Below are 45,864 nucleotides of genomic sequence, written 5' to 3'. Positions count from 1 at the left end.
ACTGCCTGTGTGGTTGCGAAACTCGTTTTTTGGGCAGAGGCAATATCTTTAATTGCAGGAGCAAGTGAAGCTAGAGGATTCATATTGAGCTTTACAAGGCTATTGTAGCGTTTAATAAGACGCAGATCTAAGCCAGAGATGTTAAATTGAAGAGCATGCTCCTCAATTTAACGCAAAACATGAGAATTGTGTAGATACCTATGCCCTAAGGGAGAATGAGATATACACTTATGGGGCAGGGTTAGGCTGTTGGCGATGAATATCCTCAATACCTTGTAAAACCTCAGCGGATAAATCAATTTCAAACGCCTGGATATTTTCTTTGAGCTGATCCAGATTGGTTGCACCAATAATGGTACTGGTCACAAAGAACTGCTGTTTGATAAATGCCAAGGACAATTGTGTCAGGGTTAAACCATGTCGTTCAGCAAGTTGAGCATATTGTTCGGTTGCCCATTCGCTCTCTGGATTGCTATAGCGGCTAAAACGAGAAAAGAGTGTGACGCGTGCGTTTGCAGGACGTGCACCATGACGGAATTTACCCGTCAAATAACCGAAAGCTAAAGGTGAATAGGCAAGCAGTCCCACATTTTCATAATGGGCAATTTCTGACATGCCAATTTCATAGGTACGGTTTAACAGGTTATATGGATTTTGCACACTGACAAATTTTTCCAAGCCTAATTTTTCAGCCAAATGCAAAAACTTTAAGGTTCCCCAAGGGGTTTCATTAGACAGGCCAATATAGCGAATACGGCCTTTTTTAATTTCATCACTTAAAGCGCTTAAGGTTTCTTCTAAAGCAGTGATTTCTGTGTCTTGATGGGCTTCAGTGTTGCCATAACCGAGCTTGCCAAAGAAATTGGTTGGACGTTGTGGCCAATGCAGTTGATATAGGTCGATATAATCGCTTTGCAAGCGTTTTAAGGAACCATCTATGGCCGAGCTAATCTCGGATGCGGTAAATCGGGTTTGTCCATCACGGATGTGGCTGCCGCCTTGTGAGGGACCTGCTATTTTTGAAGCAATAAAAAGCTGATCTCGTTTGCCACGCTCTGCGATCCAATTACCCAAGATGGTTTCGGTTGCCCCTTGAGTTTCAGGTTTTGGTGGCACAGGATACATTTCAGCTGTGTCCCAAAAAAACAGACCTTGATCTAAAGCATATTCAAGTTGTTGAAAAGCCTCTGCCTGAGTATTTTGCTCACCAAAGGTCATGGTGCCTAAACAAATTTCAGGAACCAAAATTCCGGTATTGGCTAAAGGTTTGAGTTGCATAGTGCTTGATCCTTGAATTTTTATCATGAAATTTTAAATGACTTAAGGCTACCTGATTTTTTGATCAGAGTTAAAGCATGAATAGTTTTAAAGTTGTCATAAAATTTACAAAAGGATGTGAATAAAAAATGATGCATAAAAAAAGCAAACCCTAGGATTTGCTTTTTTTTATGCGCACTAAAGAATAAAAACTTATTCTTCGTCTGCAAGCTCATCTACAGCTACATTTGCATCTTCAGTTGACACATCAAAAATAAGAATGGCTTTACCATCCGTTTCGATCATGCCTTGTTCTTCAAGCGTTTTTAAAACGCGACCCACCATTTCACGAGAACAACCGACGATACGGCCAATTTCTTGACGCGTAATACGGATTTGTCGGCCATTTGGTAAAATCATTGCTTCTGGTTGAGAAGAAAGGTCGATTAAGCAACGCGCAATACGACCAGAGACATCAATAAATGCCAGGTCAGTCACTTTACGTGTTGTATTTTTTAAGCGACGAACAAGTTGAGCAAATACAGCATAGCTAAGATCTGGATACTGCTTACTTAACTCGTGGAAGTTATCATAGGTAATTTCAGCAATTTCACAGACGTCACGTGTACGGACTTCCGCAGTACGTTGTGGATTTGCTTCAAAGAGACCCATTTCCCCAAAAAAGTCTCCTGCATTCAAATACGCAACCACAATTTCACGTTCATCATCTTCACGTAAAATAATGGATACTGAACCTTTTAAAATTAAATAAAGTGATTTTGATTCAGTGCCTGCGTCGATAATTGCAGTACGTTTTGGATAGCGATTAATATATGCACGTTTTAATAATGCTTTGACTGACTCTGGTAATTGACCAGGAGAAAGTGCGTCGGTACTAAGTTGTGAAAAGCTTGCAGTCATGCTAACGGTTCCGAATATGGATAAGTAATAGATCGCACAGACCTAAAATGAACTTGTCACATAGAAGAGATGAAATTCCTTATCAACTCAATTTATGTTAGTGTACAGGTACTTCGTAAATTTATAGCTTTTTTCAGGTAGTTGCAATGCAAACAAGCGTACATTGGCTAGAGAATGTTGCTTTTGAAGCAAAATCAGAAAGTGGTCATCACATTGTCATGGATGGTGCTGAGGCATATGGTGGTGAAAACCGTGGCCCACGTCCCATGGAGCTGATATTAATGGGACTTGGTGGGTGTGCTTCCTTTGATATTGTGACTATTTTAAAGAAATCACGCCAAGATGTGACAGGGGTAACATGTCAGTTAAAGGCGGATCGTGCTGATACAATTCCTGCGGTGTTTACCAAAATTCATTTACACTTTGTCGTGACCGGTAAAGCTGTGAAAGAAAAACAGGTGGCTAAAGCAGTTGAACTTTCTGCTGAAAAATACTGTTCAGCAAGCAAAATGTTATCTGATGGTGGTGTTGAAATTACCCACGATTTTGAAATTATTGAAGCTGCGTAATAAAAAAAATTAATGGCAATTCCAGGTGAATTGCCATTTTTTATAAACAATAAAACTTAAAATTATTCTATAAAATATAGTCAGTGCAATCCTAATGCACAATTTTAAAAACTGATTTCATTATTTCACTTCTTATTTGATCAAAATTAAATCTCTAATCTTTTACTGAATCAAAGTTTGAATCAATCAAATTAAATTCGTATATAAACTAAAAGCAAATATATGGTTTTAAAATTTCACAGCTACATAGGCTGAGTAGTCCATTATTTAACCAAACATCGTGATGAAATATATTTTGAATAGAATTTAATACAGAAGATACTAAATTTAGCTTGAAAAAAGAGAAAGACATACCCATATTATAATTAAGCTTTATGTGTTGTTTTTGTTTCTTTAGTCTTTGAAAATTAAAATATTTTTTAAGAAATTATATTGAAAAATATCAAAGCATTCCCATCTATTACCCAAGTACAAAATTTGTTGTGAGGAAAATAAGAATGCGTTTTGAAAAATTTACAAATCGCTTGCAGCAAGCTTTATCAGATGCTCAATCTCTAGCAATGGGTAAAGACAATACCTCCATCGAAGGTATTCACATTTTATCGGTGCTCTTGCAGGAGCCCGCCAATATCAGCTTGTTACAACAAGCCGGGGCAAATCTACGAGATCTTCAGACTAAGCTACAACAAGCATTGAATGATGCAGCGACTATTGCCAATCCCACTGGAGATATCAATCTCAATCCTGAAGCGGTACGTGCTTTAAATTTGGCAGACAGCTATGCACAAAAAGCCGGGGATGAATTCTTATCGACTGATTGGGTATTGCTCGCTTTAGCTGAAACCGGTGCAACCAAAACTTTACTGAATAATGTAGGCGTGACATCTGCAGGCTTACGCAAAGCAATTGAAAATATTCGAGGTGGTGAAAAAGTCATGAGTAATACCCACGAAGATCAACGTGATTCGCTCAATAAATACACCATTGATTTAACTGAACGTGCCATGTCAGGTAAATTGGATCCCGTGATTGGGCGAGATGAAGAAATTCGTCGTACCATTCAGGTTCTGTCACGTCGTACCAAAAATAATCCGGTACTGATTGGTGAGCCAGGTGTTGGTAAAACTGCAATTGTAGAAGGTTTGGCACAACGAATTGTCAATGGAGAAGTGCCAGAAGGCTTAAAAGGTAAACGCGTTTTATCTTTAGATTTGGGCTCATTACTTGCAGGTGCAAAATATCGTGGCGAGTTTGAAGAGCGATTGAAAGCCGTCCTGAAAGATCTGGCTAAATATGAAGGCGAAATCATTCTCTTTATTGACGAGTTACATACCCTGGTCGGTGCCGGTAAGGGTGAAGGTGCGATGGATGCAGGCAATATGCTGAAACCTGCATTGGCACGTGGTGAACTGCATTGCGTAGGTGCAACAACGCTAGATGAATATCGTCAATTCATTGAAAAAGATGCCGCGCTGGAACGTCGTTTCCAGAAAGTATTGGTCGATGAACCGAGTGTTGAAGATACCATTGCAATTTTACGTGGTTTGAAAGAAAAGTACGCAACCCATCATGGCGTACAGATTCTAGATTCAGCCATTATTGCGGCTGCAAAAATGTCGCATCGTTATATTACAGACCGTCAATTGCCCGATAAAGCCATTGATTTGATTGATGAAGCAGCTTCGCGAATCAAAATGGAAATTGACTCGAAACCTGAGCCACTCGACCGTTTGGATCGTCGTTTAATCCAGTTAAAAATGCAACTGGAAGCGGTGAAACAGGATGAGGATTCAGTCAGTAAAGCTGAAGTGTCACACTTGGAAAAACAAATCGAAGAAGTTCAGCGTGAATATAGTGATTTGGAAGAACAGTGGATCGCTGAGAAAAGATTGGTTGAAGGTACAAGTCAAGCACAAGTGGAATTGGATAAAGCGCGTACTGCTTTTGAAAAAGCACAACGTGAAGGGGACTTGGCAGAAGCGAGCCGTTTGCAATATGGCGTGATTCCCGAGTTGCAAAAACGTCTGGAAACAGAAGAAGTTGCTGAAGAAAGTAATGAAGAGCCAAAACTCATTCGTACCAAAGTGACTGAGAATGAAATTGCGGAAGTGGTTAGTGCTGCAACGGGTATTCCAGTGGCGAAAATGCTGCAAGGCGAACGTGAAAAACTGCTTCAAATGGAAGATTTCTTACATAATCGTGTAGTTGGACAAGATGAAGCGGTAGTTGCCGTATCCAATGCGGTACGTCGTTCACGCGCAGGCTTATCTGATCCGAATCGTCCAAGTGGTTCATTCTTGTTCCTTGGTCCAACAGGTGTAGGTAAAACCGAATTGACTAAAGCCTTGGCAAACTTCTTGTTTGACAGTGACGATGCCATGGTTCGTATCGACATGAGTGAATTCATGGAGAAACATTCGGTGAGTCGTTTGGTTGGTGCACCTCCAGGATATGTGGGTTATGAAGAAGGTGGTGTATTAACCGAAGCGGTGCGTCGTAAACCTTATAGTGTAGTGTTGTTTGATGAGGTAGAAAAAGCGCATCCAGATGTGTTTAACATCTTGCTGCAAGTTCTTGATGATGGACGTTTAACCGACTCTCAAGGGCGTGTGGTCGATTTTAAAAATACAGTCATCGTCTTAACCTCTAATCTAGGTTCGCAGGATGTACGCGAATTAGGTGACAATGCAACCGATGATGAAGTTCGTACAGTGGTAATGAGTGCTGTTTCTCAACACTTCCGTCCAGAATTCATTAACCGTATTGATGAGCTGGTGGTGTTCCATTCACTGAAAAAAGCACAAATTCGTGGCATTGCAGATATTCAGTTGAATCGCTTGCGTGCACGTTTAAGTGAAAAAGACATGCGCCTTTCTGTGGATGATAGTGCCTTTGATCAATTGATTGATGCTGGTTTTGACCCTGTGTACGGTGCGCGACCATTGAAACGTGCAATTCAACAGCAGGTTGAAAATACATTGGCTCAAAAAATCTTGAGCGGGGATTTTCTAGCCGGTGACACAATTTTGATTAAAGCTGAAAATGGTCATCTTGAGTTTGAAAAAATGAAATTAAGTTAATCACTTGCATAAACCAAAAGATAAAAAAACCCAGCCTCGGCTGGGTTTTTAATTTTTACGTTTGTCGTATTTATTGTTTAGATACGTAAAGCTAATTGCAATTTATCAATTCATAGTTCTACTATTGCATTTGAATCTACAACTTGGATGTGTAGATCATGGCTTTATAAAAAACAAAAAAAGTGCTTGCTGGATAGCAAGTGGAAGGGATAAAAACTATGTTGGAATTTAAGCTTTTACGGCAATTGAAAAAGGAGCCGTATAGTCAGTATAAACATACCGGTAATGTGACAATACAAGAAATCAAGCGTATGTATGATATTTACCAAAAATATTATGCCAATACCCGTTATGAAATTTTTGAACGTGATTTTTTAGAAAAAACCGGTGTTTTCTTTATTATCGAACCTAAAAACAAACAAATCGTCGGCTTCTCTACGGTGATGGAACGTGACTTCGTGGTCAACGGTAAAGCTCGCCATGCCTTTTTTAGTGGTGACACGATTATTGAGCAAGCTTATTGGGGAAATCGGGCTTTAACGCGTGCCATGTACCGTTATATTGTTAGCTTTAAAATGCGTTATCCACTGACGCCAATCTACTGGATATTGATTTCTAAAGGCTTTAAAACCTATTTGTTGCTGGCAAATAATTATTATAGTTATTATCCGCACTACGGTGAAAAAAATTCGCATTTACAAGATTATGTCGATTCCTATTGCCGACAATATTTTGCCGAATATTATGATAAATCCTCAGGTCTACTGAATTTCGGTGAAGATTATCAACCTTTAAAAGCAGACGTTGCACCCATTACCAAAGAATTACGCGAGAAAAACACCAAAATCGCATTCTTTGAAGAGAAAAACCCAACATGGGTGGAAGGGACAGAATTACCCTGTATCGGTGAACTGCGTTGGAGCGATTTATATCGCTTTATTAGCCGCTTCATGAGCAAAAATATAAGTGTGGGTAAAGTGGAAAGCCAAATACCACAAAAGCGTCCATTACATATTGCTTTGGATTCAGATTCTAAGGTGGCGTAACTATGGGATTGCTGCTGTCAGCTTCACATCAAATACTTGAATTCGCCTGCCGAAAAGCATTTCAGCGTTATCGGCAGCAAGCGAATGATTTAGAAACGGTACAACGTCAAAAGTTGGATCAGTTCTTAAAGCAGCATACTTCGCAAAGTCTGAGTTATGAACAGTTTGTAGAGAAATATCCACTCACCCATTATAGCCATTGGAAAGAAAAAATTGAACAGTCTCGCCAAAGTGACAAAAACTGTTTGGGGTCGGGAAAAATTGTTCGCTTTCAACCCACCAGTGGTTCAAGCGAAGCGCTGAAATTTATTCCCTATACGCAAAGTTTTTTAAATGAATTAGACGAAGCCATTGGTTTATGGCTCACTAATTTATATCGTGAATATCCACAATTAAAAAATTCAACCCATTATTGGTCGGTGTCATGGTTACCAGAAAGCCAACGTAAACTTTTAGAAAACAGTAATCTCAATGATGACAGTGCATTACTCAATGTTTCAAAACGTGTTTTAAGTAAAATTACTCAATCTGTGCCGGCTGAAATTGCTTTAGCAGCTTCAGCAGAAGATGCGATGTTTGCGACCGCCGTGTTTTTGGTTGCAGATAAAAATCTAGGCATGATTTCAGTGTGGAGTCCGACTTTTGCACTGCAATTATTGGACGTGATTGAACAGAGTCAAAATGAAATTGTGAAAGTGCTGAGAACGGGGCAGTGGAAGCGCCGCAGTCTGGATTATTTAAAAGCACCACAATCCTCAGAGCAAAGTTATAAATTACAACGCCTTGATTTAAAAGACCCAACTGCTTGGAAAAATCTTTGGTCTAAATTGACCTTAATTTCCAGTTGGGATACAGCAAGTGCTGAACGTTGGGCCAAACATTTACAAGATCGTGTAGCGAATGTTGCTTTTGAGGGGAAGGGCTTATGGGCAACAGAAGGCGTAGTCACAATTCCTTTTAATAATTGTTATCCACTTAGCTATCAGTCACATTTTTATGAATTTTTGAATGTGGAAAGTGGTCAAACCGTACCTTCATGGGGGCTTAAACAGGGTGATATTGTGAGTCCTGTTATTACTACGGGTTCTGGACTGATCAGATATGTGATTAATGATGAACTTGAAGTGACCGGTTTTTATGAGAAAGTTCCATGCTTTTTGTTTTTAGGACGAAAAATGACGGTCGATTTGGTGGGTGAAAAAATTGATCAAATGGCTGCTCAGAAAATATTAACGACATTTCAGCAAGAGGATTATGTTCCAGTTAGTTTATTGGGAATCGAGTTTTGTGAGATTAAAAAGCCTCACTATGTTTTATTAAGTGAAGGTAATTTAGCCAAGCAACCTTCAGTAGCAGAATTAGATGAATTGTTAAAAGAAAATTTTCATTATGAATTGGCACGAAATTTAGGTCAGTTAGATGAACCTGAGGTCAAACATGTAGATGATGCTTGGCATTACTATAAAACCTTAGCAATGCATAATGGAATGATCGAAGGGAATATTAAACCTGAACCTTTGAAAAAAATGAAAACAAAAATAATTTAAGTATATTTGAGTAAAACTATATGAGTTTAAACGTATTGTATGCACAAAAAGATAATGATAACCAAATTTATCGCTCGAAAAATGAACCGAATTTTTTGGTGCGCTCCGCTACAGAGGCAGATGATGAGCAACTGGTGCAATTGATTGCGGAAACCATGCCAAGCAACTGTATGACCTGGGCTTTCGAGCGTTATCCAAGTTATCTCAGTGCCAGTCATGCACAGTATAATTGTCCAGATATCAAGTTGGTTGTACCTGAGGAAAATCCGGCACAAGTGGTTGGTATGATGAATCTCGGTTGGCGCTATTGTTTTATCAATGGTCAAGCAGACTTATTGCGTTATGTTGCGGATTTGCGCATGCATCCTAAGCACCGCGGCAATAAAGTGCTGCGTCTACTGATGGACTATGTCTATGACGAAATTCCACTGAATACTATTTTTGAAAGTGTGGTTTTAGAAGATAATACCGTCGCATGTAATATTTTACACAATGAGCGTAAAGGTTTTCCCGAACCGTTTCATTATGATGATATTTGTACCTTTACGGTGTCACAAGCGCAGAAACCAGCACAATTTAAGCAATATCATTTTCAGAAAATGAATGCGAGCCATATAAATGAAGCCAATGCATTTATCTTGACGATGAAACAGTATTATAATTTTTTACCGAATTATGATTTTTCAGGTTTGGTGGAATCGAATCATCCCTTTTGGTTGGGCATGAATATCAATGATTTTTATCTCATATATGACCAAAATAATCAAATTGTCGGTCTGTATGGTTTGTGGAATCAAAAAGCTTTTAAACAAACCCGTGTTGTCGATTACTCTTTGCCCTTAAAAGTCATTAAGCCTTTTTATAATGTCTATGCTGGCATTCGAGGTGTCTTGTCATTACCGAAAAAAAATGATGCCTTTGAATATTTGATGATTCATAGTGCTTTATGCCATCCTGAGCAACAAGAGGTTTTCGCCAGTCTGATTTTCCATGCTAAGCAACAGACTAAATTGCGTCATAAACAAGCCTTTTGTATTACCTTGGCAAATAATGACCCACGTATTCATTGGATGGGCAATACCACCTCTCATGTGATTCAAGCCAAGCATTATTTCCATAGCTTTAAAGGCAATCCCTATACCAGCTTTGATCGTAATAAAATCAGTTATTTTGAAGTGGGACGTATTTAATTGGTATTCAGGATGCCCCAATCATGCAATGTGATTGGGAGTGGAGCGTTATTTGAAAAAATTATATTAATTTTCATTTTTTAACTTATACTTGTTTGTAAAATAAGCAAAAAATGAGACATGTAATATCAAAAATAATGTGGGGGTTGGGTGGTTTGGTTGTATTGGCAACGGCTGCTATAGGGGGGAAATTTGTATGCGGATAAAAGTTTAAATTCGTATTATCAGCAGAATCAAAAAACCAATTTAGTTTCAATTCAATATAAAAATTTTAATATGGGCGCAATGCAGGGTTCTGCAGACTGGGCAGCTCAATTGTCATTTGATCCATGTAAACCTAAAGATGTTTTGATGCTAACAGGCACGGATGAAATTAAACGTAGTTGGAATGGTTATCATATTGAATCGAAAATTAATTTACAGCAAGGCAATGAAGTTTTTCAAAAAATACTCAAACAGCCTTTAACTGCCCAGACCAAGATTGACTGGTTAGGTGTGGTACATTCCTCATTGACGACACCAGTTTTTGAAAAAAACGATGCGGATATACAAACCCGAATTGATTCAATGATTTTTAAAATGGATGCAAAATCCAAAGACAATCAATTAGAAATACTCAATGCAAAACTTCAAATACCAAATATGACCGTTAGCGATAAATTGGGTCATGTACAGATGCGAGAAGTAGAGTTTGAAACCACTCAAGGTTTAAATTCTAGCTTTGATGCAGGGAAAACCTGATTGAATATTGCTTCGATTAAACGTACCGATCGAAATATACAGCAATTTGGTAGTGGTGAATTTAAAGATTTTGCTTTGGTGATGAATACAGGTATTGATAAACACACGGTAAATTTTGATACTCAACTGAATATTAAAGAAGTGGTCATGCATAAAATACCGACTTTTCAAAAGTTGCAAATGAATTTCAATCTGAAAGCCCTGAATAAGCAAAAAGTACAAGCTTTCTTTAATTTATTGGAAAAAAATAGTGCAGTGTGTGTAGCTAAAGAAGAGTTACCTTAGGAATTGGCTGATCACCTTTTATCCATTGTAAATGAAGGTTTTACTTTTGAATCGCAAAATAATCAGATTAAGTTGGGTGAAGGGTATGCTAAAGCAAGCTGGAGTGGCAAGGTAATGCCCAGTCATCATCTTCATTTGCTAGCTTGGTTAAAATAGCACCCAGTTTAGTCGAGTATCAGGCGAATATTGAATATGATAAACAAATCATGAAAACTCTGATGAGTAATTACTTGCAACGAGGCAGTAAAACATTATCTGATCAAGAACTTGAACAAATGCTTAATGGTATGCAGCAAGCGATGCAAGCCAAACGAGATGGTGATGTATTAAAAATAGGTATTGAATATAAATATGGTGAAAAGAAATTTTTAAATTAAGAGCTGAGCTTAAAAAAGGCTGCTAAATGTGCAGTCTTTTTAATTGCAGAATATCGGGAAATACCGAAAGCAGATCGTTGTTGTATATAAAAATTGCTAGCGTTCATGCTGAATAATAAAAAGGAAAGTCCGTCATGAAGATGAAAAATAAAAAAAAGCTTTTATCGACCGTCTCGAAAAAAATTAGTTGCCATGAATTTGCTACTGATCATCTGTTTATGGTCTTATGCAGAAGTTCCTTTAACGGAACATGAATTGTCAGAACAATCAGGGAATTAAAAAACAGAATATAGAGGAAACGGCATTATCTGATTATCAGATGCAGAAGAAGAAAGCGGCTGAACAATGAATGTTGAATGAAAGCAAGCTGGTACTCATTCAACTATTCGCTTATTAGATTCAGTGAATCAATCAGATAATTTACGAATGAATTATTATGAAGGTATTACCATTGAGATGAAACGATAAATCGTTTCATCTCAATGTGTATTATTTCATGCAAAGCATCATTAGATTGGATGATGCTTAATTTTCCATGCTTTATGGATTTTGGTATTGCGTTTGAAATCTGGACCAATGGTTTCACTGGTAATTTCTTGCACATCAAACATGGCCTGAACTTCTTCATCCATCTCAAAACCACGATAGTTATTCGAGAAGTATAAAGTTCCTTCTGTGGTTAAACGGTTCATGGCACGTTTAAGCAATGAATTGTGGTCACGTTGTACGTCAAAAGTACCGTAGAATTTTTTCGAATTTGAGAAAGTTGGTGGATCAATGAAGATCAGGTCATATTGTTCATGACCTTCTTTTAGCCATTCAAAACAGTCACTCGAGAAGAATTGATGTTGTTCATCAGCATGATCAACCGTCAAACCATTAAGTACAAAGTTTTCTTTAGACCAATTAAGATAAGTATTCGATAAATCGACACTTGTTGTACTTGCTGCACCACCTAAAGCTGCATGTAAGCTGGCAGTAGATGTGTAGCTGTACAAGTTCAAGAAGTGCTTGCCTTTCGCTTCAGCAGCAATGCGTAAACGCATTTGACGATGATCGAGGAACAAACCAGTATCGAGATAGTCGGTTAAATTGACTAAAATTTTAGCTTTGCCTTCTTGAACGATAAAGCGTTTAGAAGCGGTACTTTGTTTTTCGTACTGAGTTTTACCTTCCTGACGGGCACGGGTTTTAATAAAGATCGCGTCACGACCTAAACCAGTCACCGCACGAATAGCCGCCAAAGCCAGGTTAAAGCGTTTTTTTGCTTTTTCAGGATCAATAGTTTTTGGCGGTGCATATTCTTGGACATGCAGACGATCACCATACAAATCCACTGCGACATTAAAGTCAGGTAAATCTGCATCGTATAAACGTAAGCAATAGATATTTTCTTTAACAGCCCATTTTTTCAAGGCTTGCATATTCTTTTGCAAACGGTTGGTAAAGTCTTCAGCACCTTCAATTGGCTCAAACTGTTGCGGTTGCCAAGTCGCTAGGAAGGGCTGGCTCACAGTTGCAGGTTTGATCGTACCGAAACGTACATAAATAGGAAGCTTACCATTCATCAAACGCAAAATTTGCGGATCATTGAATGCAAGTACATCGGCTTGTTCAACTTGTGCAGCAATCACTGCAGCGTATTGATTCGGGAAGTTCTTTTGTAAAAGCGCTGACAACCCTAAGTACAAGGCACGGTTAGAGGCTTTTTCACCTAAACGCTCACCATACGGTGGGTTGGTGACAATAAAGGAAGTTTTTCCTTCAGTGTGGAAATCAGGCCAATCTGCAAGGGTACGTTCTTCAATCTTGATTTGATCGAGTATTGATTCAAAACCGGCTGCAATAATATTTTGCTTGGTCGCTTTCACAGCTTCCCAGTCCGCATCATAAGCATAGAATTGAGGGAGTTGTTTTTCTAATCCTGCTTGATGACGTTCAGCTGCTTCAGCTTTAATCGACATCCATAAATCATGGTCATGACCATTCCAGCCATTGAAACCAAAACGACGGACTAAGCCAGGTGCACGATCGGTGAGCATCATCAGTGATTCAATGATGAATGTCCCTGAACCACACATTGGATCTAAAATAATGTCTGGATTGCGTTCAACTAATTTGGCTTTTTGCAGAATTGCGGCTGCAAGGTTTTCTTTAATTGGGGCATCGGTCATGAAATGACGATAGCCACGTTTATGTAAAGAATCACCTGATAAATCTAGGCAATAGGTATGCTGAGTTTTACCAGCAAGCACATATAAAGTAATTTCAGGTTGTTTAATGTCGATGCTTGGGCGTTTGCCTACAGCTTCCATAAAGGAATCGACCACACCATCTTTCACACGTAAGGTTGCGAATTGACTATTTACTTTAATGTCGCGTTCAACGTGTAAACGAATGGCAAATGTACTTTGTGTTGCAAAAACAAGTGACCAGTCAAAGTTCATTGCACCTTCGTACAATTCTTCAGCCACGTCACGTGCATCATGGGTGAACTCTAATTCATGGGTATGAATAGGAGTCAGTACACGAGAGGCTAAACGTGACCACATACAAATACGGTATGCATTTTCTAGCGTGCCTTGGAAAACTAAACGTCCTGGAAAGCGTTCAATATTTTGAACACCTAAACCTTCCAATTCTTCTTGGAGTAAGGTTTCAAGCCCATCTGCACAGGTGACCCAGTATGTAGAAAGACGTAGTTTCGAATTCATGCAAATTTCCAAAAGCAGCTAAGCAATCTACTATTTTAACGTATTTTAGTCCTGAAAAGTTTTTAAATTATGGCAAAGCCTGGGCTTGATGGGGAAATATCTGATTTTTATCTATTAAGCCTGCCTAACTGGTATGTATTTTGCTAACAGAATGCCTTTATTGGTTATGAGTCATGTGATTTGGACTGTAACCGCTATTTTCAATCGGTTTGATTTGATCAGGGGTATTTAATGAAAGACACAATGCAGACTGGGTTTGTGAGCAATTCTGAATCTTTTTCTATCGCAACACTGATTTATGCTCGATTAAGACGTGTAACAGGGCGAGTGATCGATGTGATGTATCTGGTGCAAAATCAGGCATATGCCAAATATGTGATTGATCTTGCTTTATCTGCGAATGATTCAGAGTTACAGCGACAAGCGGAACGTCTACGTTGCTTAATGGTGTTTGACGTTGAACCTGATCAAATTGAGATTAAGGAAGAAATAGCAGAAATATATGAAACAGAAGTAACAGAAGAAGAAATTTATAAAGCACAAGTGTCACATCACTATATTGGTGCATTACGCTAATTCTTCAGGCTCTAAATACTGCTTTGATTTAGAGCCTAATTTTAATAAATTAAAAATATATTGAACCTCATCAATAAGATGTTTGAGCAGCTCAACGGGTAAAACTAATCGCTTACTTTTAATTAATAAATTTACATGACACGTAAATAGTCACCGAATGCTGAAAACTTCAACTGCCAACAACAGGGGAATATCTGTATAATAGTTCAACTTAACTGAACGGGAATCTCTCATGCACTTGGCGGCATTGCATACTCCGAGCCAGATTCAACTCAATCAACAGGGTAATCTCAAACATTTCTTGACCATTGACGGTCTTTCTAAAGAAACCCTGACCAAAATTCTTGATACAGCCAATTCCTTTTTTAATGATCAAAATCAATTGATAACGACTCCTTTATTAGAAGGTCGTACGGTCATGAATTTGTTCTTTGAAAACTCTACCCGTACCCGTACCACTTTTGAAGCAGCAGCAAAACGTTTATCAGCCAATGTGTTGAATATCGATATTGCACGCTCAAGTACATCAAAAGGTGAAACATTACGAGATACTTTGTGGAACCTTGAAGCAATGGCAGCGGACATTTTCGTTGTTCGTCATTCATCTTCAGGTGCAGCACATTTTATTGCACAAACCGTTTGCCCGCATGTTGCGATTATTAACGCAGGCGATGGCCGTCATGCACATCCGACTCAAGCAATGCTGGATATGCTGACCATCCGCCGTGAAACTAAAAAGCCATTCGAAGCTTTAAGTGTGGCCATTATTGGTGATATTAAACATTCACGGGTGGCACGTTCAGATGTGGCGGCATTGCAAACTTTAGGCTGTAAAGACATTCGTGTGATTGCGCCGAATACCTTGCTGCCTTATGGCTTTGAAGAATATGGCGAAGATGTTCGTCTGTTCAATGACATGGAAGCCGGGATTAAAGATTGCGACGTGATTATTACTTTACGTATTCAAAATGAACGGATTGATTCTCCAGCGCTGGCTTCACAAGCTGAATTCTACAAAATGTACGGTTTGAACAAAGAGCGTTTGGCGATGGCGAAGCCTGATTGCATCGTGATGCATCCGGGTCCAATGAACCGCGGTGTGGAAATTGATTCCAGTATTGCTGATGGTCCGCAAGCGGTCATTTTGCATCAGGTGACCAATGGTATTGCTGTGCGTATGGCGGTACTGGCACTGTCTATGCAAGGTCAGTTGCAAGAAAAAGGTTTAATTGAAGCGATTGCGGGATAGGGTAAAGTCATGAGTATTGTAAAAATTGAAAATGTCCGTGTCTTAGACCCAATCAAAAAAACGGATTGCGTACAAACAGTATTTATCGAAAACGGCAAACTGGTTTCAGAAACAGATCAGGTAAGTGAAAGCATTGATGGTCAAGGTCAATGGTTAATGCCAACCATGGTCGATTTATGTGCACGTTTACGTGAACCTGGTCAGCAACAACACGGTACTTTAAAATCTGAAGGAAAGGCCGCGCGTGAAAACGGCATTTTGCATGTCTTTACTCCGCCAGACTCAAAACCGATTGTACAAGACAATGGTGCGCTGATTCATGGCTTGGTTGAAAAAGCCATGCTGGATGGCGGCATTTATCTACAAGTGATTGGTGCACAAACGCAAGGTTTGCAAGGCAAACAGCCTGCAAACATGGCAGGCTTGAAAAAAGGCGGATGTACGGCTGTTTCGAATGCCAATGCGCCGTTTGCTGATGATGATGTAGTGATTCGTACCCTTGAATATGCTGCAGGCTTAGGCATGACCGTCGTGTTCTATGCAGAAGAACATCAAATTGCCAAAGATGGCTGTGCGCATGAAGGCTTTATTGCTTCACGCCAAGGCTTGCCTATGATTCCTGCATTAGCTGAAACCGTCGCAATTGCTAAATATTTACTCATGATTGAAGCAACCAAAGTGCGTGCACATTTCGGATTGTTATCTTGCGGTGCCTCTGTTGAATTGATCAAAATTGCCAAAGACAAAGGCCTGCCTGTCACTGCTGACGTGGCGATGCATCAATTGCATTTAACCGAAAGTTTAACTGATGGTTTCAACTCTTTGGCACATGTACGCCCACCATTACGGGCTGAAAAAGATAAGCAATTATTACGTCAAGGCGTAAAAGACGGTGTGATTGATGCGATTTGTACCCATCATGAACCGCTCAGCAGTTCTGCAAAATTAGCACCATTTGCCGAAACACAACCGGGTATAACTGCTTTTGATACCTATGTTGCATTTGGTATTCAACTGATTAATGAAGGACTATTTGAGCCTTTAGAGTGGGTTGAAAAAGTGACCCTTGCACCTGCAAAAGTCGCGAATATGGTTGATCGCTGGGCTGAGGAATCGGGTTGGGCATTGGTTGATCCTAAGCTTGAATGGATGGTCTCAAAAGAGTCAATTCTTTCACAAGGTAAAAATACGCCGCTCATTAATCAAAAAGTTATAGGTAAAGTGGTTCAAACTTTTGTGGCTTAATTGATTTAATATTTTTTTATGATTTATAAAAGTCAGCTTCGGCTGGCTTTTTTATTGCTGGAAAATAATAGTATTCAAATAATACAATTAATTACACTGTATAAAAAATGAGCATATAAACTAAAAAATGCACGTAATAAAACGAGAATAAGAGGAATAATGGATGAATACTAATTTGATTGATTTACTCAAGCAGAAAGTATCTGCAATTGTCCTTGAAGGTGAAACAGAATATCTCAGCGAGAAGAGTCAGGCATTAAGCAGTTTTTTCCCTATCCTTTTGTCACTTTTTAAATCTAAGCCAGAGCTTGTTAAAAATTTACAAAGTCAATTAAATCCGAGATTGACTGATATCTTTGCCACACATCCCGATTTAAAGCAGGAGTTTTTAGAACAGGTTTCTGGAACAGTCCCGACTGGTGCAATTGAATCTACTTTAAATCGCTCAATTTCGCCTACACTTGGCTTTTTAGAAGCGGAAGCCGGTTCTTCTGAACCAAGTGCGATTGCACATCTTATTGAAAGACATTGGTCAGCAGTGTCGAGTGCGTTGCCACATTGGGCTACAGCACTTTTAAGCGCTTTGGGTGTGGGTATTGCATCCGGGCGTACTTTGCACCAAGCTCCCGAAGCTGAACCGTATAGAGCAGTTGAGGAAAAAAAGAAATCGAAATTTCTCTTGCCACTGATTGCTTTCATTGTTTTAGCTGCACTACTGGCTTTAATGTTTAAAGCCTGCTCGGATAAAAAACAAACTGAGCCAGCAAGTGGTGTGCCTGCACAGACTGCAACCAGTGAGCCAGCAAAATTGCAACTCAGTACCGGCTCAACAGGAGATTTAACAACTTGCCAGTTGTATTCTGGCAATGCGAGTTATATCGATATTCTGCAAAAAGAAATAAAACAAATTTTTAATCACAACAACGGTTGTGGTGTGGAAACGAATGCAAGCTACCATACCGAATTTATTGATCAAGATGCCATTCCAAGTGTATTGAAATTGGTGAAAGGTGTTCCAAATGCCTCATTAACCTGGATGGGTGATCAATTGTCTATTCAGACCGCTAATCCGGCTGATGCAGAGCAATTGGCAGCTAAAATTCGACCACTGGTTAAAAATATGACAGTCATGACGCAAGCAGCTATCGCTGCTTCTGCACCTGCTGATAGTACTACTGCAATAAGTGCAGGTAATACCAATGCAGAAAAAGCCTTGGCAGAAATTAATCCAGAGAATATTCGTGCATTAGATATAGCAACTGCACTGAACATGCAAATTATCAATTTTGATACCGGAAGTAGCAATATTCCTGATGCCAATAAATCGATTTTGGATCAAGCAGCTGCACTGATTAAGCGAGCATCACATGTGCAGTTAACGGTTAAGGGTCATACTGATGCTGTGGGTAATGCTGCAGCAAATAAAGCATTATCGCAAAAACGTGCGCAAGCGGTTGTAGATTACCTGGTGAAACAAGGTGTTGATCCTGCACAGTTACAAGCTGTCGGGTATGGTTCGGAACAGCCTGTTGCTGATAATGCAACCCCTGAAGGTCAGTTTAAAAATCGCCGTATTGAGTTTGAAGTGTTAAATACCGATACGGGTGTGGTTCGTGATGTGGATGAGCAAGGGATTAAAAAACAGTAAATGTATAGTTTTCATAAAAATCCCTGTATCACACAGGAATTTTTTATAAGACTTCTTTTAAATGGTCATTAAATAAAAGGACGAATTGATTCGTCCTTTTTTTATTGGCATGCTGTGGTGAATTGTAAAACGTGAAAATATTATGCGTATTAGTTTTATTGGAGCAGGACGGGTTGCCCATCATTTGGCTCATACCTTAAGCCAGCATCATTAAATCATCCAAATCTATAGCCGCAGTTTCGAGTCTGCACACACTTTAGCGGCGCAAGTGGGTGCAACTGCAACAGTGAATATCTCAGAAATAAATTCTGAAATTGATTTGGTGGTGATTGCGGTAAGTGATCAGGCGATTGCATCAGTGATTGCAGAAGTTCATCAATACTTAGCTGATGTTTTGATTGTGCATACCTCGGGCAGTACAGATATTGAGGTCTTGGCAAAAGTTCATGCACGTGCTGGTGTTTTTTATCCTTTACAAACCTTTAGTTTGGATCGGGAAATTCCTTGGTCAGATACACCGTTATTTGTAGAAGCCAAGTCTGAAGATGATCTGTTTTTATTAACAGAACTCGCCAATCAATTGAGTCGTCGAGTTTATCAATATAGCTCGGCACAGCGTTTAAGTTTACATTTAGCTGCTGTTTTTGCCTGTAATTTCAGCAATTATTGTTATGATATGGCGAAGCAGATTGTCGATGCGCAGCAGGTGGATTTTTCCCTGCTTTATCCATTAATTTTAGAAACTGCCAATAAAGTGACGCAGAATGAGCCTAAAAGGATGCAAACTGGACCGGCGATGCGGGGGGATCAAAATATCTTGAATATGCATCAGCAGATGTTAGAGGATGCTCACAGAGAAGATTTAAAAAATGTGTATAAGCTGATGAGTCAACAGATTTTGCAATCGCATGATCCTCAATAGTCACTTAAACTGAAATAAATAAAATTAGGCAATGTATTGTAAAAGGAGGTGGGTATGGCAAAGGATTTTAAGAGCCAGTATGTGGTTGATGGCTATGATGAGCATATTCAAAAATTAATTCCCGGCTATGATGTTGTACACCAGCAAATCAAAGCTTTATTGCAAACCTATGCAGATGAATATGCACATGTATTGATTGTGGGTTGTGGTACAGGTTATGAGCTGGGCTATCTATTGCGATCGTTTCCTGACTGGACGTTTACTGCAACAGAGTTGTCGGAAACCATGCTGGATAAAGCCAAACATCATATCCATTCCTTAAATGCATCGCATCGGGTGGAGTTTGTGTTGGGAGATGTAGACCAGTTAAAAACAGGTCAAACATACGATGCAGCACTTTCTATTCTGGTCACGCATTTTGTAGATTATTCAGATAAGCCAAAGTTCTTTAAAGCAATTTATTCACGTTTAAAACATCAAGGACTATTCATTACTTTTGATTTGACCCGGATCAAGTCAGAGCAGGAACTGGAAATACTGAAACATGTATGTGAGGCAAACGGCTTAACGACTTCACAATCTGCGGCAATGATTGAACGTTTAGATGATGACTTTTATCCGCTTTCGGAACAGGAAACATCTGAACAATTGAAATCAAGTGGGTTTCATTCTGTGGAGCGCTTTACCCAAATTTTATCCTATCAAGGTTATCTGGCTGTAAAAGCTTAAGTATCGAGTATAAAAAATGGCTCATATTAATGAGCCATTTTTTTGAACTTGTTTTTCAAGTTTATTTAATTTTCTTGAACAGGAAGTCGTTAATTTTATGACCTTCCTCTAAACCGCGACGTTCAAACTTGGTTTGTGGGCGCCAGTCAGGGCGAGGGTAGCTGTTGCCTTTACCTGCCATATTTTCAAGATTTGGACGGTTATCTAATACATCCAGCATCCATTCAGCATACGGTTCCCAGTCTGTAGCTGAGTGGAAAGTACCGCCCATCTCCAGTTTTTGTTCAACCAGTGGCATACGGTCATGCGATACGAAACGACGTTTGAAATGACGTTTCTTTTGCCAAGGATCAGGGAAGTAAAGCTGTACAGCATTAATGCTGTTGTCAGGCATTTCACGAAGCACTTGAATGGCATCGGCATCAAGTAAACGTAGGTTGGTTATACCCGCGATACCGGCTTCATATACACATTGCGCGATACCGGGAACATGAACTTCGATACCGACATAGTTGCGTTCAGGGTTGGCTTTTGCCATAAGCACCAGTGAACGCCCCATGCCAAAACCAATTTCAACCGTTAAAGGGCGTTCTGGATGTTCAAACTGTTGACGTAAATCACCCACCGGATATTCCAAAATTAGGTGACCATATTGTTCAAGCGCAGTACGTTGAGAGGTATTTAGCGGAGATGAACGACGCATGAAAGTGACAATTTCGCGATGTTCATTCAAGTTGTCCAGCTCGACGACTTGCGGGTCTAATTGATCGTTCGACATAACTTTGGCAAATGTAAAAAATTCGAATGCGGTATTTTAAGTCCTGAGCCTAACAAGTCAAACTTTTTCATTTTTAAGATGCGACAAAGACCGCAGAGTCATGCTGTTGTTACGTCATTATTTGCTGTAATGGAAGTTGAGACCCAAGAAATAACGGGGTTAAGTTGTGCGTATTGATTATTTTATAAAAAATATTGGCTTAGAAGATTTTAAAAGAAAATCTACATTATTTTAATGCAATGGTAAGTACGCCAAGCGCAATCAGGACAATACCCAAATATTCTTGCAGGCTGAGTCGTTCATCTAAAAAAACTACAGCAAAAAGGGTGACTAAAACTACACTGAGTTTATCAATCGGTGCCACTTTCGAGGCTTGACCGAGTTGTAATGCCCGAAAATAACACAGCCATGATGCGCCAGTTGCTAAAGCTGACAAAGTTAAAAACAACCAGGTTTTACCTGAAAGCAGTCAGGGATTCTGCCATTTGCCTAATCCCCAAACTATTAAACTTAATACAAAGACAATAATCACAGTGCGAATGAGTGTGGCTAGGTCAGAATCGACCTGTCACAAACCCACTTTGGCAAAAATGGCAGTTAAGGCCGCGAAACAGGCAGATAATATCGCCCACATAAACCAGTGATTCGTATTCATAGTACTGCCTATAATTTTTTTAGTTTTCGGCTGCCATCCTATTGAAAATTTAGGAATGATAGCCGCCATGATCTCACTGTTATTTTAATCAAAAGTTAAAGCGGATTATAGCGATCAATTAAAGTGCTACTCGCCTCATTTAATCCCATAATTTCGACTTGAATATTTTGATCTCTAAATTTCTGTACCACAGTGTTCAACATATTGACCGAAGTAATATCCCAGATATGTGCATGGGTGAGATCAATCTCAACCTTAGAGATCGTTTCTTTAAAGTCAAAAAATTGGAAAAATTTGTCTGAGCTGCTAAAGAAAATTTGTCCTGAAATCGTGTAACGACGTGTTGATTGATTGACTAATACTGAGCTGACTTTTACTTCGCTTTCAAGCTTGTTGATGATGAACAGCGCAGACAGTAGTACACCAATAAAAACCCCTAATGCAAGATTATGGGTAGCCAATACCACAATAACGACTGCGATCATCACCACATTAAATGAAGCAGGATGCTTGTGGAACTGTCTGACAGAGCCCCATTGGAAGGTGGTAAAAGACACCATAATCATAATCGCAACTAATGCTGCCATTGGGACATAAGCCAGCCAATCTTTCAGAAACACCACCAAACACAGCAGAAAGACGCCGGCAACCAGCGTGGAAAGTCGAGTACGTGCCCCAGAACTGACATTAATAATGGATTGACCAATCATGGCACAACCCGCCATACCGCCCATAAAACCGCTGACGATATTGGAATAACCCTGACCACGACATTCCTGATGACGGTCGCCTTCAGTTCCAGTAACTTCATTAATCACAGTGGTGGTCATCATGGTTTCCAGTAAACCAACGGTAGCCAGAGTGATGGAATAAGGGAAGATGATCTGCAGTGTTTCCAGATTCAGTGGAATTTCTGGAATCAGGAAAATAGGAAGTGTATCTGGAAAATGTCCCAAATCACTCACGGTACGCATGTCAGCACCCAAAAATACTGCTAAAGCACTGAGTACCACAATACAAATTAAAGGTGAGGGAATTGCTTTACCCATTTTCGGGATATGAGGAAACAGGTAAATAATCACCAGACCCATCGCCATAAATAAATAGCCTAAGCTATTCATCTTGCTAATTTCCGGCAATTGGGCAACAAAAATTAAAATCGCCAAGGCATTTAAAAAACCATAGACCACGGACTGTGAGACAAAGCGCATCAGTTTGGCGACTTTAAAATATCCCGCAATCACTTGAATGATCCCGGTCAAAATCGTTGCTGCGAGTAAATACTGCAAACCGTGATCTTTGACTAAAGTAATCATCAACAAAGCCATGGCACCTGTGGCAGCAGAAATCATGGCAGTGCGACCGCCAAAGAAAGCAATGCTGACGGCTATACAAAATGACGCATATAGACCGACTTGCGGATCGACACCGGCAATGGCTGAAAAGGCAATTGACTCGGGGATGAGGGCTAAACCCACAACCAAGCCTGCTAATACGTCAGTACGGATATTGGAAAACCATTCTTCTTTTTTAAGGCTAATCACAAGGTTAATTTTCATCAAACTTTAAAGCCGGGTATGTTAAAACAGTTTTATAGAAAAAAGCACATCAGATTGACTTGAAAAATATTGGATTTTGGACAATATTCTAAAGGTAAAGGTTTTTTACGCATTGATACTTTTTTGCAATTTACAGGTACGATCACTTGAAAGTTTGTTAGAAGAGATTTAAAACAGTTAATAGTTAAATAACAAGGATCAGATATGAAGCTCTATTACGCCCCGGGCGCGTGTTCACTAGCATCACATATTATTTTAAATGAAATTAATGTCGATTTTGATTTAGAGCGTGTAAATTTAAAAACTCATAAAACAGAAAAAGGTGCTGATTATTACACAATTAATCCAAAGGGCTATGTTCCAGCTTTAGAAATTAATCCCGGTTTGATTCTGACTGAAAATGTGGCCATTTTACCGTTTCTTGCACAACATGATCCCAAACAAGATTTAATTCCGCCATCAGGTTTAGGGCGTGCCAAAGTTCTTGAATGGCTGGGTTACTTGAACTCTGAATTACATGACGCTTATGCGGTATTTTTCGGTGCATCATTGTCGGATGAAGCGAAAGAAAAAGCTTATGCAGAAATTGACCGTTTGCTTGTCTATATTGAAAAAGCCATTGCTGAGTCTGATAACGATTATTTAGTTGATGATAATTTTGGTCCGGCAGATGCCTATTTATTTGTGTTAACCAATTGGTCGAATGGTATTGGACATGATTTAACGCCGTATAACAATATTATTGCCTTGCGCAATAAAGTGGCAGAACGTCAATCCGTACAAATCGCGATGCGTGATGAAGGTTTAATCCCTTAATTTTTTGCATTGATTTGAAAAAGCACCTGAGGGTGCTTTTTTCTTGGGTATTCAAATTGTGAAATGTTGAATGATTAGATAATTCTATTATTGATTTTTTATCAATAGTATTTTGCAAATTCATAAATTTTTGTCAATAAAATAGTTGCGTATATTGGCCACTGAAAACAAATCCTCCAAGGCGAATGAATGAGTAATATCCTGATTGTGAATGGTGCCAAGCAATTTGCACACTCGAATGGCGAGTTAAATGATACGTTGACTGAGTTGGCAAATGCTGTGCTTAGCGAACTGAGTCATCGCATTAAAATTTCTCGTGCAGATAGCGACTATGAAATTCAGCAAGAAATTCAAAAATATGTATGGGCGGATGTCATTATTTATCAAATGCCCGGCTGGTGGATGGGTGCACCGTGGACAGTAAAAAAATATATTGATGATATTTTTACACAAGGGCATGGAACTTTATATGCCAGTGATGGTCGATCACGCTTGGATGCATCGAAAAAATATGGTTTAGGTGGTCTCATTCACGATAAAAAGTATATGTTGTCGTTAACCTGGAATGCACCCATTGAAGCGTTTAATGACACCGACCAATTTTTTAATGGGGTTGGTGTTGACGGGGTATATCTGCCATTCCATAAAGCCAATCAATTTTTAGGAATGAAAAGTTTAGACACCTTCATCGTAAATGATGTGATAAAAATTCCGAATGTCGCTGAATATGAACATAAATATCGTCAACATCTGATGGATGTTTTTGCCTGATGAATAATGTGTTTAAGGAGCAAACTATGTTGGTTGTTATTGCAGATATCCAGATTCGATCAGGTGTCCAACATCGTGAAAATGTGTTAAACGCATTTAGAAAAATAACACCTGTAGTGTTGCAGGAAGATGGGTGTTACGGCTATGAGTTGCTGGTCGATTATGAATCGAATGTTGATTATCAGACTAAATCACCTGATTCAATTACCATGTTGGAACATTGGGAAAGTATTGAGCATTTGAATGCTCATTTACAAACACCCCATATGAAAGCCTATCAACAACAAGTTAAAGACGATGTGCTTGATGTCAAAATCCGGATTATGCAAAAGGGTTTAACCATTAACGATATTCTTGAAATATAAAAAAGGACTCATTTGAGTCCTTTTTTAATGACTTTAGCTTTATTTAAAGAAATAACCGGTTTCAGGTGAACTTGCATTGGCCATACGTTTACGTGGCATACGGCCCGCTAAAAACGCTTCGCGACCGGCTTCAACCGCTTTTTTCATCGCAGAAGCCATTAAGATTGGATTTTGCGCGGCAGCAATAGCGGTATTCATCAATACGCCGTCACAACCCAGTTCCATTGCAATTGCAGCATCACTCGCTGTACCCACACCGGCATCTACCAATACAGGAACTTTGGCATTTTCTTTAATAATAGAAATGGTGTGCGGATTTAAAATACCTAACCCTGAACCAATCAGGCTACCTAAAGGCATAATCGCCACACAGCCCATGCTCTCTAACTCTTGAGCCACAATCGGGTCATCCGAGGTGTAGACCATGATTTCAAAGCCATCGTCAATTAAAGTACGAGCGGCTTTCAAGGTTTCGGTGATATTCGGATAAAGGGTTTTTTCATCACCCAATACTTCCAGTTTCACTAGGTTGTGACCATCCAGAAGTTCACGTGCAAGCATACAGGTACGAATAGCACTGTTGGCATCAAAACAGCCAGCTGTATTTGGCAGAATGGTATATTTTTCAGGTGGCACAACAGAAAGCAAATTCGGCTGGTCAGGATGCTGTCCAATGTTCACACGACGAATCGCAACCGTGACAATCTCTGCACCGCTGGCTTGAATGGCTAAATCGGTTTCAGTTAAATCTTTATATTTACCTGTACCGACCAATAAGCGTGAATTAAATGTACGAGAACCAATTATAAGGGGGGTATCTTCCATGGGAGCTCCGAATTAGCCGCCACCGACGGCATGAATAATTTCGATATGATCTTCAGCGCAAATCGGAGTGTGTGCCAATCTGCTTTTGGAAATGATCATTTCATTCTGTTCTACAGCAAATCGTTTGCCTTCTAAGGCTAATTCTTGAATCAATTCTAATAAATTAGTACATGAGGTATTTTGCGATTCGCCATTTAAATAAATATGCATAGTCATTTCTCCCTGTTCCTTAATTTATTTTGCGTATTTCCATGCATTCCACGCCAGTACCAGCCAACCTGCAATCATTAAAGCTCCACCAATGGGTGTGATGGCGCCTAATACACGCGGTAAACCTAAGGCCATCACGTAGAGTGAGCCACAGAAAAAGAAAATGCCGACTTGAATCAGCATGAAACTGGCTTTAATAGGCAGTTGGGGAATAACTTTGCTTAGAATGGCGAGTGCCAAAAGTCCAAGGGCATGATAGAAAAAATAATCAGTTGCTGTATGCCACCAAGCCAATTGAGCTTCGCTTGCATGTGCTTTTAAGCCATGCGCGCCAAATGCACCCAGCATGACCGCAAATGCCAAGTTAAGGGCTGAAATTGCAATCCACATAAGCAATTATCACCTGAGGAAATTTGCGCCTAACTTAGCATATTTTATGCTTTGCACAAAAGGCTAAAAGCAACAACATCAATGTCTAAATCATAAAAAAGGGCACGCAGCCCTTTCTTTAAAAACGAATAAAATGAGTCCAATAGCTTAGTTAGAAGACATTGCGACTTTAATTTTTTCCATGGCATTTTTTTCTAACTGACGAATACGTTCCGCAGACACATTATATTCAGCTGCCAATTCATGCAGCGTTGATTTTTCATCATCTAGCCAACGGCGCTGCAAAATGTTGCGTGAACGGTCATCCAGCTGATCCATTGCACTATGCAGGGCAGAAGTACTTTGTTGCTCGTAGTCTTCTTCTTCAGCTAAACGTGCTGGATCGTAACGATTATCTTCTAAATATAAAGCCGGTGCGACATGCGTTGAACCTTCATCATCGTCATCACCCTGAGCTTCAAATGCTGCATCGTATGCGGTTAAACGGCCTTCCATTTCCAGGACTTGTTCTGGTGTTACATTTAAGTCATTGGCAATCGATTTTGCTTCTTCGAGTGTCAGCTTTTTACTCGATTTTTTTAAGCTACGTAAGTTAAAGAAGAGTTTACGTTGCGCTTTGGTGGTCGCAATTTTAACAATACGCCAGTTACGAATCACATATTCATGAATTTCAGCTTTAATCCAATGCACGGCAAAAGAGACCAAACGCACACCCATAGTCGGGTCAAAACGTTTAACCGCTTTCATTAAGCCCAGGTTGCCTTCCTGAATCAGGTCGCCCTGTGGCAAACCATAGCCGGCATAACTACGTGCAATATGGACCACAAAACGCAAATGAGACATGACCAGCATTTTTGCAGCGTCTAGGTCTTGGTCGTAATAATACCGTTCGGCTAACTCTTTTTCTTGTTCAGCCGTTAAAATAGGAATCTGATTGACAGTACTTATATAAGCACCGAGATTTACCCCTGGCGCCGATAATGACAGGGGCATCAATTGATTGCTGCTGTCACTCATGTGTTCTCCTTCAGAATGGATGACATAACCACTTAAATTTTATCTTAATCCAATATTTTCCTGAAATAAGGAATATTGGGTAGAGAAATGTAATTTTTTATGCAAATTTGAAAAGTTCTAGTTTAATTGAAAATAATTAAGATTCAATTAAGTAGTGATATTCAGTATCAGTTATTTTTGTCATATTGCATTTCAATTGATGCATTTGGCAATAGCGAGTTACATCTTGCTGACTATGCGGATCTGAAGATTTTAATAAAAATAGATGATCTGATTTATTCTTGATCGCTCGCTTAAGCATCAATAATGGCATGGGGCAAGGTTTGCCCATTGCATCTATGATAATCGCTGGATTGGCTAGATCATTCATCTCATTAAATTTCTGACAAAACGTTCTGAAATGTTAGCAAATTTGGTGCCAAAGCTAAATGAAATTATATAATCTCAACATAAAAAGTACTGATATAAAATAGATAAATAATTAGTAAAATAAAACTCAATCAAAAGGAAAATTATTCAAAAAAAACAGTATGAATTGTTATAAACCCGTGGTAAGCTCGTCGCGTATTCAAATTAATGACACTGTTAAATTTGTCTTAAAGTTGAATATTAAAATGGATGTAACCGGGATTTTGTTAATAGTAATACAGAATGATTACAAGCTTAGAAATAATAAATATTTTTAAACCTTGTTTACTCTGCTGTTTGCAACACCGGGTGGTCCTTCTATTAAATACAATGAGGATTAACTTATGACAGCTCGTGAACAAGGCGTAGTTAAATGGTTCAACGACACTAAAGGCTTCGGCTTTATTCAACGTAACGGTGGCGATGACGTATTCGTTCATTTCCGCGCTATCCAAGGTGACGGTCACCGTTCACTTCGTGACGGCCAACGTGTTGAATTCAGCGTAGTTAAAGGTCAAAAAGGCTTCCAAGCTGAAGAAGTACAACCTTTAGACTAATCGCCTGATTATTCATGAGAACGCCCCAATGTAATTTGGGGCGTTTTTGTTTATAATAGGCTACAATTTTCCTGATTATTAAGTTAGAGCGCATTTATATGTCATCTGGTTTTGAAACCTTAAATTTACATCCGAAACTTAAACAAGCTATTGATGCTTTAGGTTTCAAAGAAATGACACCGATTCAGGAAAAGGTTTTAAAATTTACTTTGGCTGGACACGATGCCATTGGTCGTGCACAGACAGGTACCGGGAAAACAGCCGCTTTCTTGGTCAGTGTGATTAATGATTTGCTCAATAATCCGATTAAAGAACAACGTTTTCGTGGTGAAGCACGTGCGTTAATTCTTGCTCCAACACGTGAGTTGGCTTTACAAATTGAAAGTGATGCTAAAGAGTTAACCAAATTTACCGATTTGCATGTGGTTACCTTGTTGGGTGGTGTTGATTTTGATAAGCAAAAAGCACAACTGGATAAACAATTTGTCGATATTATTGTGGCGACACCCGGTCGTTTAATTGATTTTGTAGAACAAAAAGAAGTGTGGCTGGATCAAATCGAATTTTTAGTGATTGATGAAGCGGACCGTATGCTGGATATGGGATTTATTCCATCGGTAAAACGAATTGTGCGTTATTCACCGCGTAAAGAACAGCGTCAAACGCTCATGTTCTCTGCAACCTTTAGCTATGATGTTTTAAATTTGGCGCAACAATGGTTGTTTGAACCCGTGACTGTTGAAATTGAGCCAGAAAAGAAAACCAATGCAGACGTTGAGCAACGTGTTTACATGGTTGCAAAAACAGATAAATATAAATTGTTGCAAGAAATTTTGCGCGATGAACCGATTGAAAAAGTCATGATTTTTGCCAATCGTCGTGATCAGGTGCGTAAACTGTATGATCATTTAAAAAGAGATGGTTATAAAGTCGTGATGTTGTCCGGTGAAATTGCACAAGACAAGCGTACCAAAATGCTCGATCAATTTAAAAATGGCCAACATAATATTATGATTGCAACCGATGTTGCCGGTCGTGGTATTCATGTGGATGGTGTTTCACATGTGATAAACTTTACTTTGCCTGAACAATCAGATGATTATGTACACCGTATCGGTCGTACCGGTCGTGCTGGTACACGGGGTGTCAGTATTAGTTTCTTGTCTGAAGATGATGCGTTCTATCTTCCAGAAATTGAAAAAGCCATTGGTCAAAAACTACCTTTAACCCGTATGGAAGGTTATTGTTAATTTTGATAGTAAATAAAATATAAAAGAAAAGCCGCTTATTTAAAGCGGCTTTTCTTTGTGTGCTCAAAACATCATATCTTATTGATGTAATGACATAAACTTATCATTTAGATATTTAGTTTGCCCGGCAAGTAAATGTTAGAACTGTTTGGTAGTCATCATCCCGAGCTAGACTGCCACTTTTTCCTGCTATAGTACCTAGAACGCTGGTTGCAGCCTGAATCATTTGTCCAGTTTTTTCATCAACAACACCTTTTAAAGCACCATTGTATTCAGTTTTTTCATCAATCACGACTGGAGTGGCCTTTTTGCCGCAGGTATTGTTGGCAGCAGTAATCGCATTATTTTTAGAAATGAGACTACTTTTACCTACACCGGTCACTTCATACTGATTATTTTGTTTTTGAATGGCTAATGATGTTGTTGGATTGGATGTACATGCAGTTAAGGCAAGAGCAACCGCAACTGTGGAAGAGAGTAGAAAAACTTTATTCATCTTTTTCCCCTGATTTGTTTTAAAAAGAATAAAAAACATTTGAGCATAACTTTTTGGATGCTTTTTGAAAGACTTGTATGAAATATGCAGTTTTATATGGTTCCTCTGTGATTGCCATCCCATATCAGGCTGGAATTGAGTGGAGGGCATTGCCTAATTGCTCTAGAGTATCGGAATAAGAATATGCTAATCTTAATGAAATATTTTAGTACACAGATATAGAAGTTAATGACTGATTCAGCGGTAGATATGGTTCATTTTAATATTCATCAACGTCAGTCGATTGGTCATTTAGTTGAGCCTGCGCCAAATGCAGAACAGTTGGAAAAAGCTTTTCAAGCTGCATTGACTGCACCTGATCATCACCGTTTAAAGCCGACTCGTTTTGTGGTGATTTCAGCGGATCAACGTGAAGCTTTTGGTGAATTGTTGTCTAAAGCTTTGGCGGATTTAGGGGAAACAGATCAGACTCAGTTAGATCGGGTTAAAAACCATCCATTTCGTGCGCCACTTTTGGTTTTGGCCTTGACTCAATTTCAGCCACATCCCAAAGTTCCTAATTTTGAACAAACCTTAAGTACCGGTGCGGCAATACAAAACTTTTTGTTGTCGCTCCAAGTGCAGGGTTTTTCAACCATGTGGCGAAGTGGTGCTGTAATTGAGTCGAAGTTATTTAAACAGGCTTTAGGTCTTGCAGAAGATGATTTAATTTCTGGAATTATTTATATTGGAACTGCAGCAAAAGCAATTCCTGCACGTGCAGAAATAAATAGCCAAAATTATGTGAGTTATTGGAATAAATAACTTTATTGAATACTGAGTCATTAAATACTGAGTTGAGATATAAAAATAATGTCAGAGTTGAATTTTTCGGATCTTGTTGAACCTGTTTCAGTTGATCAAAAAACGGCGTTACGGGTAACAGTTTTAGGTGGTGGTAGTTTCGGTACTGCGATGGCAAATACAGCAGTGCGTAATGGTTGCGATACCATGATCTGGATTCGTGATGAGGTTGCTGCAGCAGAAATTAATCAAACCCATGTCAATAAACGTTATCTACCCGATTTTACTTTAGAGTCCGGTTTGAAAGCGGTGACTGATTTAGAAACAGCTGTTTGTAATCGTGACATTATTTTAGTGGCAATCCCCAGCCATTCTTTTCGTGATGTGCTGAAACAAATTAAACCATTCATTACTTCACAGGCGGTCATTTCTTTAACCAAAGGCATTGAAGCAAAAACCTTTAGTTTTATGAGTGATATTATTCGTGAAGAATTACCTGGAGTGCCTTATGGTGTACTTTCTGGGCCGAATTTAGCCAAAGAAATTATGGCAGGACAACCCGCGGGTACGGTGATTGCAAGCCAGTCTGAACTGGTGCGTTATGCAGTACAACAGGCTTTACACAGCGCATTATTCCGTGTGTTTGCCAGTGATGATGTACATGGTGTGGAACTTGGTGGTGCATTGAAAAATATCTATGCCGTTGCAATGGGTATGGCTGCTGCCTATAAAGTGGGTGAAAATACCAAGAGTATGATTTTAACCCGTGCACTAGCCGAAATGAGTCGTTTTGCAGTGAAACTGGGTGCAAATCCGCTGACTTTCCTGGGTCTATCTGGTGTTGGTGATTTATTTGCTACCTGTAATAGCCCGCTCAGCCGTAACTATCAGGTTGGTTTTGCTTTGGGTTCTGGTAAAAGTCTGGAACAGGCAACCAAAGAATTGGGTCAAACGGCAGAAGGGATTAATACCATTATTCAGGTACGCAGCCGTTCAGCAGAATTGGATGTGTATATGCCAATTACCAGTGCTTTATATGATGTGATTTTTGAAGGCGCACCGCCTTTAAGCATTGCACTTTCACTGATGAAAAATGGGCATCGTAGTGATGTGGAATTTGTTTTGCCACACCATGAAGTGTAATTTCAAATATTTGAATAAATAAGCTCTGTCATAAAGCTGGGTTATAATTGCTGCATATTGAAAATAAGGAAATTTTATGCAACTCACTTTAGTCCGTCATGGTGAAGCCTCTCCTGCAGTCAATGGAAATGATGACAAACGTCCATTAACCAAGCGAGGGCATAAACAGGCGCAACAAACTGCAGAGTATTTAAAGGACATGATTCAACCCGATGTATTTGTGGTGAGTCCTTTATTGCGTGCACAAGAGACTTTGGCGCATCTGCAACATTATTTTAATGATGTACCTGTGCTGGTGTGTAATAAGATTAAACCTGAAGATGATGCGAAATCAGCAGTTGAATGGTTGTCGCAGTTGCCTTATGAGTCGATTGTTGTGGTGTGTCATATGAATGTAGTGGCGCATATTTCATCATTGTTGACAGCCGAGCCGTTCCATCCGTATGCTCTGGCTGAAGCGCGTATTTACGAGCAAGCAGTCATTGCTGTTGGATTATCAACACAGTTAAAAAGTTTTATTCCAAACACATAACATATTAATTAAAATGGCAGAAAAACATTAATGTTGTATTTATGGATGCCTGAAGCCAGTGGGGTTTGGCAATGGTCGACTGGAGAGAGCTGGTATCCAGCCTCTAGTCTTGAGCATTTGATTCAAGAGACGCAAGCCCATCATGGTGAAGAAGCCATCGTGTTTTTTCCGAGCCGTGATGTGCAAATGCTGCAACAGGCTTTAGCCAAATCACAATATAAAAAATTGGGTGTGGAAGGGGTTAAATATCTATTAGAAGAATTTGTGGTTTTACCCATTGATTCAATGAAGGTATTGCATCATTTTCAAAATCCAGATCAGCTGGTCATTTTGGGTGTGGCAAATAGCACAGTGGAAATGCTACAACATGCCTTGAGCTTGATTCCGGTCAAAGTCATTTCCTTATTGCCAGACTTTCTGATTTTACCCATTCCTGACGCAGGTCAAGCCATCATTGCCAATGTATCGGGGCGTTTGCTGGTCCGTGAAAATGAATTTATGGGAAATTCGGTTGATGATTTAGCCTTATTTTTAGATTATCAGCCTCAGGGTCAATCTTATAAAATTAGCAATTTTACTGCTGAACAAATGCAAAGCCTTGAAGCCATGGTCACGCATGAGCAGATAGAATTTTTTCATTACGAAGTTCCTATCTTAAAAAAAGCCAAAGCTCATCCTTTTAATATTTTGCCGAAAGCGAAAAACAGCACTGCTGTAGCAGGGTATTGGAAAGCATGTGCTGCTGTGTTGCTCGCGGCTTTAATGATTCAATTTAGCTATGATGCAACACGCTGGTATAAATATAGAAAAGTGGCAGATCAGACTGCGTTACAAGCGATTGAGCAATATAAATACTGGTTTGGGCAGAGTAGCCGTGTCACTGAGCAGAATTTAAAAAGTCAGTTTGAAAGTCATGTACGCTTGAATAAAAGTGCCAACACTCAAGCCTTGCAGTTACTCAGCCGGGTGGGGCCAGTTTTAATGCAAAATCAAATTGTGGCCAATCGTATCAACTACGATGCTTCAGTTTTAAATATGGAACTGAAAGCCAATTCTGCTACGGCATTGCAAACTTTAACCCAACAACTGAATCAGCAAGGGTTTAAAGTTGAATTAGGCAATATTCAGCCGAATGGCACCGGTGCAATTGGATTGGTGAAAATACAATAATGAAAACATCAGAAAAACTGCAAAGCTCGATTGATCAATCGATAGAAAAAATCACAGATTACTTAGATCGGTTGTCTGTGCGTGAACGCTATCTGGTGATTTTTACCACCATTTTTGTTCTGGTTGCGGCCATTGGCTCGGCACTTTGGTTCATGCATGCAGCGGCCAACAAGCAGCAAAATCGGGTCAATGATTTAAAAGACATGATGGTCTGGATGCAAAGTAATGCCGTGACCATGAAACCTGCGGATGATTTGCAGTTAAGTGCGGCAGATAAAGTGCAACGTGTTGCCCAGCAGCAAGGGTTATCGGTTGCATCACAGCAAGCAGGTGAGCAAATTCAAATTGTGGCAGCACATGAAAATTATGCCATTTTGGCAAATTTTTTAACCCAATTGGCTCAGCTGGGACTAAGTCTTGAGAAAATAGAGCTAATTTCTGAGGCGGGTCAGATTAAATTAACAGCGACAGTGCAATAATGGGTAAAAATAAAGATCTGCTAAGCATGGTGTTTTCTATGGGCTATGCCTATAATATGGCGACTTAAAAAGCAGTAGACTTTTACAGATATGTTGTATTCTCTTGCCCGCCCTTTGTTGTTTTCTTTAGCACCAGAGCGTGCACATGAGCTGACACTATCGTTATTGAAATCAGCTCATCGCATGGGCATGATGCGTCAAAGCATTGCCTCTAAACCCGTCACTTGTATGGGGATTCAATTTCCCAATCCAGTGGGTTTGGCTGCCGGCTTAGACAAAAATGGCGCTTATATTGATGCCCTGGCTGGACTGGGGTTTGGTTTTATTGAAATTGGAACCATTACACCGCGTCCACAAGCGGGCAATCCGCATCCCCGTTTATTCCGTTTACCTGAAGCCAAAGCCATTATTAACCGTATGGGTTTTAATAATGACGGGGTAGACAAACTGATTGAAAATGTCAAAGCTGCAAAATTCAAAGGCATCTTGGGAATTAATATCGGTAAAAATGCCGATACTCCGGTTGAAAATGCAGTTGATGATTATCTGATCTGTCTGGAAAAAGTCTATAACTACGCATCTTATATCACTGTTAATATTTCATCACCGAATACTAAAAATTTGCGTAGCCTGCAAAGCGGTGATGCACTGACAGAATTGCTGGAAACATTAAGAAAGCGTCAGCTTGAACTGGCTGAAGAACATCAGCATTATGTACCTTTGGTGCTTAAAGTTGCTCCAGATTTAACTCCTGAAGATATCGAATTTATTGCAAAGCAATTGATCCAGTTTAAAATTGATGGTTTGATTGTGACTAATACCACTTTGTCACGTGAAGGCGTGGAAAATCTCAAGCATGGTAATGAAGCGGGTGGCTTGTCTGGTGCGCCAGTCTTTGAAAAAAGTACCGCTTGTCTTGCAGCATTTTCAAAAGCATTGAAAGGTCAAATTCCATTGATTGGTGTCGGCGGTATTTTGTCAGGTGAGCAGGCAGTTGCAAAACAAGCTGCTGGTGCAAGCCTTGTACAAATTTATAGTGGCCTCATCTATACAGGTCCAACACTGGTTAAAGATTGTGTTGATGCGCTAAATACACCATGAATACATTGGATATCTTCATACTGATTATTTTGCTCATTGGAGGGCTAAACGGTTTGCGACAAGGATTGGTTTCAGCCTTTGCGAACTTGGTAGGATGGATTTTTGCACTCATCATCGGTGCAAAATACGCAACCATCCTGGCACCTTCGATGGTCTCACTCAGTGGAGATCCAGTAGTACAAAAAATTGCAGCTTTTGCATTTATTGTATTGGTCATGGTGGTGTTAACCTGGGTTATTACTGCATTCCTCAACAAGATATTAAAGAGTCTAAAACTTGGCCCCCTCAACAGATTGGCAGGTGGTGCTTTTGGCTCTTTAAAGGGCTTAATGATTGTACTTATTACCATGCAGGGCATTGGTCCTTGGGTGGAAAGTTCTCCGCACTGGAAACAGTCTAAATTTGTACAACTCCTGATCCCTTATGCACCATGGGCCGCCGAGCTTTCTAAAGAAGCCGCACATGGAGCGCTCAACCATATCAAGTCCGATGAAGGTGCGCCGACATCTTCCGACTCATCGTCTGATAAAACGCCGAAGCATGCAGCGCGTACAGATGAATCAACAAATAATCCTTTTTATTAATCCTAGCTTGTTTGCGAGGTTGCTATGTGTGGAGTAGTTGGTATAGCTGGTAAATCACCTGTTAACCAAATGTTGTTTGATGCATTAACGATGTTACAGCATCGTGGTCAGGATGCAGCCGGAATAGTAACTTGTCATGAAGGGCGTTTGTTCCTGCGTAAAGACAACGGTATGGTACGAGACGTCTTTCATACGCGTCACATGCGTGCACTGCTAGGTAATTACGGTATTGGTCATGTGCGTTATCCAACTGCAGGTTCTTCAAGCAGTGCGGAAGCACAGCCGTTTTATGTGAATTCGCCTTATGGTATTACCTTGGCGCACAACGGTAACTTGACCAACGCTGAAGAAATTCATGATGATTTGTTCAAAACAGATCTTCGTCATATGAATACCGATTCAGATTCTGAAGTGCTTCTAAACGTTTTTGCGCATGAAATGCAAAAAAGTGGCAAGCTGAATCCAACTGCAGAAGATGTTTTTCAGGTGGTTTCACGAGTACATGAGCGTTGTAAAGGTGCTTATGGCGTTGTGGCGATGATTACTGGGCATGGTCTGGTGGGTTTCCGTGATCCAAACGGTATTCGTCCACTGATTTATGGTTCGCGTGAAACTGAAAAAGGCATGGAATATATTATTGCTTCTGAATCAGTGGCAATTACTGCTTTAGGCTTTAAAGTGGAACGTGATATTGAACCGGGTGAAGCAATTTTCATTACTTCAGAAGGTGAAATGTTCACCAAGCAATGTGCGGAAAATCCTGAATATCGTCCTTGTATCTTTGAATATGTCTATTTTGCACGTCCAGATGCAATCATTGATGGCATTTCAGTTTATAAAGCACGTTTGAAGATGGGTGAAAAACTCGCGTATAAAATTTCGCGTGAGTGGGGTGAAGAACACGATATTGATGTGGTGATTCCAATTCCAGATACCTCGCGTACTTCAGCTTTGGAACTTGCCAATATCTTGGGCGTTAAATTCCGTGAAGGCTTTATGAAGAACCGTTATATCGGACGTACCTTCATTATGCCGGGTCAGAAACAACGTGAAAAATCAGTTCGTCAAAAATTGAACCCGGTTGAACTTGAGTTTAAGGGCAAGAATGTTTTGCTGGTTGATGACTCGATTGTTCGTGGTACGACCTGTAACGAGATTATTCAGATGGCGCGTGATGCCGGTGCGAAGAAAGTATTCTTTGCTTCAGCTGCACCGATGGTGAAATATCCAAACGTGTACGGTATTGATATGCCTGCGAAAGATGAGCTGATTGCATCGGGTCGTAGTGTTGAAGAAATTCGTGAAATTATTGGTGCCGACCGTTTGATTTTCCAGGATTTGGAAGATTTAAAAGGTGCAGTACGTACCAGTAAAGTACCTGCACTGCAAGAATTTGATTGTTCAGTTTTTGATGGTGTGTATGTAGCGGGTGGAATTGATGCGGCTTATCTGGATGAGCTTGAGCGCAAACGCAATGATTCTGCAAAAAAAGCCGTTGGTGGTTATATTGATGTGAATATTGATGCTGCATCGGTTGATCTGACTGGAGTGAAAGAGGGATAAAATTCTTCTTAATTCTATGAAAAGCGGGAATTTCCCGCTTTTTTAATTTATGATGAGTGAACAAATACAAGGTGATAAAGGATCTTCACATTGAATAGTGCGGGTTATTCTTTTATTCAAAACAAAAATATGGTTTGGTCTGCGAGTATTTGTGTGCTTGCGGTGTTGCTCACACTATTCATTTTAAATACGATTGCGGGGTTGTGGGTATTTTATCTTGATCCTACCCAGTCTGTTTTTTGGCATGCTTTGAGCCCTTATTTAATCGTGCTGTTGCTGAGTGTGATGGCGATTTCCGTCCTGTATGAATTTTATGTATTTCGTTCCGGTGGGCATTCGCTGGCAAAACAGTTGGGTGCACGTCGCTTAAGCTTAATTGAAAGTATTCCTGAAGAAAGTCTTGCACTCAAAATCACTGAACAATTGGCAGATACCTTTTTAATAGATACCCCCGCAGTCTATGTACTTCCCAATGAAGTGGGCGTAAATGCTCTCACGGCAGGTTTTTATCCGCGTGATATTGTGATTATTCTGACTTGGGGTGCATTACAAAATTTAGATGAATTGGAACTTTATGGTTTGTTAATCCATGAGTTTAATAAAATTTTATCCGGTGAAACGGCAGAAAATACCCGTCTAAAAATTCTTTATAGTAGTCTCACCACTTTTAGCCAGTGGGGCAGTAAAATTGCCAAACTGGGCTTTACCAAGCATGGTCAAGCACGTACGCATAAATTTGCCACTTCCTTTGTTGCGATGGGTGGGGTGATTTGGTTGATTGGAAGTCTGGGTGTTTTAATCACTCGATTTATTAAATATATTTCATTGGGTGGGCGGACATTTAAAAATGATCAAAAGACCAGGCGTCTGATTCAGAATGATGCCAATGTGCAAACGCTATTAAGAATTTATGTGCATCATTCCGGTTCTCAAATTCACAGTGAATATGCGGAATCCATTTCTCATATGTGCTTTGCCAATTCTTTAAGTCCACAAAACTGGATGAATATCCATCCCAGTATTGAACAGCGTATTTATGAGCTGAACCCAGGTTTGGTGCAGGATTTACAGCTCGAAAATTTAAAAAAATTACGTAATCAGCCGCTATTTAGTTTGTTCCGGTCACTGGATGAAGTGAATAGTGAAATATATTCACCGTGGAGTTCACCCCAACCGCTTCCGCTGTTACGTTTATCACCGATTAGTTTTGCAATTAATGATGCAATTAAACCTTTAAATCCAGAAATTCGAAATAATATGCGGCGCCCTGAATTAATACAGCGGGCATTACAGACGGCAACCGGTTCGCGAGAAGTAATGGTGTCGATTTTAATGATTCGACAGTATCGTGAATTTATTCCGGCAGATGCGGAAGTGAGTCGGGCAATTGTTGATTCATTACTCAATTTAGACGGTCGTGTTCATATTTCTATTTTTCGTGAAGCCTGTAAAAATATTGGGGCAATGCCTGCCACCATTGCACGGCAGTTTTTAATGAAACTGGCGCGAATTATTCAAGAAGATGGTGAAATTGGATTGCTGGATGCCTTGTTGCTTGAATATGTGAAATTTGAATTGAATCTTCTGCCATTGCATACACCGACTTCATTGGAAGAAGTTAAACCGCATATTGTGCGTCTGATAGATGCCTTGTTGCATGTGCAGCAAATCAATAGCCAGAATCAACTGGAGGTACGTGAAAAGATTCTCAAGCGTGTCCTGACTGCAAAAGAGCAGGAGATGTATACCGAAATCTCGGATGAGCCAATTGATTTGGCAGAAATCTTAAATGATATCGCAGGCTTACTATTACGTGACCGTTTAAGTATTTTAGGTATTGCCGAAGTGTGCCTGTGGAATGACCGTATTATTACCCAGGATGAACTGGATGTTCTGGAATTGCTGTATTGGCGTTTGGGTTTTGAAACGGATGAAATTATTGAACAAATGCAGAAAAAAAATCGTTTGATGATTGTATAAACAAGCTGCGATAAAATTATAGATGAGTGATGATTAAACTAATCTTTAATAAAAGATCAGCAAAAGACAAGTAATCTCGTTAGAATACCAAGCATTCAATGGGTGATGAAAAAAGATGATAGGGCATCAGCGTGACATACTGGCAACATTAGGAATTGATATCTGGGTTCCTAAGGGTGCTGCGTGTCAAAAAATGCCGTCTTCATCCATTTGGCGAGATCAAGCCGCACCCGAATATCTGAGCGAAATTGTGGTGGCGAAAGCTCAATCACCCATACCACCACAGCCAAAAACTGAACAGCTTAAAACGCTTGATCGACCAGAACAGTTGCCAACGCCAACCCTGGCTGTCAAAGAGGTTCAAGCTGAAGTTGTGCCTCAAGTTATTGAGGAACGACCTGCGCTACACATCGCAGCTTTTCAATTGCAGGCTTTTGGTTTGCCACATTGTGTCATCGTGATTGATGCTACTGAGCTGAGCGCTGAACAACAGCACCTGTGGAATAATATTCAGCAAGCCCTTCGCGCTGAATATTATGAATTGCAGTGGCCATTTCCTTTAATGAATTTCCAGGATGGTCGCGGTGCGGAAAGTTATGTACAAGGTTTTGTAGATGCCATTAGCGCGGATAAAAATATTATTTTTTTAGGGCAATTTCCTTATTTTAATCATTCAAAAAGTATGCATTTAGCTGGTCTGCAAGAGATGCTGGATCAGCCATTATTAAAAAAACGCTTATGGCAATTTATGCAAAAAACCAACCAAAACATGGATGCTACATGAAAAAGAAAGTTGTTGTTTTTAGTCAGTTAGATCAAGAGATACTGCAACGTTTACAAGCTCAATATCAGGTTGAAGTCATTAATCCAAAATTGGGTGATGTTAACCATCAGATCCGTGAACAGGTCAAAGATGCAGATGGCATGATTGGTGCAGGGCGTCTACTGAATGCGGGTAATTTGGACACGGCACAGCAACTTAAAATTATTTCCAGTGTTAGCGTGGGTTATGACAACTACGATCTTACCTATTTAAATCAGAAAAAAATCTGGTTATCTAACACGCCGCATGTGCTTACAGAAACCACAGCCGATTTAGCGTTTACCTTATTGATGAGTGCTGCGCGTAAAGTTTCTTATTTGGATCAATGGACCAAGCAAGGTCAATGGAAACGTACAGCAGCTGAAGCTCAATTTGGACACGATATTTTTGGCAAAACCTTAGGCATTGTTGGTCTGGGTAATATTGGTGCTGCTGTGGCACGTCGTGGCTTTTATGGCTTTAATATGAATATTCTTTATCATAATCGTCGTGAAAAACTGGAATTGGCACAACCTTTAAATGCAAGATATTGCGGTCTGGATGAATTATTACAACAATCAGATTTTGTTGTGGTCGCTGTTGATTTAAATACAGAATCTAAAGCGTTGATCGGTCAGCATGAGTTTGATCAGATGCAGCCACATGCGGTGTTTGTGAATATTGCTCGTGGTTCTGTGATAGATGAGCAGGCCTTAATTGAAACCTTAAAAGCAGGTAAAATTTTTGCTGCCGGGTTGGATGTCTATGCAAAAGAGCCTCTACAAGAATCAGAGCTGTTTAATTTAGACAATGTGGTAACTTTGCCACATGTCGGTTCTGCAACTGCAGAAACACGTAAAAAAATGGCTGAACTGGCGTATCGTAATTTGGTTGATGCACTGGAAGGACGAACACCACTTTCTGTGGTGAATGCTTCATTTTCTTAAAATTTGATAACACTTCATTGCAAATCCCTCCAATTTTCAATGTTATAGTCTGATAAATTGAAAAAAGCAGTTTGAGAATATAACATTGAAACGGTTTCTATTAGCTTGCAGTATTGGTTTGGTCTCAGTTATGGGGCCGGCACACAGTGCTAATATGAATTCAACACCACAGTTTAATGTTCCTGAAATCGGCAGTGGAGTCGGTTTAATTGACCAACAAAAAGAAAAAATGATTGGCGAAAAAGTATTTCGTGAAGTTCAAAAACAAATGCCTGTGCTGCAAAATCCATGGTTAGAAGATCAATTGGTCAGTGTATTTTCCCATATTTTAAGTCAAACTCAGCTTGGGCAGCCTATAGGCCTGGTCATTATCAATGACCCTCAGATTAATGCTTTTGCTGTTCCTGGTGGGCTGTTTGCCATTAACACCGGGATGGTGATTTCTGCCCGAAATATGGATGAAGTAGCGGGGGTGATGGCACATGAAGTTGCACATGTATCACAACGTCATTACAGTCGTTCACAAGAGGCCTTTAAGGGGCAGGGCTTACTGACTTTAGCAGGGCTTTTGGTGGGTGCTTTGATTGCCTCGCAAGCGGATGGTGATGTGGGTACGGCGGTGATGTTAGGTTCGCAAGCTGCATTAATGGATAAGCAGTTGAATTACAGTCGTAACCAGGAACGTGAAGCTGACCGGATTGGCATGCAATATATGTATACTGCGGGTTATAGCCCACAAAGTATGGCGGACTTTTTTGAAGTCATGGATCGATCAACCAGTAAGGTTAGTTTTTTGCCAGACTTTTGGTTGACGCATCCTTTAAGTACAGAACGGATGAGTGAAGCACGTTTACGCGCCAATCAATTCCCCCGAGTAAAACCAAGTTTGCATGATGAAGATTTTGAAATACTGAAATGGTACAGTCGGGTAATTTCTAATCAGACCACTGAACAGCAATTACAGATTTTAGCCAATCGTAAAAATTTTGCAGGGCAGTTGGCTCTATCCGCTTTTTATCTAAAACAAGGCGACTATGTTTTAGCTCAGCAAGTTTTAGATCAGGCAAAGGCACAGCAGCGCTTAAATAATTTGTTGGTTTTGATTCAAACCGATATTTATTTGGGGCAAAACAAAACTGATGAAGCATATAGGGCGATTCAGTCTGCCGCACGAATTATGCCTGAAAATCGAGCTTTGGCTTTCAAGCTGGCGGAAGTCTATATTCGCCAAAAACAACCTGCACAAGCATTAAATCTCGTTCAGCGTTTTTCCAATAAGAATCCTCGTGATATTCAGGCCTGGCGCTTGATGCAGCAAGCTGCAAATATCGATCAGCAATCCCCAGTTAGAACGGTAAATGTATTGCGTTATCGGGCAGAAGTTGAATATTGGTCTGGCTGGGAAGAAAATGCAATTAAATCATTATTACATGCCCAGCGCTTGGTCAAAAATAATGAGCTGTTGTCTGCAAAATTAAAAATGCGCATTAATGAAATGCAAAAAGAGCGTCAGCTAAGAATCTAATTGCAGATGATTATTTTGCAATGATAATAAAAAAAGGAGTTAAGCATGATAGAAGGTCAATGCTTATGTGGAATAGTCAAGTATCGTTATCATGGTGAAATTGAAAAAACCATCATATGTTACTGCAAAGACTGTCAAATGGCTCAAGGCTCAATCTTTGGCTGGAACAGTCCTTTGCAGAAATCCAAATTTGAAATTGGCAGTGGAATTAAATTTCTAAAAGAATATTTTCATAGTCCGAATAAAGCACGGGTTTTTTGTCAGGAATGCGGCAGTCCGATTTATTCATATCGGGTGGATTTGCCAGGCATTATTCGTTTACGCTTAGGGACGGTGACTTCGGGTGAATTACCGGCACCTACAGAGCAAGCTTATATTCAATACAAGCCATCTTTTCTGCATATTGATGAATAAAATCTACATCTAAAAACTTGAAGTATATGATAATCTTAGGCTGCATTTGTATTTCTAACGATGAACAATATTGATTGAATGATGAAAAAAATATTATTTTCCTGTTTTTTGATGGGGTGCGCGACATCAAATGTTGCCTTGGCTAGTGTAGAGCAATACGTGGCAGCCGTGGATAAAATTTCTAAACAGTATAAGCAGGAAACCAGAAACTTTTTTAGCGGTTTGGATGCCCAGCAAAGCAGTTTTACACCACAACAGCAAGTTCAATTCTGTGGAATCGTGGATAATTATGTGGAGCAGTTGTATCAAGCGGCAGATCGAAACAGGGATTCTTTAGACCGTCAATTTAGACAGATGACCAAGCAGGATGTGATTCATCAAGTGATGTTATCAAAAGAAATGCTGATTTTGAAAAAATATAATGTTCAGTGTGATCTGAAATAAGAAGAGCATACGCCTGAACTGTCTTTGAATAAAGGCAGTTCAACGTTAAAGAAAGAATGATCTAGAAGTGGGGTTATGCAAGTTTAGCTTTAATTTTAGCTGAAACTTGTGCAGGATCGGCGCGCCCGGCTATGAGCGGACGCAGAGAATTCATCACCTTACCCATATCTTTCATGCTAGTAGCTTCTTGAGCAGTAATAGCCTGCGCAATGATAGAATCAAGCTCGTCCTCAGTCATAGCTGCTGGTAGAAATTGAGAAATAACTTCAATTTCGGCTTGTTCCTTACTAGCTAAGTCTTGTCGATTAGCACCTTCGTAGGCTTTAATCGAATCTTTACGTTGTTTGATTTGCTTTTCAATGACCGCAAGAACTTGAACATCGTCAAGCTCTTTGCGCTCATCGATTTCGATTTGCTTAATTGCCGCCTGAAGACCACGAATTACCGTTAACTTCGACATTTCTTTTGCACGCATAGTTGCTTTCAAAACGTCCGTTATTTGGTTTTTTAAAGTAGTCATTTATCTTGTCCAGGCAGTCAATCACAAATTAATTAGTAAAGGCGAGTAGTACGTACAGATTCACGCGCCAATTTCTTTTGGTAGCGTTTAACTGCAGCAGCTTTTTTACGTTTACGTTCTTGAGTTGGTTTTTCGTAGAATTCGCGTTTACGAACGTCAGCTAAAACACCAGCTTTTTCGCATGAACGTTTGAAACGACGGATAGCTACGTCTACTGGTTCGCCTTCTTTCAATTTAACTTGTGGCATGAAGAATCCTCATAAGTTATGGATAAGATCTATGGCAGGATTGCCTTAGATCACAAGTGAAGGACAGTATTTTACTCATTTACATCTCATATCACAAGTCTATAATAGCTTTAGCAATATTTAGATACGGGTAAAAGGCAGTTTAATGATCGTTCTTGGCTTAGAAACTTCTTGTGATGAAACTGGGTTAGCACTCTATGACAGTGAAGTCGGCTTGATAGGACAGGTGTTATATAGTCAGATTAAACTGCATGCAGAATATGGTGGTGTTGTTCCGGAACTGGCTTCACGAGACCATGTCAGAAAATTAATTCCTTTAATGAATCAGTTGCTTGAACAAAGTAATATTAAAAAATCACAAATTGATGCCATTGCATATACGCGTGGTCCAGGCTTGATGGGCGCATTAATGACGGGTGCATTATTTGGTCGTACCTTGGCATTTGCACTCAATAAACCGGCCATTGGTGTGCATCATATGGAAGGTCATATGCTTGCGCCTTTATTATCTGCGACACCTCCAGAGTTTCCGTTTGTCGCTTTATTGGTCTCTGGTGGACATACCCAGCTCATGGCAGCGCATGGTATTGGTCAATATGAATTGCTGGGCGAATCGATTGATGATGCAGCGGGTGAGGCTTTTGATAAAGTCGCGAAAATGATGGGCTTGGCCTATCCGGGGGGACCGAATATTTCTAAATTGGCATTGCAAGGCAGCGCAACAGCCTTTGATTTCCCACGTCCGATGTTGCATCAAGGTTTAGACTTTTCTTTCAGTGGTTTAAAAACTGCGGTTTCAATTCAATTGAAAAAAGTTGAAGGTCAAAACCGTGAAGCAGATATTGCCGCATCCTTCCAAGAAGCCTTGGTGGATACCTTGGTGAAAAAGTCCGTTAAAGCGCTGAAACAAACTGGTTTGAAACGTTTGGTGATTGCAGGTGGGGTGAGTGCCAATAAACGTTTACGTGAACGTTTGGAAGCAGATTTAGCCAAAATTCAAGCACAAGTTTATTATGCAGAACCAGCTTTATGTACCGATAATGGCGCAATGATTGCCTTTGCAGGTTATCAACGTTTAAAAGCAGGGCAGTGTGATGGTTTGTCGGTGACGACGACTCCGCGTTGGCCGATGACGGAATTGACCAATCCTTCAGAAGTATAAGTTTTGATTATTTAAAAAGAGGCTGAAAGCCACTGCTGTCCCATAGTTTGATTTAAATAAAAAAACCTGAGTCCGAACAGTTAAAATATGAGTGCAAACAAACACTTTAACGACCAGGATTCAGGTTTTGTCACATCAGAATACCGTATTTCATCAGTTAATTAAACCAGTCTTACGACAAGATTTTGAACGGCTTGCTAAACAACATCATGTTGGGCAGAAATTCAGATCTGCTTCTCGATGGGATCAGTTTATTGCCCTGTTAATGTCCCAA

48 protein-coding genes and 1 pseudogene are annotated in these 45,864 nt (G+C 39.8%); 35 read left to right on the top strand and 14 right to left on the bottom strand.

The window, feature by feature from the left end; all coding sequences use genetic code 11:
- Window positions 1-228: 228 nt before the first annotated feature.
- Window positions 229-1,278: an NADP(H)-dependent aldo-keto reductase gene (locus E0409_RS11880; protein ID WP_131291143.1), complete on the bottom strand. Its 1,050-nt coding sequence runs from the start codon at window positions 1,276-1,278 to the stop codon at window positions 229-231.
- A gap of 192 nt (window positions 1,279-1,470) precedes the next feature.
- Complete coding sequence (gene crp / locus E0409_RS11875) at window positions 1,471-2,178, bottom strand: cAMP-activated global transcriptional regulator CRP (protein WP_131291142.1); 708 nt, start codon at window positions 2,176-2,178, stop codon at window positions 1,471-1,473.
- A gap of 146 nt (window positions 2,179-2,324) precedes the next feature.
- On the opposite strand from crp, the gene E0409_RS11870 reads away from it, so the two are divergent.
- From E0409_RS11870 to E0409_RS16505, 8 genes are all read left to right on the top strand, one after another.
- Window positions 2,325-2,747, top strand: coding sequence for an OsmC family protein (locus E0409_RS11870; RefSeq protein WP_131291140.1), 423 nt, complete (start codon window positions 2,325-2,327; stop codon window positions 2,745-2,747).
- Window positions 2,748-3,244: 497 nt separating this feature from the next.
- On the top strand, window positions 3,245-5,827 hold the full coding sequence (clpB, locus tag E0409_RS11865; RefSeq protein WP_131291138.1) for an ATP-dependent chaperone ClpB: 2,583 nt from the start codon (window positions 3,245-3,247) through the stop codon (window positions 5,825-5,827).
- A gap of 218 nt (window positions 5,828-6,045) precedes the next feature.
- Entirely contained in the window at window positions 6,046-6,873 is an 828-nt protein-coding gene (locus E0409_RS11860; protein WP_131291136.1) for a hypothetical protein, read from the top strand.
- 2 nt (window positions 6,874-6,875) lie between these two features.
- The gene (locus E0409_RS11855; RefSeq protein ID WP_131291134.1) at window positions 6,876-8,420 is read left to right on the top strand and encodes a GH3 family acyl-acid amido synthetase; all 1,545 of its coding nucleotides are present in this window, start codon (window positions 6,876-6,878) and stop codon (window positions 8,418-8,420) included.
- Window positions 8,421-8,440: 20 nt separating this feature from the next.
- A complete protein-coding gene (locus E0409_RS11850) occupies window positions 8,441-9,610 on the top strand; it encodes a GNAT family N-acetyltransferase (protein ID WP_131291132.1) in 1,170 nt (389 codons plus the stop codon).
- Between the two features lie 192 nt (window positions 9,611-9,802).
- A complete protein-coding gene (locus E0409_RS11845) occupies window positions 9,803-10,351 on the top strand; it encodes a hypothetical protein (protein ID WP_131291130.1) in 549 nt (182 codons plus the stop codon).
- The gene (locus E0409_RS11840; protein WP_131291128.1) at window positions 10,352-10,636 is read left to right on the top strand and encodes a hypothetical protein; all 285 of its coding nucleotides are present in this window, start codon (window positions 10,352-10,354) and stop codon (window positions 10,634-10,636) included.
- 206 nt (window positions 10,637-10,842) lie between these two features.
- Window positions 10,843-11,013 (top strand): hypothetical protein, encoded by a 171-nt coding sequence (locus tag E0409_RS16505; protein WP_165541332.1) that lies wholly within the window; start codon window positions 10,843-10,845, stop codon window positions 11,011-11,013.
- A gap of 509 nt (window positions 11,014-11,522) precedes the next feature.
- On the opposite strand, the gene rlmKL is transcribed toward E0409_RS16505, so the two are convergent.
- Window positions 11,523-13,727, bottom strand: a complete 2,205-nt coding sequence (rlmKL, locus tag E0409_RS11835; protein ID WP_131291126.1) for a bifunctional 23S rRNA (guanine(2069)-N(7))-methyltransferase RlmK/23S rRNA (guanine(2445)-N(2))-methyltransferase RlmL — start codon at window positions 13,725-13,727, stop codon at window positions 11,523-11,525.
- Window positions 13,728-13,958: 231 nt separating this feature from the next.
- On the opposite strand from rlmKL, the gene E0409_RS11830 reads away from it, so the two are divergent.
- From E0409_RS11830 to E0409_RS11805, 6 genes and pseudogenes are all read left to right on the top strand, one after another.
- Complete coding sequence (locus E0409_RS11830) at window positions 13,959-14,303, top strand: hypothetical protein (RefSeq protein WP_131291124.1); 345 nt, start codon at window positions 13,959-13,961, stop codon at window positions 14,301-14,303.
- Between the two features lie 232 nt (window positions 14,304-14,535).
- Entirely contained in the window at window positions 14,536-15,552 is a 1,017-nt protein-coding gene (locus E0409_RS11825; protein WP_131291122.1) for an aspartate carbamoyltransferase catalytic subunit, read from the top strand.
- 9 nt (window positions 15,553-15,561) lie between these two features.
- On the top strand, window positions 15,562-16,797 hold the full coding sequence (locus E0409_RS11820) for a dihydroorotase (RefSeq protein WP_131291120.1): 1,236 nt from the start codon (window positions 15,562-15,564) through the stop codon (window positions 16,795-16,797).
- A 163-nt stretch (window positions 16,798-16,960) separates the two neighbouring features.
- Window positions 16,961-18,445, top strand: coding sequence for an OmpA family protein (locus E0409_RS11815; protein WP_131291118.1), 1,485 nt, complete (start codon window positions 16,961-16,963; stop codon window positions 18,443-18,445).
- Window positions 18,446-18,587: 142 nt separating this feature from the next.
- Window positions 18,588-19,367, top strand: a pseudogene (locus E0409_RS11810) (Rossmann-like and DUF2520 domain-containing protein).
- A 54-nt stretch (window positions 19,368-19,421) separates the two neighbouring features.
- The gene (locus E0409_RS11805; protein ID WP_131291116.1) at window positions 19,422-20,096 is read left to right on the top strand and encodes a class I SAM-dependent methyltransferase; all 675 of its coding nucleotides are present in this window, start codon (window positions 19,422-19,424) and stop codon (window positions 20,094-20,096) included.
- A 61-nt stretch (window positions 20,097-20,157) separates the two neighbouring features.
- Here the strand turns inward: E0409_RS11805 and trmB are convergent, their stop codons facing one another.
- The 3 genes from trmB to E0409_RS11790 all read right to left on the bottom strand — a co-directional run bounded on the left by trmB (window position 20,158) and on the right by E0409_RS11790 (window position 23,073).
- Entirely contained in the window at window positions 20,158-20,874 is a 717-nt protein-coding gene (trmB, locus tag E0409_RS11800) for a tRNA (guanosine(46)-N7)-methyltransferase TrmB (RefSeq protein ID WP_131291114.1), read from the bottom strand.
- A 226-nt stretch (window positions 20,875-21,100) separates the two neighbouring features.
- Window positions 21,101-21,322 (bottom strand): EamA family transporter, encoded by a 222-nt coding sequence (locus tag E0409_RS17075; RefSeq protein WP_502699829.1) that lies wholly within the window; start codon window positions 21,320-21,322, stop codon window positions 21,101-21,103.
- Between the two features lie 302 nt (window positions 21,323-21,624).
- Window positions 21,625-23,073: a SulP family inorganic anion transporter gene (locus E0409_RS11790; RefSeq protein WP_131291151.1), complete on the bottom strand. Its 1,449-nt coding sequence runs from the start codon at window positions 23,071-23,073 to the stop codon at window positions 21,625-21,627.
- Window positions 23,074-23,292: 219 nt separating this feature from the next.
- Between E0409_RS11790 and E0409_RS11785 the strand changes: the two genes are divergently transcribed.
- From E0409_RS11785 to E0409_RS11775, 3 genes are all read left to right on the top strand, one after another.
- Complete coding sequence (locus E0409_RS11785; RefSeq protein WP_131291112.1) at window positions 23,293-23,904, top strand: glutathione binding-like protein; 612 nt, start codon at window positions 23,293-23,295, stop codon at window positions 23,902-23,904.
- A gap of 189 nt (window positions 23,905-24,093) precedes the next feature.
- Window positions 24,094-24,675 (top strand): NAD(P)H-dependent oxidoreductase, encoded by a 582-nt coding sequence (locus E0409_RS11780; protein ID WP_131291110.1) that lies wholly within the window; start codon window positions 24,094-24,096, stop codon window positions 24,673-24,675.
- Window positions 24,676-24,701: 26 nt separating this feature from the next.
- A complete protein-coding gene (locus E0409_RS11775; RefSeq protein WP_131291108.1) occupies window positions 24,702-25,040 on the top strand; it encodes a putative quinol monooxygenase in 339 nt (112 codons plus the stop codon).
- Between the two features lie 39 nt (window positions 25,041-25,079).
- Here E0409_RS11775 and E0409_RS11770 read toward each other — a convergent pair whose 3' ends face one another.
- The 5 genes from E0409_RS11770 to E0409_RS11750 all read right to left on the bottom strand — a co-directional run bounded on the left by E0409_RS11770 (window position 25,080) and on the right by E0409_RS11750 (window position 27,852).
- Window positions 25,080-25,865 carry a thiazole synthase gene (locus E0409_RS11770; protein WP_067723319.1) on the bottom strand — a complete coding sequence of 262 codons (786 nt, stop codon included), beginning with the start codon at window positions 25,863-25,865 and terminating at the stop codon, window positions 25,080-25,082.
- Between the two features lie 12 nt (window positions 25,866-25,877).
- A complete protein-coding gene (gene thiS / locus E0409_RS11765; protein WP_131291149.1) occupies window positions 25,878-26,075 on the bottom strand; it encodes a sulfur carrier protein ThiS in 198 nt (65 codons plus the stop codon).
- A 24-nt stretch (window positions 26,076-26,099) separates the two neighbouring features.
- Entirely contained in the window at window positions 26,100-26,465 is a 366-nt protein-coding gene (locus E0409_RS11760; protein ID WP_131291106.1) for a DUF423 domain-containing protein, read from the bottom strand.
- Window positions 26,466-26,612: 147 nt separating this feature from the next.
- Window positions 26,613-27,482, bottom strand: a complete 870-nt coding sequence (gene rpoH, locus E0409_RS11755) for an RNA polymerase sigma factor RpoH (RefSeq protein WP_131291104.1) — start codon at window positions 27,480-27,482, stop codon at window positions 26,613-26,615.
- A 136-nt stretch (window positions 27,483-27,618) separates the two neighbouring features.
- Window positions 27,619-27,852, bottom strand: coding sequence for a sulfurtransferase TusA family protein (locus E0409_RS11750; protein ID WP_131291101.1), 234 nt, complete (start codon window positions 27,850-27,852; stop codon window positions 27,619-27,621).
- Between the two features lie 382 nt (window positions 27,853-28,234).
- On the opposite strand from E0409_RS11750, the gene E0409_RS11745 reads away from it, so the two are divergent.
- The gene (locus E0409_RS11745) at window positions 28,235-28,447 is read left to right on the top strand and encodes a cold-shock protein (protein ID WP_004648643.1); all 213 of its coding nucleotides are present in this window, start codon (window positions 28,235-28,237) and stop codon (window positions 28,445-28,447) included.
- Window positions 28,448-28,545: 98 nt separating this feature from the next.
- Entirely contained in the window at window positions 28,546-29,697 is a 1,152-nt protein-coding gene (rhlB, locus tag E0409_RS11740; protein WP_131291099.1) for an ATP-dependent RNA helicase RhlB, read from the top strand.
- Window positions 29,698-29,812: 115 nt separating this feature from the next.
- On the opposite strand, the gene E0409_RS11735 is transcribed toward rhlB, so the two are convergent.
- Window positions 29,813-30,193, bottom strand: coding sequence for a hypothetical protein (locus E0409_RS11735; RefSeq protein WP_131291147.1), 381 nt, complete (start codon window positions 30,191-30,193; stop codon window positions 29,813-29,815).
- Window positions 30,194-30,421: 228 nt separating this feature from the next.
- Between E0409_RS11735 and E0409_RS11730 the strand changes: the two genes are divergently transcribed.
- The 14 genes from E0409_RS11730 (at window position 30,422) to E0409_RS11665 (ending at window position 43,660) form a co-directional block, all read left to right on the top strand.
- Complete coding sequence (locus tag E0409_RS11730; RefSeq protein WP_131291097.1) at window positions 30,422-30,997, top strand: nitroreductase family protein; 576 nt, start codon at window positions 30,422-30,424, stop codon at window positions 30,995-30,997.
- A 48-nt stretch (window positions 30,998-31,045) separates the two neighbouring features.
- The gene (locus tag E0409_RS11725; RefSeq protein ID WP_131291095.1) at window positions 31,046-32,119 is read left to right on the top strand and encodes an NAD(P)H-dependent glycerol-3-phosphate dehydrogenase; all 1,074 of its coding nucleotides are present in this window, start codon (window positions 31,046-31,048) and stop codon (window positions 32,117-32,119) included.
- A 76-nt stretch (window positions 32,120-32,195) separates the two neighbouring features.
- Window positions 32,196-32,651: a phosphohistidine phosphatase SixA gene (gene sixA / locus E0409_RS11720; protein WP_131291093.1), complete on the top strand. Its 456-nt coding sequence runs from the start codon at window positions 32,196-32,198 to the stop codon at window positions 32,649-32,651.
- Window positions 32,652-32,681: 30 nt separating this feature from the next.
- Window positions 32,682-33,821 carry a type II secretion system protein GspL gene (gene gspL / locus E0409_RS11715; RefSeq protein WP_131291091.1) on the top strand — a complete coding sequence of 380 codons (1,140 nt, stop codon included), beginning with the start codon at window positions 32,682-32,684 and terminating at the stop codon, window positions 33,819-33,821.
- Window positions 33,821-34,300, top strand: a complete 480-nt coding sequence (locus tag E0409_RS11710; protein ID WP_131291090.1) for a type II secretion system protein M — start codon at window positions 33,821-33,823, stop codon at window positions 34,298-34,300. The genes gspL and E0409_RS11710 overlap by 1 nt, the downstream gene beginning before the upstream one ends.
- Window positions 34,301-34,390: 90 nt before the next feature.
- Window positions 34,391-35,401, top strand: coding sequence for a quinone-dependent dihydroorotate dehydrogenase (locus E0409_RS11705; RefSeq protein WP_131291088.1), 1,011 nt, complete (start codon window positions 34,391-34,393; stop codon window positions 35,399-35,401).
- Window positions 35,398-35,985, top strand: coding sequence for a CvpA family protein (locus E0409_RS11700; protein ID WP_131291086.1), 588 nt, complete (start codon window positions 35,398-35,400; stop codon window positions 35,983-35,985). Before E0409_RS11705 ends, E0409_RS11700 begins: the two co-directional genes overlap by 4 nt.
- 24 nt (window positions 35,986-36,009) lie before the next feature.
- Window positions 36,010-37,548: an amidophosphoribosyltransferase gene (gene purF, locus E0409_RS11695; RefSeq protein ID WP_131291084.1), complete on the top strand. Its 1,539-nt coding sequence runs from the start codon at window positions 36,010-36,012 to the stop codon at window positions 37,546-37,548.
- 129 nt (window positions 37,549-37,677) lie between these two features.
- Window positions 37,678-39,528, top strand: coding sequence for a M48 family metalloprotease (locus E0409_RS11690; RefSeq protein ID WP_131291145.1), 1,851 nt, complete (start codon window positions 37,678-37,680; stop codon window positions 39,526-39,528).
- 115 nt (window positions 39,529-39,643) lie between these two features.
- Complete coding sequence (locus tag E0409_RS11685) at window positions 39,644-40,312, top strand: hypothetical protein (protein ID WP_131291082.1); 669 nt, start codon at window positions 39,644-39,646, stop codon at window positions 40,310-40,312.
- Window positions 40,309-41,277, top strand: coding sequence for a 2-hydroxyacid dehydrogenase (locus tag E0409_RS11680; protein WP_131291080.1), 969 nt, complete (start codon window positions 40,309-40,311; stop codon window positions 41,275-41,277). Before E0409_RS11685 ends, E0409_RS11680 begins: the two co-directional genes overlap by 4 nt.
- A gap of 85 nt (window positions 41,278-41,362) precedes the next feature.
- Window positions 41,363-42,802: a M48 family metalloprotease gene (locus E0409_RS11675; protein ID WP_131291078.1), complete on the top strand. Its 1,440-nt coding sequence runs from the start codon at window positions 41,363-41,365 to the stop codon at window positions 42,800-42,802.
- Between the two features lie 45 nt (window positions 42,803-42,847).
- On the top strand, window positions 42,848-43,216 hold the full coding sequence (locus tag E0409_RS11670) for a GFA family protein (protein ID WP_131291076.1): 369 nt from the start codon (window positions 42,848-42,850) through the stop codon (window positions 43,214-43,216).
- Between the two features lie 81 nt (window positions 43,217-43,297).
- Window positions 43,298-43,660 carry a hypothetical protein gene (locus tag E0409_RS11665; RefSeq protein WP_131291074.1) on the top strand — a complete coding sequence of 121 codons (363 nt, stop codon included), beginning with the start codon at window positions 43,298-43,300 and terminating at the stop codon, window positions 43,658-43,660.
- Between the two features lie 73 nt (window positions 43,661-43,733).
- On the opposite strand, the gene E0409_RS11660 is transcribed toward E0409_RS11665, so the two are convergent.
- Window positions 43,734-44,180 (bottom strand): GatB/YqeY domain-containing protein, encoded by a 447-nt coding sequence (locus E0409_RS11660; protein ID WP_131291072.1) that lies wholly within the window; start codon window positions 44,178-44,180, stop codon window positions 43,734-43,736.
- A gap of 32 nt (window positions 44,181-44,212) precedes the next feature.
- Entirely contained in the window at window positions 44,213-44,428 is a 216-nt protein-coding gene (gene rpsU / locus E0409_RS11655) for a 30S ribosomal protein S21 (protein WP_001136722.1), read from the bottom strand.
- A gap of 145 nt (window positions 44,429-44,573) precedes the next feature.
- On the opposite strand from rpsU, the gene tsaD reads away from it, so the two are divergent.
- Together tsaD and E0409_RS11645 are read left to right on the top strand one after the other, a co-directional pair.
- Entirely contained in the window at window positions 44,574-45,590 is a 1,017-nt protein-coding gene (gene tsaD, locus E0409_RS11650) for a tRNA (adenosine(37)-N6)-threonylcarbamoyltransferase complex transferase subunit TsaD (protein WP_131291070.1), read from the top strand.
- Between the two features lie 127 nt (window positions 45,591-45,717).
- Window positions 45,718-45,864: DUF4372 domain-containing protein (locus E0409_RS11645; RefSeq protein WP_131291068.1), on the top strand; the 147-nt coding region annotated here is incomplete at its 3' end.

Source organism: Acinetobacter sp. ANC 4862 (assembly GCF_004336635.1).
Classification (GTDB): Bacteria; Pseudomonadota; Gammaproteobacteria; order Pseudomonadales; family Moraxellaceae; genus Acinetobacter.
This window is presented reverse-complemented; position numbering and strand designations above follow the sequence as displayed.

Bases quoted from the DNA above. Each gene is read 5' to 3' on its own strand.
- E0409_RS11880 (WP_131291143.1), bottom strand. From the start codon at position 1,278: ATGCAACTCAAACCTTTAGCCAATACCGGAATTTTGGTTCCTGAAATT.
- E0409_RS11850 (WP_131291132.1), top strand. From the start codon at position 8,441: ATGAGTTTAAACGTATTGTATGCACAAAAAGATAATGATAACCAAATT.
- thiS (WP_131291149.1), bottom strand. From the start codon at position 26,075: ATGCATATTTATTTAAATGGCGAATCGCAAAATACCTCATGTACTAAT.
- gspL (WP_131291091.1), top strand. From the start codon at position 32,682: ATGTTGTATTTATGGATGCCTGAAGCCAGTGGGGTTTGGCAATGGTCG.
- E0409_RS11710 (WP_131291090.1), top strand. From the start codon at position 33,821: ATGAAAACATCAGAAAAACTGCAAAGCTCGATTGATCAATCGATAGAA.
- E0409_RS11750 (WP_131291101.1), bottom strand. From the start codon at position 27,852: ATGAATGATCTAGCCAATCCAGCGATTATCATAGATGCAATGGGCAAA.
- E0409_RS11700 (WP_131291086.1), top strand. From the start codon at position 35,398: ATGAATACATTGGATATCTTCATACTGATTATTTTGCTCATTGGAGGG.
- E0409_RS11680 (WP_131291080.1), top strand. From the start codon at position 40,309: ATGAAAAAGAAAGTTGTTGTTTTTAGTCAGTTAGATCAAGAGATACTG.
- E0409_RS11830 (WP_131291124.1), top strand. From the start codon at position 13,959: ATGAAAGACACAATGCAGACTGGGTTTGTGAGCAATTCTGAATCTTTT.
- E0409_RS11730 (WP_131291097.1), top strand. From the start codon at position 30,422: ATGACTGATTCAGCGGTAGATATGGTTCATTTTAATATTCATCAACGT.
- E0409_RS11785 (WP_131291112.1), top strand. From the start codon at position 23,293: ATGAAGCTCTATTACGCCCCGGGCGCGTGTTCACTAGCATCACATATT.
- E0409_RS11660 (WP_131291072.1), bottom strand. From the start codon at position 44,180: ATGACTACTTTAAAAAACCAAATAACGGACGTTTTGAAAGCAACTATG.
- E0409_RS11860 (WP_131291136.1), top strand. From the start codon at position 6,046: ATGTTGGAATTTAAGCTTTTACGGCAATTGAAAAAGGAGCCGTATAGT.
- E0409_RS11820 (WP_131291120.1), top strand. From the start codon at position 15,562: ATGAGTATTGTAAAAATTGAAAATGTCCGTGTCTTAGACCCAATCAAA.
- crp (WP_131291142.1), bottom strand. From the start codon at position 2,178: ATGACTGCAAGCTTTTCACAACTTAGTACCGACGCACTTTCTCCTGGT.
- purF (WP_131291084.1), top strand. From the start codon at position 36,010: ATGTGTGGAGTAGTTGGTATAGCTGGTAAATCACCTGTTAACCAAATG.
- E0409_RS11805 (WP_131291116.1), top strand. From the start codon at position 19,422: ATGGCAAAGGATTTTAAGAGCCAGTATGTGGTTGATGGCTATGATGAG.
- E0409_RS11775 (WP_131291108.1), top strand. From the start codon at position 24,702: ATGTTGGTTGTTATTGCAGATATCCAGATTCGATCAGGTGTCCAACAT.
- clpB (WP_131291138.1), top strand. From the start codon at position 3,245: ATGCGTTTTGAAAAATTTACAAATCGCTTGCAGCAAGCTTTATCAGAT.
- sixA (WP_131291093.1), top strand. From the start codon at position 32,196: ATGCAACTCACTTTAGTCCGTCATGGTGAAGCCTCTCCTGCAGTCAAT.
- E0409_RS11690 (WP_131291145.1), top strand. From the start codon at position 37,678: ATGGTTTGGTCTGCGAGTATTTGTGTGCTTGCGGTGTTGCTCACACTA.
- rlmKL (WP_131291126.1), bottom strand. From the start codon at position 13,727: ATGAATTCGAAACTACGTCTTTCTACATACTGGGTCACCTGTGCAGAT.
- E0409_RS16505 (WP_165541332.1), top strand. From the start codon at position 10,843: ATGAAAACTCTGATGAGTAATTACTTGCAACGAGGCAGTAAAACATTA.
- E0409_RS11735 (WP_131291147.1), bottom strand. From the start codon at position 30,193: ATGAATAAAGTTTTTCTACTCTCTTCCACAGTTGCGGTTGCTCTTGCC.
- E0409_RS11685 (WP_131291082.1), top strand. From the start codon at position 39,644: ATGATAGGGCATCAGCGTGACATACTGGCAACATTAGGAATTGATATC.
- rpoH (WP_131291104.1), bottom strand. From the start codon at position 27,482: ATGAGTGACAGCAGCAATCAATTGATGCCCCTGTCATTATCGGCGCCA.
- E0409_RS11745 (WP_004648643.1), top strand. From the start codon at position 28,235: ATGACAGCTCGTGAACAAGGCGTAGTTAAATGGTTCAACGACACTAAA.
- E0409_RS11870 (WP_131291140.1), top strand. From the start codon at position 2,325: ATGCAAACAAGCGTACATTGGCTAGAGAATGTTGCTTTTGAAGCAAAA.
- tsaD (WP_131291070.1), top strand. From the start codon at position 44,574: ATGATCGTTCTTGGCTTAGAAACTTCTTGTGATGAAACTGGGTTAGCA.
- E0409_RS11770 (WP_067723319.1), bottom strand. From the start codon at position 25,865: ATGGAAGATACCCCCCTTATAATTGGTTCTCGTACATTTAATTCACGC.
- E0409_RS11705 (WP_131291088.1), top strand. From the start codon at position 34,391: ATGTTGTATTCTCTTGCCCGCCCTTTGTTGTTTTCTTTAGCACCAGAG.
- rhlB (WP_131291099.1), top strand. From the start codon at position 28,546: ATGTCATCTGGTTTTGAAACCTTAAATTTACATCCGAAACTTAAACAA.
- E0409_RS11855 (WP_131291134.1), top strand. From the start codon at position 6,876: ATGGGATTGCTGCTGTCAGCTTCACATCAAATACTTGAATTCGCCTGC.
- E0409_RS11760 (WP_131291106.1), bottom strand. From the start codon at position 26,465: ATGTGGATTGCAATTTCAGCCCTTAACTTGGCATTTGCGGTCATGCTG.
- E0409_RS11670 (WP_131291076.1), top strand. From the start codon at position 42,848: ATGATAGAAGGTCAATGCTTATGTGGAATAGTCAAGTATCGTTATCAT.
- E0409_RS11725 (WP_131291095.1), top strand. From the start codon at position 31,046: ATGTCAGAGTTGAATTTTTCGGATCTTGTTGAACCTGTTTCAGTTGAT.
- E0409_RS11825 (WP_131291122.1), top strand. From the start codon at position 14,536: ATGCACTTGGCGGCATTGCATACTCCGAGCCAGATTCAACTCAATCAA.
- E0409_RS11815 (WP_131291118.1), top strand. From the start codon at position 16,961: ATGAATACTAATTTGATTGATTTACTCAAGCAGAAAGTATCTGCAATT.
- rpsU (WP_001136722.1), bottom strand. From the start codon at position 44,428: ATGCCACAAGTTAAATTGAAAGAAGGCGAACCAGTAGACGTAGCTATC.
- E0409_RS11780 (WP_131291110.1), top strand. From the start codon at position 24,094: ATGAGTAATATCCTGATTGTGAATGGTGCCAAGCAATTTGCACACTCG.
- E0409_RS11665 (WP_131291074.1), top strand. From the start codon at position 43,298: ATGAAAAAAATATTATTTTCCTGTTTTTTGATGGGGTGCGCGACATCA.
- trmB (WP_131291114.1), bottom strand. From the start codon at position 20,874: ATGTCGAACGATCAATTAGACCCGCAAGTCGTCGAGCTGGACAACTTG.